At 60.9% G+C, this 57,671-nt stretch carries 47 protein-coding genes and 2 tRNA genes (2 of these 49 only partly in view); 19 read left to right on the top strand and 30 right to left on the bottom strand.

Going from position 1 to position 57,671, the window contains the following annotated elements; genetic code table 11:
- Both J3A65_RS21255 and J3A65_RS21250 read left to right on the top strand, forming a co-directional pair.
- On the top strand, window positions 1–878 hold the 3' portion of the coding sequence (locus tag J3A65_RS21255; RefSeq protein WP_209903247.1) for a glutamate--cysteine ligase. It extends 496 nt beyond the left edge of the window; only the last 878 of its 1,374 coding nucleotides appear in the window; the start codon falls outside the window, past its left edge; the stop codon is at window positions 876–878.
- An 88-nt stretch (window positions 879–966) separates the two neighbouring features.
- Complete coding sequence (locus J3A65_RS21250; protein WP_209903245.1) at window positions 967–1,758, top strand: DUF937 domain-containing protein; 792 nt, start codon at window positions 967–969, stop codon at window positions 1,756–1,758.
- A 98-nt stretch (window positions 1,759–1,856) separates the two neighbouring features.
- On the opposite strand, the gene J3A65_RS21245 is transcribed toward J3A65_RS21250, so the two are convergent.
- Complete coding sequence (locus J3A65_RS21245; RefSeq protein WP_062453739.1) at window positions 1,857–2,144, bottom strand: DUF1127 domain-containing protein; 288 nt, start codon at window positions 2,142–2,144, stop codon at window positions 1,857–1,859.
- 212 nt (window positions 2,145–2,356) lie between these two features.
- Between J3A65_RS21245 and J3A65_RS21240 the strand changes: the two genes are divergently transcribed.
- Window positions 2,357–3,304: a LysR substrate-binding domain-containing protein gene (locus J3A65_RS21240; RefSeq protein WP_062580164.1), complete on the top strand. Its 948-nt coding sequence runs from the start codon at window positions 2,357–2,359 to the stop codon at window positions 3,302–3,304.
- 24 nt (window positions 3,305–3,328) lie between these two features.
- Here the strand turns inward: J3A65_RS21240 and J3A65_RS21235 are convergent, their stop codons facing one another.
- The 4 genes from J3A65_RS21235 to J3A65_RS21220 form a co-directional block, all read right to left on the bottom strand.
- On the bottom strand, window positions 3,329–3,748 hold the full coding sequence (locus J3A65_RS21235) for an MAPEG family protein (protein ID WP_062453740.1): 420 nt from the start codon (window positions 3,746–3,748) through the stop codon (window positions 3,329–3,331).
- A gap of 84 nt (window positions 3,749–3,832) precedes the next feature.
- Window positions 3,833–4,204, bottom strand: a complete 372-nt coding sequence (locus J3A65_RS21230; RefSeq protein ID WP_062453741.1) for a hypothetical protein — start codon at window positions 4,202–4,204, stop codon at window positions 3,833–3,835.
- A gap of 133 nt (window positions 4,205–4,337) precedes the next feature.
- Window positions 4,338–5,822 carry an IMP dehydrogenase gene (gene guaB, locus J3A65_RS21225; protein WP_209903243.1) on the bottom strand — a complete coding sequence of 495 codons (1,485 nt, stop codon included), beginning with the start codon at window positions 5,820–5,822 and terminating at the stop codon, window positions 4,338–4,340.
- 187 nt (window positions 5,823–6,009) lie between these two features.
- Complete coding sequence (locus J3A65_RS21220; protein ID WP_062580161.1) at window positions 6,010–6,999, bottom strand: MBL fold metallo-hydrolase; 990 nt, start codon at window positions 6,997–6,999, stop codon at window positions 6,010–6,012.
- Between the two features lie 238 nt (window positions 7,000–7,237).
- Here J3A65_RS21220 and J3A65_RS21215 point away from each other — a divergent pair, with 238 nt between their 5' ends.
- Window positions 7,238–8,659: an MFS transporter gene (locus J3A65_RS21215; RefSeq protein WP_209903241.1), complete on the top strand. Its 1,422-nt coding sequence runs from the start codon at window positions 7,238–7,240 to the stop codon at window positions 8,657–8,659.
- 2 nt (window positions 8,660–8,661) lie between these two features.
- Here the strand turns inward: J3A65_RS21215 and J3A65_RS21210 are convergent, their stop codons facing one another.
- A complete protein-coding gene (locus J3A65_RS21210) occupies window positions 8,662–9,465 on the bottom strand; it encodes an RlmE family RNA methyltransferase (RefSeq protein ID WP_062579257.1) in 804 nt (267 codons plus the stop codon).
- Entirely contained in the window at window positions 9,462–11,162 is a 1,701-nt protein-coding gene (locus tag J3A65_RS21205; RefSeq protein WP_209903239.1) for an exopolyphosphatase, read from the bottom strand. The genes J3A65_RS21210 and J3A65_RS21205 overlap by 4 nt, the downstream gene beginning before the upstream one ends.
- A gap of 223 nt (window positions 11,163–11,385) precedes the next feature.
- Between J3A65_RS21205 and J3A65_RS21200 the strand changes: the two genes are divergently transcribed.
- From J3A65_RS21200 to J3A65_RS21190, 3 genes are all read left to right on the top strand, one after another.
- Window positions 11,386–11,459, top strand: a tRNA-Gln gene (locus tag J3A65_RS21200).
- Between the two features lie 501 nt (window positions 11,460–11,960).
- Window positions 11,961–12,590: a GGDEF domain-containing protein gene (locus J3A65_RS21195; protein ID WP_245341602.1), complete on the top strand. Its 630-nt coding sequence runs from the start codon at window positions 11,961–11,963 to the stop codon at window positions 12,588–12,590.
- Between the two features lie 48 nt (window positions 12,591–12,638).
- Window positions 12,639–14,405, top strand: coding sequence for an EAL domain-containing protein (locus tag J3A65_RS21190; protein WP_209903237.1), 1,767 nt, complete (start codon window positions 12,639–12,641; stop codon window positions 14,403–14,405).
- An 84-nt stretch (window positions 14,406–14,489) separates the two neighbouring features.
- Here J3A65_RS21190 and J3A65_RS21185 read toward each other — a convergent pair whose 3' ends face one another.
- From J3A65_RS21185 to J3A65_RS21160, 6 genes are all read right to left on the bottom strand, one after another.
- On the bottom strand, window positions 14,490–14,795 hold the full coding sequence (locus tag J3A65_RS21185) for a hypothetical protein (protein WP_062453746.1): 306 nt from the start codon (window positions 14,793–14,795) through the stop codon (window positions 14,490–14,492).
- A 246-nt stretch (window positions 14,796–15,041) separates the two neighbouring features.
- Window positions 15,042–18,302, bottom strand: coding sequence for an error-prone DNA polymerase (locus J3A65_RS21180; protein WP_209903235.1), 3,261 nt, complete (start codon window positions 18,300–18,302; stop codon window positions 15,042–15,044).
- Window positions 18,303–18,312: 10 nt separating this feature from the next.
- Window positions 18,313–19,827 carry a DNA polymerase Y family protein gene (locus tag J3A65_RS21175; RefSeq protein ID WP_209903234.1) on the bottom strand — a complete coding sequence of 505 codons (1,515 nt, stop codon included), beginning with the start codon at window positions 19,825–19,827 and terminating at the stop codon, window positions 18,313–18,315.
- Window positions 19,745–20,503 (bottom strand): ImuA family protein, encoded by a 759-nt coding sequence (locus J3A65_RS21170; protein ID WP_113166244.1) that lies wholly within the window; start codon window positions 20,501–20,503, stop codon window positions 19,745–19,747. The genes J3A65_RS21175 and J3A65_RS21170 overlap by 83 nt, the downstream gene beginning before the upstream one ends.
- Window positions 20,504–21,099: 596 nt before the next feature.
- Window positions 21,100–21,390: a hypothetical protein gene (locus J3A65_RS21165; protein ID WP_062579170.1), complete on the bottom strand. Its 291-nt coding sequence runs from the start codon at window positions 21,388–21,390 to the stop codon at window positions 21,100–21,102.
- Window positions 21,391–21,484: 94 nt separating this feature from the next.
- The gene (locus tag J3A65_RS21160; protein WP_174195653.1) at window positions 21,485–22,951 is read right to left on the bottom strand and encodes an MDR family MFS transporter; all 1,467 of its coding nucleotides are present in this window, start codon (window positions 22,949–22,951) and stop codon (window positions 21,485–21,487) included.
- Window positions 22,952–23,237: 286 nt separating this feature from the next.
- Here J3A65_RS21160 and J3A65_RS21155 point away from each other — a divergent pair, with 286 nt between their 5' ends.
- Genes J3A65_RS21155 through J3A65_RS21145 form a run of 3 tightly spaced genes read left to right on the top strand, consistent with a single transcriptional unit; the run spans window position 23,238 to window position 27,199 of the window.
- Window positions 23,238–24,485, top strand: a complete 1,248-nt coding sequence (locus J3A65_RS21155; protein ID WP_062453752.1) for an FAD-binding oxidoreductase — start codon at window positions 23,238–23,240, stop codon at window positions 24,483–24,485.
- A gap of 55 nt (window positions 24,486–24,540) precedes the next feature.
- Complete coding sequence (locus tag J3A65_RS21150; protein ID WP_062579169.1) at window positions 24,541–25,899, top strand: glutamine synthetase family protein; 1,359 nt, start codon at window positions 24,541–24,543, stop codon at window positions 25,897–25,899.
- 1 nt (window position 25,900) lies between these two features.
- Entirely contained in the window at window positions 25,901–27,199 is a 1,299-nt protein-coding gene (locus tag J3A65_RS21145) for an FAD-binding oxidoreductase (RefSeq protein WP_209903232.1), read from the top strand.
- A gap of 1 nt (window position 27,200) precedes the next feature.
- Here J3A65_RS21145 and J3A65_RS21140 read toward each other — a convergent pair whose 3' ends face one another.
- The 6 genes from J3A65_RS21140 to J3A65_RS21120 all read right to left on the bottom strand — a co-directional run bounded on the left by J3A65_RS21140 (window position 27,201) and on the right by J3A65_RS21120 (window position 32,170).
- Window positions 27,201–27,857: a TetR/AcrR family transcriptional regulator gene (locus tag J3A65_RS21140; RefSeq protein ID WP_062579167.1), complete on the bottom strand. Its 657-nt coding sequence runs from the start codon at window positions 27,855–27,857 to the stop codon at window positions 27,201–27,203.
- A 184-nt stretch (window positions 27,858–28,041) separates the two neighbouring features.
- Window positions 28,042–28,563 carry a gluconokinase gene (locus J3A65_RS21135; protein ID WP_184654040.1) on the bottom strand — a complete coding sequence of 174 codons (522 nt, stop codon included), beginning with the start codon at window positions 28,561–28,563 and terminating at the stop codon, window positions 28,042–28,044.
- 57 nt (window positions 28,564–28,620) lie between these two features.
- Complete coding sequence (locus J3A65_RS21130) at window positions 28,621–29,691, bottom strand: AbrB family transcriptional regulator (protein WP_209903230.1); 1,071 nt, start codon at window positions 29,689–29,691, stop codon at window positions 28,621–28,623.
- Between the two features lie 143 nt (window positions 29,692–29,834).
- Entirely contained in the window at window positions 29,835–30,311 is a 477-nt protein-coding gene (rirA, locus tag J3A65_RS21125) for an iron-responsive transcriptional regulator RirA (RefSeq protein WP_062453758.1), read from the bottom strand.
- Between the two features lie 122 nt (window positions 30,312–30,433).
- Window positions 30,434–30,565: a hypothetical protein gene (locus J3A65_RS23520; RefSeq protein ID WP_256413688.1), complete on the bottom strand. Its 132-nt coding sequence runs from the start codon at window positions 30,563–30,565 to the stop codon at window positions 30,434–30,436.
- A 108-nt stretch (window positions 30,566–30,673) separates the two neighbouring features.
- A complete protein-coding gene (locus J3A65_RS21120) occupies window positions 30,674–32,170 on the bottom strand; it encodes a CoA-acylating methylmalonate-semialdehyde dehydrogenase (protein ID WP_209903228.1) in 1,497 nt (498 codons plus the stop codon).
- Window positions 32,171–32,293: 123 nt separating this feature from the next.
- Here J3A65_RS21120 and J3A65_RS21115 point away from each other — a divergent pair, with 123 nt between their 5' ends.
- A complete protein-coding gene (locus J3A65_RS21115; RefSeq protein ID WP_113166237.1) occupies window positions 32,294–33,199 on the top strand; it encodes a LysR family transcriptional regulator in 906 nt (301 codons plus the stop codon).
- Window positions 33,200–33,262: 63 nt separating this feature from the next.
- Here J3A65_RS21115 and J3A65_RS21110 read toward each other — a convergent pair whose 3' ends face one another.
- Window positions 33,263–33,508, bottom strand: coding sequence for a helix-turn-helix transcriptional regulator (locus J3A65_RS21110; protein ID WP_062579161.1), 246 nt, complete (start codon window positions 33,506–33,508; stop codon window positions 33,263–33,265).
- Between the two features lie 244 nt (window positions 33,509–33,752).
- On the opposite strand from J3A65_RS21110, the gene J3A65_RS21105 reads away from it, so the two are divergent.
- The gene (locus J3A65_RS21105) at window positions 33,753–34,217 is read left to right on the top strand and encodes a hypothetical protein (RefSeq protein ID WP_092661249.1); all 465 of its coding nucleotides are present in this window, start codon (window positions 33,753–33,755) and stop codon (window positions 34,215–34,217) included.
- A gap of 22 nt (window positions 34,218–34,239) precedes the next feature.
- Here the strand turns inward: J3A65_RS21105 and J3A65_RS21100 are convergent.
- Both J3A65_RS21100 and J3A65_RS21095 read right to left on the bottom strand, forming a co-directional pair.
- Window positions 34,240–34,316, bottom strand: a tRNA-His gene (locus tag J3A65_RS21100).
- A 141-nt stretch (window positions 34,317–34,457) separates the two neighbouring features.
- Window positions 34,458–34,904, bottom strand: a complete 447-nt coding sequence (locus J3A65_RS21095) for a phasin family protein (RefSeq protein WP_209903226.1) — start codon at window positions 34,902–34,904, stop codon at window positions 34,458–34,460.
- Window positions 34,905–35,142: 238 nt separating this feature from the next.
- Here J3A65_RS21095 and J3A65_RS21090 point away from each other — a divergent pair, with 238 nt between their 5' ends.
- Window positions 35,143–39,195, top strand: coding sequence for a PAS domain S-box protein (locus J3A65_RS21090; RefSeq protein WP_209903224.1), 4,053 nt, complete (start codon window positions 35,143–35,145; stop codon window positions 39,193–39,195).
- Window positions 39,196–39,425: 230 nt separating this feature from the next.
- Here the strand turns inward: J3A65_RS21090 and J3A65_RS21085 are convergent, their stop codons facing one another.
- Window positions 39,426–41,402, bottom strand: coding sequence for an acetoacetate--CoA ligase (locus J3A65_RS21085; RefSeq protein WP_209903221.1), 1,977 nt, complete (start codon window positions 41,400–41,402; stop codon window positions 39,426–39,428).
- A gap of 134 nt (window positions 41,403–41,536) precedes the next feature.
- Between J3A65_RS21085 and J3A65_RS21080 the strand changes: the two genes are divergently transcribed.
- On the top strand, window positions 41,537–43,420 hold the full coding sequence (locus J3A65_RS21080; protein WP_281064426.1) for an AsmA-like C-terminal region-containing protein: 1,884 nt from the start codon (window positions 41,537–41,539) through the stop codon (window positions 43,418–43,420).
- 16 nt (window positions 43,421–43,436) lie between these two features.
- Here the strand turns inward: J3A65_RS21080 and J3A65_RS21075 are convergent, their stop codons facing one another.
- From J3A65_RS21075 to J3A65_RS21050, 7 genes are all read right to left on the bottom strand, one after another.
- A complete protein-coding gene (locus J3A65_RS21075) occupies window positions 43,437–44,255 on the bottom strand; it encodes an ABC transporter permease (RefSeq protein ID WP_062453767.1) in 819 nt (272 codons plus the stop codon).
- A 1-nt stretch (window position 44,256) separates the two neighbouring features.
- Window positions 44,257–45,168 carry an ABC transporter permease subunit gene (locus J3A65_RS21070; protein ID WP_209903217.1) on the bottom strand — a complete coding sequence of 304 codons (912 nt, stop codon included), beginning with the start codon at window positions 45,166–45,168 and terminating at the stop codon, window positions 44,257–44,259.
- Window positions 45,169–45,179: 11 nt separating this feature from the next.
- A complete protein-coding gene (locus J3A65_RS21065; protein ID WP_209903215.1) occupies window positions 45,180–46,337 on the bottom strand; it encodes an ABC transporter ATP-binding protein in 1,158 nt (385 codons plus the stop codon).
- A gap of 76 nt (window positions 46,338–46,413) precedes the next feature.
- A complete protein-coding gene (locus J3A65_RS21060; RefSeq protein WP_209903212.1) occupies window positions 46,414–47,511 on the bottom strand; it encodes a polyamine ABC transporter substrate-binding protein in 1,098 nt (365 codons plus the stop codon).
- Window positions 47,512–47,768: 257 nt separating this feature from the next.
- Window positions 47,769–49,490 (bottom strand): methyl-accepting chemotaxis protein, encoded by a 1,722-nt coding sequence (locus J3A65_RS21055; RefSeq protein WP_245341601.1) that lies wholly within the window; start codon window positions 49,488–49,490, stop codon window positions 47,769–47,771.
- Window positions 49,491–49,786: 296 nt separating this feature from the next.
- Complete coding sequence (locus J3A65_RS23515) at window positions 49,787–49,921, bottom strand: hypothetical protein (protein WP_256413687.1); 135 nt, start codon at window positions 49,919–49,921, stop codon at window positions 49,787–49,789.
- 144 nt (window positions 49,922–50,065) lie between these two features.
- Complete coding sequence (locus tag J3A65_RS21050) at window positions 50,066–51,247, bottom strand: NAD(P)/FAD-dependent oxidoreductase (RefSeq protein ID WP_209903208.1); 1,182 nt, start codon at window positions 51,245–51,247, stop codon at window positions 50,066–50,068.
- A 184-nt stretch (window positions 51,248–51,431) separates the two neighbouring features.
- Here J3A65_RS21050 and J3A65_RS21045 point away from each other — a divergent pair, with 184 nt between their 5' ends.
- The 5 genes from J3A65_RS21045 to edd all read left to right on the top strand — a co-directional run.
- Window positions 51,432–52,871 (top strand): glutamine synthetase family protein, encoded by a 1,440-nt coding sequence (locus J3A65_RS21045; protein WP_062453771.1) that lies wholly within the window; start codon window positions 51,432–51,434, stop codon window positions 52,869–52,871.
- A 13-nt stretch (window positions 52,872–52,884) separates the two neighbouring features.
- Window positions 52,885–54,174 (top strand): FAD-binding oxidoreductase, encoded by a 1,290-nt coding sequence (locus tag J3A65_RS21040; protein WP_209903206.1) that lies wholly within the window; start codon window positions 52,885–52,887, stop codon window positions 54,172–54,174.
- A gap of 96 nt (window positions 54,175–54,270) precedes the next feature.
- The gene (gene zwf / locus J3A65_RS21035; RefSeq protein ID WP_062453773.1) at window positions 54,271–55,743 is read left to right on the top strand and encodes a glucose-6-phosphate dehydrogenase; all 1,473 of its coding nucleotides are present in this window, start codon (window positions 54,271–54,273) and stop codon (window positions 55,741–55,743) included.
- Between the two features lie 7 nt (window positions 55,744–55,750).
- Window positions 55,751–56,449: a 6-phosphogluconolactonase gene (pgl, locus tag J3A65_RS21030; RefSeq protein ID WP_113166228.1), complete on the top strand. Its 699-nt coding sequence runs from the start codon at window positions 55,751–55,753 to the stop codon at window positions 56,447–56,449.
- Between the two features lie 99 nt (window positions 56,450–56,548).
- A protein-coding gene (gene edd, locus J3A65_RS21025; RefSeq protein WP_062579135.1) for a phosphogluconate dehydratase crosses the window boundary here: on the top strand, window positions 56,549–57,671 show its 5' portion. The gene runs 695 nt beyond the window's last position; the window shows 1,123 of its 1,818 coding nt (coding positions 1–1,123); it begins with the start codon at window positions 56,549–56,551; its stop codon lies beyond the right edge, outside the window.

The raw sequence follows: 57,671 nt of genomic DNA, 5'->3' as shown, positions 1-57,671 counted from the left end.
AGGTCGGCAGCAAGGGTCTCGACATGATGTACCGCACCTGCACGATCCAGGTGAACCTCGACTTCTCGTCCGAGGAAGACATGGCCGCGAAGATGCGGGTGTCGATGAAGCTGCAGTCGATCGCGACCGCGCTGTTTGCGGCATCGCCGTTTACCGAGGGAAAGCCGAACGGACTATCCTCCTGGCGGGGCGACATCTGGCGCGACACCGACAACAGCCGCTCCGGCGTGCTGCCCTTCGTGTTCAACTCCGATTTCGGCTATGCCGACTACGCAGAGTGGGCGCTCGACGTGCCGATGTATTTCATCGTGCGCAACGGCAAGTATCACGACTGTACCAACATCACCTTCCGGCAGTTCATGGATGGCGTGCTGAAGGGTACGGTCGACGACTGGCAGCCGACGATGGGCGACTGGATCAACCATCTTTCCACGCTGTTCCCGGACGTGCGGCTGAAGAAGTTCCTGGAAATGCGCGGTGCCGACGGCGGTCCGCTCGATCGCATCTCGGCGCTTCCCGCCTTCTGGGTCGGTCTGCTCTATGACGACACGGCGCTTGCGGATGCGCAGGAACTGACGAAGGACTGGACGTTCGAAGACGTCGTCCAGATGCGCGACACCGTTCCATCAAAGGGGCTTTCTGCAGAGATCCGTGGCGTGTCGGTTCTCGATATCGCCCGCGAGAGCGTGCTGATCTCCAAGGCCGGCCTCAAGGCCCGCGCGCGCAAGAATGCCGAGGGCGACGACGAGACGATTTTCCTCCGTCCGCTGGAAGAAATTCTGGTGAAGAAGGCAACGCTTGCCGACGAAATGCTGGCGCTGTTCAACGGGCGCTGGGAAGGCTCGGTCGAGCCGGCGTTCAAGGACTACGCTTACTGAGCAGGAGCATTCGCTGCTCCATAATCCGCTTTCAGGCTTTGCCTTTCCGGCTATAGTGGGTGTGTCACCCATGCCGGAAAGGATGCCCATGCTGCCATTGTTCGAGATGATGATGAAGGCCGGAGGGGGCCAGGGCGGCGGCGCATCCATGGAGGCCTTCGCCAAGCAGTTCAATCTTGCCCAGGAACAGGTTTCTGAAGCAATGGCGGCGTTGATGCCCGCCTTTTCCTCCGGCTTCAAGCGCAAGTCTGCAAACCCTTACGACCTTTCTGACCTGATGAGCACCGTGTTTTCCGGCGCCTATGGCAAATATTTCGAGGATATGGGCAAGGCTTTCACGCCGCAGGGCACAGCCGACGGCAATGCCGTTCTGGAGAAGGTGTTCGGCTCAAAAGAGGTATCCCGTGCAGTCGCCGCGCAGGTGGAGAAGTTTACCGGCATCGGCCAGGACATCATCGAGAAGATGATGCCTGGCATGGCCAATACGCTGATGGGCGGCTTCTTCAAACAGTTTACCGGGCAGATGGGCGCGCCTTTCGCGACCCAGTTTCCGGCCGGCGGCGATACGTTCGGCCCGGCGCTGGAGACGATGCAGAAGCAGTGGATGACCGCGATGGGTTTTGACAAGGCGGCACCGAATCCGGACGCGACGAGCAATCCCTTGGACAATCCCTTTGCACAGGCGATGCGGGCGATGTGGGGCTTGGAAAAGCCAGAGCAGCCGCAGCCTTCCGCCACCGCTCCGGGCGCTGCCCAAACCTATGCGGATCTCGTCAACCGGATGTTCGACAGCGGCGTCGAGGCGAATAAAGGCTACCAGAAGAGCCTGGAGACGATGTTCGACGGTTACTTCGGCACTGGAAAAGCGGCCAAGCCCTGAACGAAAAAGTCACTTGAACGAAAAAGCCCGGCGCGGATAAACCGGCCGGGCAAAGGCAGGGCTATTGGCAATCGCCCTGCGGGGAAACTTGAGGCTCGCTAGAGCCGCTTGAAGCGTGTACGCGCATGCTCGCGGGCGGCACGCGTCAGAAGCCGCGACGGGTCATCCAGAACGCCCGAACGATCGAGCGCCTTCACCACATCGTGGCGTGTAATGCCGATATCTTCGAGCTGGTAATCGTCGAGGTCGTGAAGGGAATTGGCCTCGAAGCGATTTCGAAGAGCGCGCCATACGGATTTCGTTCGAAGCATGATCTGCGCTGCAAAGCTGGTCTTCGCTGCTGCACGGTAAAGCTTCAGTTCGGTTCCGTAGTTGGTCGTGCTCATCGGATCATCCTTTCGTAAGGCACGGAGAGGCTCACCCCTTCCACAACGGCTTTGCGGAAAGGTTGCCCTTTGTGAAGGCATCCGGGAGGAGGCCTTCGCTGGTTCTGATTTTGCATCGTGTTTATGCGGGAAAATCTATTGATCAGTCCAACGAATGTTTCTAATGATATGCATCAATCGCTCTTATGAATGACGTTCATCTGGAGGCCTGCATGTCCGCACCGCTCGACATCGATCAGCTACACACGTTCATCGCCATCATCGACACCGGCAGTTTCACCAAGGCGGCCGATCGGGTGTTCAAGACCCAGTCGGCGGTGTCCATGCAGATGCGCCGGCTGGAAGAACGGATCGGCAAGCAGCTGTTTGCCAAGGACGGGCGCGGCAACCGGGTGACGGCCGAGGGCGAAAAGCTGATGAATTACGCAAGGCGCATCATCAGACTCAATAACGAGGCGATCGCCGCCTTCGACGATAACCGCCTGGAAGGTTCGATCCGGATCGGCACGCCGGACGATTACGCGGACCGCTACATGCCCGAGATCATCGGACGGTTTGCGAAGACGCATCCCAATGTGGAGCTCTACATCGTCTGCGAACCCTCGGTCAGCCTTGCCGAGAAGATGGCGCGCGGAGAGCTGGATATCGCGCTCGTCACACACAACCCGCGTCAGCGGATCTCCGACGTGGTTCGCACCGAGCCTTTGTGCTGGGTGGGTTCAGCCAACCACACGCTGAAGGACGACGCTCCGGTGCCGCTTGCGGTCGGTCGGCGTGACTGCCTCTGGCGCCAGCTTTCCTGTTCGGCGCTGGATGCGTCAGGCCGCGAATATCAGGTCCTGTTTACCAGCTGGTCGTCGACCGTCGTTGCGGCGGCCGTGCTTGCCGGCATGGCTGTCTCCGTCCTGCCGGAATCGGCGCTGCGGCCCGGCATGAAGGTTCTGACGGCTGCCGACGGTTTTCCGCCGCTGCCACCCGTGCAGATCGGCCTGATGAAGCGGCCGGGGGTCTCACCGTCGCTGATGAACGCCATCACCGACCACATCACCGCCTGCCTCGACAATATCTCGCCGGCCGTGGTGCCTGATGATCTCGATGCCGACACCAAGGCGTTTCCGCGCATGGTGCGGTCGCGCGGTTCGGTGATGCCCGGCTGGTAATGCAGACAAGAACGTCGCCTGCCTTCAGTTGAGGGCAAGCCACACGGCCTGCCAGACCCAGAGCGCGCCCAGCGTGAAAAAGCCCAGCATAAACAGCGGCCGGCGATAGCGCAGGCGATTGCTGGTCACATGCACATAGGCATGGGCATAGCGGGAGGCGACGAAGAGCCAGGAGAGTGCCACCGTGCCCCAGTTGTCTGCGGTCGATGCATAAAGCACCAGGCAGACGACGTGAAACAGCACCGGCAGTTCAAACTGGTTCTTGATGTTGTTGTGGACCAGCAGGCTTTCCGCCGGTTCCTGCAGGTTCTCGCGAAACTGCGCTACCTCGACGCGGCCGGACCTTACGGCGGCAACGCGTTTCTTCGACAGCATCCAGTAGAGACAGAAGACGAGCGCGACATGCGCGATCATCGGCCAGAGCGTTGCATTGGTGGAAAGCATTGATCCTCCTGTCGTCATAAGAATGCATAGACGAAGGAAAGGCCGCCGACAACGGGCCGACGGCCCTCCTTACACAGACTTGGACTACCGCGGCGTCAGGGTTTCGGTGCCGGATCCGTCCTGGCCGGAAATCGTCCAGGCACCTTCCAGCACGCCATCATCGCGTACCTCGTAGACGACGAGGCCGACTTCGCCATCCAGCACGTAACCTGCGGCAAAAGCGTTCTCATAGAGCATGCAGATGCCGTTCGACGTAGCCTTCTTGCCCGAACCCGTCTTCCAGACGATGGCACAGGTCGTCTCGCTGGTCAGCTTGATGGTGGCGGTGCCGTCATAGGCGGATCCGTCCAGATTGGTGCCCTCAACCGTGTACGCGCCGGCCTTGACGGTCTGCGCCTGGGCAGGCGCAATGAAAGCGGCGCCCAGAAGCACCGCAGCAAGAACTGTTCTCTTCACGAAAGTCTCCCCTTAAGTCGATCTTTATCGACGACGAGAAGATATCAAAATTTGTGCTGGCGGATACTGGGGGCAAGAAATAAAAAGGGCCGGGCTACTTTGCCCGGCCCTGTTGTTTTGGACGTCGCTACGTTCAGGCGCCGGAGCCCGGATAGTTCGGGCTTTCGCGGGTGATCGTCACGTCATGCGGATGGCTTTCGCGCAGGCCAGCACCGGAGATGCGAACGAAGGTCGCCTTTTCCTGGAAGTCCTTGATGTCCTTGCCGCCGACATAGCCCATGGCAGCTTTCAGGCCGCCTGCGAGCTGATGGATGACGCCGGAAACCGGACCCTTGTAGGGCACCTGGCCTTCGATGCCTTCCGGCACCAGCTTCAGGGTGTCGCGGACTTCAGCCTGGAAGTAACGGTCGGCGGAACCGCGGGCCATGGCACCGACGGAACCCATGCCGCGATAGGCTTTGAACGAGCGGCCCTGGTAGAGATAGACTTCGCCGGGGCTTTCATCGGTGCCGGCGAGCAGCGAGCCGATCATCACGGCCGACGCGCCGGATGCGATCGCCTTGGCGACGTCGCCGGAGAACTTGATGCCGCCATCGGCAATGACCGGAATGTCCTGCGCCTGCGCTGCTTCGACCGCCGACATAATGGCGGCGAGCTGGGGAACGCCGACGCCCGCAACGATACGCGTGGTGCAGATGGAGCCAGGGCCGATACCGACCTTGACGGCGTCTGCGCCCGCATCGATCAACGCCTTGGTGCCGCTTGCGGTGGCAACGTTGCCGGCCATGACGCGGACGTGGTTGGACAGCTTCTTGACGCGGGTGACGGCTTCGAGAACGCGGGCCGAATGGCCATGCGCGGTATCGACGACCAGAAGGTCGACGCCGGCTTCGATCAGCCGCTCGGCACGCTCAAAACCATCCTCGCCGACGCCGATCGCGGCCGCGGCGCGCAGGCGGCCCTGCATGTCCTTGGAGGCATGCGGGTTGAGCTGCGACTTTTCGATATCCTTGACGGTGATGAGACCGACGCAGCGGCCTTCGCCATCGATGACCAGCAGCTTTTCGATGCGGTTGGTATGCAGCAGGCGCTTGGCCTCCTGCTGGTCGACGTTTTCCTTGACGGTGATGAGGCCCTGATGGGTCATCAGCTCGTGGATCTTCTGGGCCGGATCCGAGGCAAAGCGCACGTCGCGGTTGGTTAGGATGCCGACCAGACGGCCAGACGCTTCGACGACCGGAATGCCGGAAATGTGGAAGGTCTTCATCAGGGCCAGCGCATCGGCAAGCGTTGCATCCGGGCCGATCGTGACCGGGTTGACGACCATGCCGCTTTCGAACTTCTTCACCTGGCGGACCTGTTCGGCCTGCTCGACCGGCGTCAGGTTCTTGTGGATGACGCCAAGACCACCGGCCTGCGCCATCGCGATGGCAAGGCGGCTTTCGGTGACGGTGTCCATGGCCGACGAGATGATCGGGATGTTCAGCTCGAAATCAGTGGCAATGCGCGTGGCGACGCTGGTCTGGCCCGGCAGGACTTCGGAATGCCCCGGCTGCAGCAGCACGTCATCGAATGTGAGGGCGTCGAGACCGGTCGGCGTTTCTATAATACGAGCCATTGCCAATTCCTTCGATCTTAAAAATGCGGGACCGCTCAGGACCGTGAATACGTCCCGACGTTCCGGCAACAATTGCTTGGAAGTTGGCGAGGGCTGGTAACACGATAATGACAGGAAGGGAACATTTAAAACCCGGAGGCAGTCCCTCCGGGTTTGCATAGCTGTGAATTTACCGCGTCAATATTCCTCAGATATCGAACTGGTAGCTCTTCGGCACGAAGCGGTAGCCGGTTTCCTGCTTTTCGGCGTAGCCGACGGCGGGGAATGGCATGTGGTAGCCGAGGAAGGCGACCTTGTCGGTGGCGATCATGTCGAACACGCGCTTGCGGGTTGCGGCGGCCTTGGCCTTGTCCATGTCGAACTTGACCTCCCAGTCCGGGCGCTGCAGCGACAGGACGAAGTGGTTGGCGGTATCGGCCGTGAGGATCAGGCGCTTGCCCTGCGATTCCACGTTGAAGATCATCATGCCGGGCGTGTGGCCGGGTGCGAGCATGCCGGTTATGCCGGGTGCGACGTCGTCGCCCTCTCCGATGAAGGTCATCTTGTCCGCCAGCGGCTTCACATTGGCGAGCACGGACTTCTGATTGCCTTCAGCGGGTGTTCCGGCTCGGGCACCGTCGACCCAGAAATCATATTCCGTCTGACCGGTGATATAGGTCGCCTTGGGGAAAGCCGGCTTGCCGTCTTCCATCAGGCCGCCGATATGGTCGCCGTGAAGATGGGTCAGGACCACTTTTGTGACATCGCCCGGCATATAGCCGGCAGACGCCATGCCTTCGACCAGACGGCCGGCACCCATGGCATGACCCGACTGGCCGAATCCCGTATCGAACAGGATGACGTCGCTGCCGGTATCAATGAGCGTCGGGGAAAAGCCGTTGACGAACTGATCGGTCGGCAGAAAGTTGTCTGCGAGAAGCGCGCTGACGGTCTCGGCCGACTGGTTGGTTCCAAACGTCTCGTTCGGAGTGCCGGAAGCGCGGGAGCCATCCTTCACCACGAGAACATCGAAGCTACCGAGCTTGAATTTGTGAATGTCGGGAGGGGTTACGCGATCGATTGCCAATTTCTTCTCCTGTGCCAGCGCTTTGCTGCTCATCAGCGCCTGGCCACTCCATATAGCCGGCGCCGCGAGGACGGCCAGTCCGGCACTTCCCAGCAGCGTGCGGCGTTCCATGCCCTTTGGTTCGTCCTTGAACGTCATGATCTCATCCCTCCGTTTGAAAGCTTTCGGGGGTGCACCGAAAATGCCCAAGCCCCGCACACGAATAGATAACAGGCGACAGGCAAAGGGAAACAAGCCTCACGCAGACGTGACATCGTCTCCCGGAAATTGACATCGTGCAATTGGCTTCATGCCGGAACAGGTCTAGAGCGGGGACGTTGAAGTGCGTCGCGTATCGCAGGCCCTCCCCATGAACCGCATCATTCCGCTTATTCTGGCCGTCGCTCTGTTCATGGAGCAGATGGATTCGACCGTCATCGCCACCGCACTTCCCACCATCGCCGCCGATCTCGGCGTCAGTCCGATCACGCTGAAACTGGCGCTGACATCCTACATGGTGGCGCTTGCCATGTTCATTCCGCTAAGTGGCTGGATGTCCGACAAATTCGGGGCAAAGAAGATCTTTCGCCTGGCGATCTGCGTCTTCATCGTGGGCTCGATCCTCTGCGCAATCTCCGAGTCACTGCTGCAGTTCGTGATGTCGCGCTTTCTGCAGGGCATGGGCGGTGCAATGATGACGCCGGTCGGCCGTCTGGTGCTGCTGCGGACGACGAAGCGAAGCGAACTTGTTTCCGCCATGGCGCTTCTGACGATTCCGGCGCTGGTCGGGCCTTTGACCGGGCCGCCGATCGGCGGTTTCATCACCACCTATTTTTCCTGGCACTGGATCTTCATCATCAACGTGCCGATCGGCATCGCCGGCGTGATCCTGACCGGCATCTACCTGCCGCACGTGCCGCCGGTGGAGACGCCTCGAATGGACTGGTTTGGCTTTCTGCTGACCTCGGTCGCGGCCTCCGGTGTCGTCTTCGGCCTGTCGGTGATCGGCCTGCCGGCGCTGCCGCCGGTCGTCGGCATCACGGCCACGTTTGCCGGCTTTGCCGCCTGCATTCTCTATTATTTCCATGCCAAGCGGCATCCGTTTCCGGTGCTAAACCTCACGATCTTCAACGACCGGGCTTTCCGTGCCTCCACCACCGGCGGCACGATGTTTCGCATCGCGACCGGGGCGATCCCCTTCCTGATGCCGCTGATGCTGCAGCTGGGTTTCGGCCTCAATCCGTTTCAGTCCGGCCTCATCACCTTCGCCGGCGCGATCGGTGCGCTGACGGTCAAGTTCCTTGCAAGGCGGGTGTTTGCGATGACAGGCTTTCGAACCGCGCTGATCTTTGCCGGCATCCTTGGTGCAGCATCAACGGCGGTCAACGGGTTCTTCAAGCCGGACACACCCCATATCGTGATCATCGGCGCGCTGCTCGCGGCAGGGCTATTCCGCTCCCTGTTTTTCACAGGTGCCAATGCGCTCGGCTATTCGGAGATTACGGACCAGCAGGCGAGCCAGGCGACGTCCATGGCCTCATTCCTGCAACAGGTGAGCCTGGCACTCGGCGTCGCGTTTGCAGCCTTCATTCTGGAGATGTCGTCGACGTTTTCCGGCAGCCAGCTGGCGCTCGCGGATTTCCATCTCGCGTTCTTTATCGTCGCCGCTGTTTCGGTATTTGCGGTGATCCCAATCCTCAAGCTCGACCCGATGACCGGCGCCGACGTATCGGGACACCGGCGCGGAGTGCGCGTCGGACAGGTAGAGCCGACACCGGGAGCCGGCGAGTAAACTCAGTCCCGGCCGAAGCCCTCGTCGCCCGCCTGTTCCCGCGGATCATCCTGTGCTTCGTCCGCTGCATCATCGCCGGGATGGTCGCCGGCCGCTTCGTTGGCGAGCCTGTGGGCCTGACCTTTGAAGTGTTTTGCAAGCAGGAACATTTCCACCGATTCCTGGCGCGACGAGCCGGGCTTGATGTGGATGACCTGCTTGAAATTCTTCTTCAGCATGTCGAGAAGGTCCTTCTCGGTGCCGCCCTGGAAGGTCTTCGCCAGGAAATGTCCGCCCTCGCCCAGAACCGAGACGGCAAAATGCGCGGCGACTTCACACAGATGCATGGTGCGCAGATGGTCGGTGCGGTGGTGACCGGTGGTCGGTGCCGCCATATCGGACAGGACGACATCCGGCGTGCCGCCGATCGCTTCCATCAGCTGGCGCGGCGCGTCGTCATCGAGGAAGTCGAGCTGCAGGATCTTGACGCCGGCAAGCGGCGCCATTTCAAGAAAATCGATCGCCGCGACGCGCATATCGTCATCGCTGGATTCGGTGACCTTGGCGGCGATCTGCGACCAGCTGCCGGGGGCTGCACCCAGATCGATGATGCGGCGCGCGCCCTTGAGCAACTGGTGCTTCTCGTCGATCTCCAGAAGCTTGAACGCCGCCCGAGCGCGATAACCCTCGAGTTTGGCGCGCTGGACATAGGGATCGTTGATATGGCGCTCCAGCCAGCGGCGTGAAGACGCCTTCAGCTTGCCCTTCTTGACCTTCTGGCCAAGCTTGCGACCGGTGCGGTTGCCGCCAACGGATGGTTTCGTCATTGCTTGCGTCCCGTTTCCTGCGTCTGCCCGTGGCCTGAATTATTCGTCTGATGGTGGCCCTGGCCTGAACCGTTGCCTGACCCCTGGCCGAACCTTCGTCCCCTGCCGCGGCGCCAGACACCGTCATCAGCCATCATATCCGTCAAAAGACCTTCGCGCAGCCCGCGATCGGCAACCCGCATGCGCTGGCTCGGCCAGCGGCGGCGGATCGCTTCGAGGATGGCGCAGCCGGCAAGAACCAGATCGGCCCTGTCAGGACCGATGCAGGCATTGGCGGCACGGCCGGCGAAATCCCATGAGAGGAGCTTTGCCTGCATGGCGGAAACCTCGGAATCCGACAGCCAGAGACCATCGACCTTGCGGCGATCGTAGCGTGGCAGATCGAGATGGACGCCGGCAAGCGTGGTGACCGTGCCGGATGTGCCGATCAGATGAAAGTCCTCGGCACCCTGCTGGTGCGGGGAACCGATCGGCGGGCAATCGAACTTCGACAGCATGCCCTCGACCTCATCGACCATGCCGGCAAAGACGGCGGGCGTGACATCACGGCCGCCATGGCGTTCCGACAGCGTCACGACGCCGACCGGCAGCGAGGTCCAGTGGGTAATGTGGTTGGCGAGCCGCGACGAGCGGCTGTCGCCGATGCGGATGACCGCGATTTCAGACGAACCGCCGCCGATATCAAACAGCACGACGGAGCGGGCCTCGCGACCGACCAGCGACGAGCAGCCGGACACGGCAAGCCGCGCCTCGGTTTCGCGATCGATGATTTCGAGCTCGAGACCGGTTTCCTCTGTCACCCGTGCCAGAAACGCCTCTCCGTTTTCGGCAGCGCGGCAGGCTTCGGTGGCAATCAGCCGCATGCGGCGGATCGGCCGGTGCGCAAGTTTCGACGCACACACGCGCAAGGCATCGACGGCGCGATCCATCGCTTCCGCCGACAGGCGACCGCTTGCAGCCAGCCCCTCGCCCAGACGGACGATGCGCGAAAACGCGTCGATGACCCGGAACTGGCCCGGCCGCGTCGGCTGGGCGATCAGGAGACGGCAATTGTTGGTGCCGAGATCAAGGGCTGCATAGAGTTCGTCGCGGAAGCCTGCGAACTTGTCGGCGCCGGGAGAACCATGGATTTCATGCCCGAGCGCCGCATAACCGGCGTGGCCTGCGGCCGAAACCGTCTTGGCGGTGACCAGCGGTCCCTGCTTGGCCTGCGTCAGCGGCCGACCCTGCGGGCCCCGACCGGCACGCTTCTTCTTGCGGCTCTGATTGCGATCCTGCTGCGGGCCCTGCTGGCGCGGCTGCTTTCCGGCCGGCTTGGCGTCACCGCGCAAGCCTTCGCCCGCCGGCGCATCGGCGCCAATCGGTCGATCGCCACTCTCCGCAGATGGATTCGGCGCATGTGCGGAGTTCTCCGTGACCGCGGAGCGCGAACGGGAGCGACGGCGCTTGCGCTTGCGCGGATGCGGTGAGCCCGGCTCTGGCCGCCCTCCGTCGGACGTGCCACCATCCGGTTTCATGCCGTGCGAGCGTCCGGCCTGGCCGGCCTTTTCAGCCGGGCTTGCGTGCGCCATCGACGCCGCGTCACGGTCTTTGCCGTTTCGCTTCGCCTTGCGGCGCCGGGAGTTCTTGACATCCCTGCGCAGTTCCGCCGACGCCCCGCCTTCCGGCGGCTTTCCGCCGCTATCGGGGTTCATCACTTTATAAGTCCATCTCGCCGCGCAACACTCTGAAGCATGCAGCTGGCGTCTGATCGTTTCGTTGACCTGAAGATAACAGCCTCAGGCGCATTCGCCAACGGCTTTTTAGGGCGCGGCAAGCAGGACCAAAAATGATGTCGATTTTTTTCACAAAGGGTATTTGCAAGCGCCAAGTGTTTGGTTATAAGCGCCGCACACCGATGAGCCACAAAGCTTTTCCTGCTGGGGAATAGTTCAACGGTAGAACGACGGACTCTGACTCCGTTAATCTTGGTTCGAATCCAGGTTCCCCAGCCAATTCTCCCCGACAACAATCGCGGTCGTTGCAAAACTCTCAGCGCCAATGGTGTCGCGTTTGGTTGCGCGTCATTTCTCGGTATTACTTCGCAGCTTCAACTCGTCCACGCGACAATTGCCCGAGAGACCGTCCGGCAATTGGGAACATTATCCGAGCGCAACTTCGAAAAGAGCCTATCGCCAGCACACTCCGTGAGCAGTTCAACCGGTCATGACCCGAGCGGATCTCACTGTCGATGATCCGAACTTGCCGCGCATGGAACAAGCCAAATATGTACGGGTATCTACGTACCAAATCGAAACGATTTGAGTGTTTGATATAGCGCTTTTCTTAATAGGCAGATGCTAATTCAGAAGGTCTGAATCTAGGGTACAGCATTGCCGTTCGTCCACCTTATCCGTCAAGAGACTTCGAGACTGCGTGTGTTTGCAGGAACACTGCTTGGCACAGCTCTTTGCGTTGTCGCCGCAGTATTGGCGGACTCGTTTAATTTCGCGGAGATGTCGCAGGATCATTTTCGTCGCGCACTCGCGACAGACATCCTGCTCCCGACCCTGATCGGCGGGCCTTTCTTTTACTTTCTGCTGGAGAAGATCCGGCAACTCGCCGTGGCCAAGGTGGAGCTGCAGCGGCTTGCTTCGACAGACAGTCTTACCACCGTGCTTAGCCGCGGTGCATTCGAAATGCTGGTCGAAGCCTATCTGGAAAGAGCGCGGGCGGGATCGCTTCCGCAAACGGGATCGTTTCTGATCGTTGATGCGGATCATTTCAAGGCAATCAATGACAGTCACGGGCATCAGGCGGGTGACCAGGCCCTGAAGTTGATTGCTGGGGCTATCAAGGAAACTCTGTCGCCGGCAGATCTTGTCGGACGCGTCGGCGGCGAAGAGTTCGCCGTCTTCCTGCCGGCTGTTGTCGATGACACGGCGTCGCGCACGGCCGAGCTGATAAGACAGAGGATCCGCGCACTGCCCTTCCCCAGGGACGTTGGCGAAGGGCTGCTGTCGGTCAGCATCGGCGGGGCCACCTTCCGCGAAAACACCAGTTACGAAGAACTGTTCAAGACGGCAGATCGCCGTCTGTACGAGGCAAAGGCGTCAGGCCGCAACCTTGTGAGAATGTCAATTTAAACGCCGTCCCAACTTTATCCCGAAAAGACATTACGACTGAGATATTACATGAAAACCAATGAGGAAATCCGTCTCGCCGCTCTGCACTCCCTGAAATTGCTCGATACGCCAGCAAGTGAGAGCTTCGACCGTATCACGCGCATGGCGAGCCAGATATTCGACCTGCCGATCGCGGCCATATCGCTAACCGATTCCGACAGGCAGTGGTTCAAGGCGCGTGTCGGGGTGGAGCACCAGTCTATTCCACGAGACAAGGCGCCCTGTGCGGCAGTGGCCGAGAGTACCGAACTTCTCGTCGTTCCGGACCTGTCCAAGGATGCGCACTACCACGACAGTGTCCTTGCAAAGACAGGCGTGCGTTTTTACGCGGGAGCACCGCTCACGACGCGCGAGGGGCATTGTCTCGGCGCCTTGTGTGTCCTTGGAGCCGAGCCGCGTGAGACCACCGAAAACGAGATTGCCAGTCTCCAGGACCTTGCCGCAATGGTGATGGCCCAGATCGAACTGCAACATGCGTATGGCAGGATCGAGCCGGTCAGCGGGCTTCCCAATCGTACCCAGTTTTCCGAGGACGTGAGCGACCTTCTCAGAGGACCGGCCTGGCGGACGGCCTATACCGGTGTCCTGATCGACCTTGCCGAGACGCGGCAGCTTGACGACCTTTCCCGCGTGATGGGAACAGCCGAAATCGATGCGAAAGTGCGCGATGCCGCACAGCGGCTCAGAGCGATCGTTGGCGGCAAAACAACACTTTATCACGTCTCCACGACGCAGTTTGCGTTCATAAGGGACAGAAATATCGCAGGCCTCGACTGCATGGTTTACCTCAGACAGCTGCTGGGTGACCTGGACGACGAGTCGGACCTCAGATTTCTGATGACGCCGGCAATCGGCGTCGCGCCGCTCAAACCCGACACCACGCCGTCGGATTTCCTGCGTGCCATGAGCAGCGCAGCGCAGGACGCTCGTCTGACAGCGACACATGTCGCGGTCTTTTCACAGGCCAGCGACGATCGCTACCAGCGGAGTTTCCGTCTGCTGCAGGATTTCGACAACGCCCTTCAAGGCAGCGATCAGCTATCGATCGTGTTCCAGCCGCGTGTCAGTTTGCCGGATGGCCATTGCGTCGGAGCAGAAGTCCTCCTGCGCTGGCTCCATCCGGAACTGGGAGCCATCTCCCCCGGCGAATTCGCTCCCATCATCGAGCAGTCTCCACATATAGGCAAGATGACCGCGTGGGTTCTGGATGCCGCTCTGCGCGAAGCCGGCAACCTGAAATCCAGGGGGGTAATCGTTCCGGTATCGGTCAATATCTCGGCGGCAAACCTCGATGAACCGGACTTTGTTCAACGGGTGCAACTGTCCCTCTTGAGACATGGTATCCGGCCGGCGATGCTGGAGCTGGAGGTCACCGAAAGCGCGATCATGAAGGACGCGGCAAACGCGCTGGCAAAGTTGCAGGCGCTTTCCGAGGGCGGGGTCCGACTATCGATCGACGACTTCGGCACGGGCTACAGCAGCCTGTCCTATCTCCAGACCTTGCCGACCACCGTGGTCAAGATCGATCAATCCTTTATCCGCAGCATGGATGATGGCTTTCGCGAAACCAATCTCGTCAGATCGATGATCCAGCTGTCGCACGACCTGGGCTACCAGGTCGTGGCGGAAGGGGTGGAGACGACCGAGGCGGCCGACGCTTTGAGCAAGATGGGTTGTGATGAAGCGCAGGGGTATCTTTTTGCAAAGCCGCTGTCGCCAGCCGCATTTGAAGAATGGTTCTTCGAGAGAAAAATGGAACACCAGATCGCATGCTGATCCGATAGGCTGCCGGCACGAGAAACAGACGATGCCGAATTTCCAACGCGCATCGTGTTTCAAGCGTGTCGGCTCTGCCGGAAGCTAGATCAAGGTCGATGATTTCAAGACGCTGAAACTGTTGTCATGGTGCAATGCTATGACGCCTTCATGTTCCAGGGCGTAGAGCGCGTTCAGAAGTTCGTTTCTTGAATATCCGGTAGTCGCGGGCGTGTTCGCGATCGTCCCGAACTTGACCTGCGATGGCGGCCTGACCCGCAACCGTCTTAAAACATCCGTCACGGCATTGACGACTTCGATACGTGATTTCACGATAGCGGGCCTCCGGAGAACGGTCATCCCATAATCCGTTCTGTCTTCAACAACACCGGAGGGCTGACTTTGATCCATCAAAAAGACATATCGTGAGCATGCGCCCTCTCCCGCATGCGCCTGGTCTACGCTTTCAAGCGGGCATAGCGCCGACGCTATCAACGTCCGCAGTCAGTCCTGGAATGGATGACACGGACGAATTCGTGCGGATACGCAACCCGCCGCTCCAACCCTGTGAGGGAAGCCGTAACCGGCCGGAGCACAGGCAAAACGGGACAGACTTAAGAGCAATATCAACAACGCTGTCTTTGACATCCTTGCCGGTCAATGGAAGTTTCTCGACTTGACCTTGAGCGTGTCGATGTGGAGATCCGGGATATAGATGTCGCGCGTCGGGATGACAGGCTTCGGATTGTCGCGGGGATCAGGCCCGCTGCCATGTTTGGCTCCGTCGCCGCGGCCGTACGGCAAGGGGAAGTCGCCGCCAAGCTCGCCGAGACTGGAGAGATCGCCGGAAAAGTCGAACAGGCGCTGGGCGACCAGATGCACGACCTCGCCTTCGCGCTGTATCCTGCCATGGATCGCCATCATCGAAGCCGACATGACGATCCGGCGCTGCTTCTCGAATAGCGAGGGCCAGACGACGGCATTGACGACGCCCGTCTCATCTTCGAGCGTCAGGAACATCACGCCTTTGGCGCTACCCGGCTTCTGACGCACGAGGACGAGGCCCGCCGTCCAGAGCCAGCGGCCGTCGCGCTCACCCATCGCTTCGGCGCAGGTGACGATCCGCTTTTTCTTCAGTTCCGGACGCAGGAAAGACACAGGATGCGACCTCAAGCTGAGGCCCGTATGGGAATAGTCCTCAACGACTTCCCTGCCCTCTTTCATCGACTTGAGCGACACGTCGGGTTCCTGCATCTCGGCAACGACCCTTGCTTCACGCTTTGCGGCTGCGGCCCATAGTTCCAGCGGCTCGTCGCGCAGCGCCTTGATGTCCCAAAGTGCCTGACGCCGTTCCAGCTTCAACGAGGCTAAGAAGGCATCGGCCTCTGCCAGCTTGACCAGCGACGCTGTCGGCACGCCGGATCGCCGCCACATGTCGTCGGCACTCTCGAAAGGCTGGTCAACACGGGCAAGAACAATTCTGGCAGCATTATTCAGCGGCAACCCTTTTACCATGCGCATACCGAGACGAACCGCGAAGCGGCCGGGCCTTCCGGTCTCCTCCATCGTGCAGTCCCAGCGAGACCGATTGACACAGACAGGCCGGACCTCCACCCCGTGGTTGCGGGCATCGGTGACGATCTGGGCAACGCTATAGAACCCCATGGGCTGGGAGTTGAGGAGAGCGGCGCAGAAGATATCCGGATGATGGCACTTCATCCAGGAACTGGCATAGGCGATGAGGGCGAACGAAGCTGCATGGCTTTCCGGAAAGCCATAGGAGCCGAAGCCTTCCAGCTGGCTGAACGTCCGCTCCGCGAAGTCTTGAGAGTAGCCGTTCTTGACCATGCCGTTGACGAGCTTCTCCTTGAACCTCGACACGCCGCCCGTAAACTTGAAAGTCGCCATGGCCCGACGCAGCTGGTCCGCCTCGCCTGCACTGAAACCCGCACAGACCATGGCAACCTTCATGGCGCTCTCCTGGAAGAGCGGGACGCCGAGCGTCTTGCCAAGCACCGCCTCGAGCTCCGGCGTCGGATACTCCACCTTCTCCTTGCCCTCCCGCCGACGCAGATAGGGATGCACCATGTCGCCCTGGATCGGGCCAGGGCGGACGATGGCAACCTGAACCACGAGATCATAGAAGGTGCGTGGCTTGAGCCTTGGCAGCATCGCCATCTGGGCGCGGCTTTCGATCTGGAAGGTGCCAAGCGTATCCGCCTTGCGGATCATCGCGTAGGTCTTCGGATCCTCCTGCGGAACGTCTGCCAGACTCATCGCTTCGTTCTTGTACTCGGCCAGCAGCTCGAAGGAGCGGGCCATGCAGGACAGCATGCCAAGCGCCAGCACATCCACCTTCATGAACTTCAAGGCGTCGATGTCGTCCTTGTCCCATTCCACCACCTGGCGGTCATCCATGGCGGCGGGCTCGATGGGGACCAGATCATCCAGCCTGTCCTGCGTCAGCACGAAGCCGCCGGGATGCTGGCCCAAATGGCGTGGCGCTCCCATAAGCTGCGAGGCAAGGTCGAGCGCCAGACGCAGCCGGTAGTCGGACGCGTTCATGTTGTTTTCTTTAAGCTGCTTTTCGCCGATGCCATCCTTCGACCAGCCCCAGACGCCGGAGGTCAGTTGACCGATCAGGTCTTCGGGCAGACCGAGCGCCTTGCCCACATCGCGCAGCGCACCCTTGGTTCGGTAGCGGGTGACGGTGGAGCAGAGGGCGGAGCGCGAGCGGCCATAGGTTTCGTATATCCACTGGATGACCTCCTCGCGCCGGTTATGCTCGAAGTCGACGTCGATATCCGGCGGCTCGTTACGCTCCATCGAAACGAAGCGCTCGAACAGGAGGTCTCCTGTTTCCGGGTTGATGCTGGTGATCCCGAGGCAATAGCAGACGGCGGAGTTGGCAGCCGACCCTCTGCCCTGACAGAGGATGTTCCTGGAGCGGGCAAAGCGGACGATGGAAAAGACGGTGAGGAAGTACGCAGCGTAGTTCATCTTCCGGATCAGGTCGAGTTCGTGCAGGATCGCCTTGCGGACCTTGTCGGGAATGCCTTCCGGGTAGCGTGCCGCCGCACCTTCCCAGGCGAACTTGGCCAGCGACTGCTGGGCGTCGAGCCCTGGCACAATTGCCTCTTCAGGATACTGGTACTGCAGCTCGCTCATGTCGAAACGGCAACGCTCGACGATCTCGCGACTTCTTGCGAGAGCTTCGGGATAGTCGGCAAACAGGCGGTGCATCTCCTCCGGCGCCTTGAGGAAGCGGTCAGCATGCCGCTCCCGGTCAAAGCCGACGCTGTCGATGGTGGTGCGGTTGCGGATGCAGGTGACGATGTCCTGAAGCTGTCGGCGGCCGGGCTCGTGGAAGAGCACATCGTTGGTCACCACCGTCTTCACCTTGTGACGCTGCGCCAAGTTCGACAGATCATGCAACCGCAGTCGGTCGTTCGGACGACGCCGCAGGCAGAGCGAAACATAGGCGCGGTCACCAAAGACTGCGGCCACCTTGCGGAGCTGACCCGCATAGACATCGTCCGCCTCATCGGGAATGAGGATCGCGATGAGGCCCTCGCTATAGGCCTCGACATCAGACAGGTCGAGAATGCACTTGGCCTTTCCGCCCCGGCTTTTGCCAAGCGTCAGCAGCCGGGTGAGCCTGGAATAGGCGAGCCGGTCGGTCGGGTAGACGAGCAGCGACATGCCATCCGTGAGGTCGAGATGGCAGCCGACCACCAGGCGCACCCCGGTTGTCTTTGCCGCCTCCCAGGCCCGGACAATGCCGGCAAGCGAGTTGCGGTCGACGACACCAAGGGCGTCGATGCCCAGTGCGGCGGCCGTGGCAAACAGTTCTTCCGCTGAGCTTGCACCGCGCAGGAACGAGAAATGCGTGGTCACCTGGAGTTCGGCATAGCGCATAGTTGAAGCCTTACCCGAAGATGCCGTGGAGGAACCATTTGTGTGACCCCGTGCCTGCATCGACGCCGTCGCCGGCGCGGAAGACCCACAGCCGATCGCCGTGCTCATCCTCGACCACGAAGTAATCGCGCACCGCCTGCATTTCGCGCGGCCGGAGCCACCATTCGCCGAAGATGCGCTCGGGCCCATCGGCACGAACGATGCGGCGGCGCTTGCCGCGCCAGGTGACGACGACTGGCGGCTGGTCGGGCAGGACAGCCATGGTTTCGATTTCTTCGGGATAAGCCAGCAGCCGTGACGGCCGCGGCCACCTGGCTGCCCACTCGGCACCCGTCTCGACGGCCGTCGGTCCGATCCGCCGGAGAGATCGTTCCGGAACGTCGGAGGCGACCGGCGTGATGCGGTAAAGGCGCTGGCCCCGGTTGCCGAGAATATCGACAAGCGGCGTCACATCCACCACCGCCTCTTCCACCAGCGCGTTTGCGACCTGCTTTATTTCCAGCGGCTCGGCCATGACCGCCACCAGCACCATCCGCTCGATGCCGAAACCCGGGTCGATCTTCTCGATACGGTCGCAGAGAAGCTTTGTCAGGCGGGCAGGATCACGCACGGGCTTGGCAAGTCCTGCTCGAAGACACTGGCGTGTGTTGTCGACGCGATGGATGATCAGATCGGAGCGCCGGACGCCCAGCCCCCGCTCCTCCAGCTTTGCGGTCAGTTGCGCCACCAGCCGGCGGACGTATTTTGCAATCGTATCGGACGCACCGATGGGCTCCTGGAAATTGCGCGCCACCTCGACCAGATCCGGCGTGCGCAACGGATCGATGGGTTCTGCAAGACGGCCGAAGAGCTGATCGAGACGGCGTCCGACCTCCGGACCAAATCGCAGTGTCAACGGCGCACGCGGCAGTGCCGACAGCTCTCCTACCGTGTCGATACCCAGGATGCGCAATGCCTGGATCGTATCTGCCGCAAGCCGCAGACAGTGGATTGGAAGTCCGATCACGGCCTTGGTGACATCACCGCGCGGCACCACCGTCGTTTCGTTCGTCGTCAGTCGCGCCAGTGCATGCGCCGCGCCCCAGGTATCGGCGACAGCGGCACGTGCCGTCAGGCCCTTGCCGCGGAGACCGTTGACAACGCCGGAGATCAGCAGCTCTTCACCACCCTGAAGGTGATCGGCACCTTCGGTATCCATGACGATGCCATCCGTTCCATCCACGGCAACGACGGGGCTGTATTGACGAAGCGCCCATAGCGCCAGGCGCTCGACGGCTGCGGCGTCGGCAACGGGATCGGCGTCCACCATATGAAGGTTGCCAATCATCGCCTGTGCCTTGCTGGCAGCCATGCCGACTTTGAGGCCCAGCTTGCGGGCAGCCGTATCGGCTGCCGATATCCAGCGTTTCGAGCCGCTGCGCGAGACCACGACCAGCGGCTGGTCAACCGACACGGCTTCCTCGCCATGCCGACGTATCCGATCCGTTGCTAGATAGGGGAAGTAAACAGACACGACCCTCGGCATCGCAGGCTCCTAACTCAAACTCGGCACATTGCCCCGCCTTTACCCGCATCAATTCCGCCAGCCACCTCGCCCGTCCCACGCCGGCGACAGGAAGCGGCTCGGACGGCAGGGTGCTGATCCTCCAGCGTGTTGTGGACGCCGTCGGCTGACCGTAGTCGGAGGCCTCCGTCTGCCGTCGCCAGCGCCGGACGACCAGGCCGAGCGTCCCCGTCTTCTCGGCAGCCAGTTGAAGACGCCGCGACGCGGTCATCGGCAGCCTCACCAGTTCCCCGACGACGGCCGCCAATCCCCCGAAGGACAGCCCCTCTTCCATCGAGGCAAGCACGTCCTCCTCCTTATCGGCTTCGCAATAGATGACGCGGTCGGGGTGAAGCCCGGCCTGCGACAGCGCCGGCGCAAAGAGATCCGGCCGGGTCAGGCACCAGAGAACCTTTCCCTTGGCCCGGGCCGCAATACCTGCCGCAAACAGGGCGGCCGCGGCACCATCGATTGTACCCGCCCCGCCGCCTGCAATTTCATGCAAGGCGCCATAGGCAAGCCCCCCGCCCGGTAATCGCTCGTCGACGTCAGGCACCCCGAAGGGCAGCACAAGCGCCTTGCGCGACACGCTGCCTTCCAGATGCGCAATCCGGTCTCTCAGTTCCTCGACAAGCCTTGAGGCAGGGGCATGCGACATCGTTCACGGCCCTCCTCAAGGTTCGCGTTGCACAGGACTTCAAGTCCCAAAGAATGTTGGTGTTCTGTTTCTGTTCCGACGCGACAGAAGAGTCAAGCGGGGTCAGAACGGGATAGCTCTCGGCATTTTAGCGCCGGTGAAGATTCATCGTTCTGAATCAGCTTTGTAGGCGGCTTGAGAGGCTCGATGGAGTGCTTGAGATTTTTTGCATGTTCTTGATCTTAGCTGGGGCGACACGAAAACCGTGAGAACTTTCCGTTCTCAAATCGCCAATCTGCATATCAAGAATGTAACGGCGATGTGTGGCAGAGCCTAAGGGATGAACACTCGCGCTCAAACGGAACTATGGCCGTCTGCGGCCATCCGCCCACGAGCCGCCGCCCTTTGGCTCTTTCCCATTCCCGCAGACACCAAGGAGCACAACGCTACCATCTGCGCCATCGCCGAGGAACTCGACGTTGGATTTGCAGGCGTTCAATGTCAGACGTTTTGTATAGGAGACCAGTGAAGGCTTGCCGCATCAGGTGGCGTCTTCTCCACTGCGAGAGAATGCGGGAGGCGGGCAAGGTTGCCCGTCGCCCGCCGTGCCGCCGTCCTCAGTGGATCGCGGTGCTGACGATCCGGTAGGGGTGTTCGGCCTCATATTCGACCATGATCTGGACGGCCTGTTCGAGAACCTGTTCGGCTTCCTCGACGTGATCGCGTGCAAGCTGATCGGCGTTGATGAAGATCGCTTCGGCCATGTTGCCGGAGATCGCAGCGAACTGGCGGTTACCTTCGACCAGGGCTTCTCTGGCAGCGCCTTCAAGCGCGTGCGCCATGGTGATCAGCGCGTCTTCGCGCTCCTCGATCGTCAGGTCCCGGATTGTCTTTGTCATCTGCTGCATCGTGCCACCCACCTTAATAGTCGTTGTGACGATATCGGTCCCGATAGGGCCCCGTTCACAGCGAAATGGGCATGTTGGCGCCAGATTTCAAGGTTCAGGCCCGCACGGGCTCGTCCTTGTGGACGGCATCGCGGGGCACGAACAGGCAAGCGGGCACGATCAGGACGGCAAACAGGAGCATGGTCAGAAAGGTCGCGTGCAGGCCGTCCTGCAGCGCAAGGCGAACCGCTTCGGCATCGCCACTCACGAGACCGGTTCCGTTCAGGAGAGCACGCAGCTGGTCGGTCGTGATCGCCTGTCCGCTGGTCGTATGGACAAGGCCCCAGCTCAGAACCGCCCCGAGAATCGCCGCGCCCAGCGTGCTGCCGAGGTTGCGGGAAAACACGTTCGACGCCGTGGCACTGCCGCGTTGCGAGGCCGCGACGCTTCCCTGGGTGAGGATCAGTGCGCCGATATTGAGAAGGCCCATGCCGAAGCCCATGACGAGCGAGCCGGCACCCGCAAGCACCGCCGAACTGGATGGCGTCAGCAGGGTCAGGAGGAAGGTTCCCACGGGGACGAACACGGCGCCCACCAGCATGATCGGCCGCAGCCCGAACCGGGTGAAGTTCCGCGAAGCGATCGTTGCGCCGCACGGCCATCCCAAGAGAAGCATGGTCAGCGCAAAGCCCGCCACCAGCGGCGACTGGTTGAGCACGGTCTGCACATACATGGGCAGGAACGTCGTGAGCCCCATGATCGCCATGGAGGCGAAGAAGACAGAGATGTTGGCGGCCGCAATCGGCCGGTAGAGCCAGAGATCCGGCGCGACCATCGGTTCTTCGACGCGGCGCTCCTGCCAGATGAACAGCGCAAGCGACACGGCGAACAGGACGAAGGAGACGATCGCGGACGTCGACAATCCGGTCTCGGAGACCGTGAGGCCAATCATCAGCGCCGAGATGGAGACGGCAAACAGCACGGCGCCCAGGATATCGATCGAGACCGTCCGGGTGTGCTTTTCCTCGTGGTAGAACAGGATGAACGCTGCGGCAGCGGCGAGACCTACCGGCACGTTGATCCAGAAGATCCAGGCCCAGGGCAGGTTATGGATGATGACGCTGCCGAGCAGCGGGCCAACCACGGCCGAGAGCGCCCAGACGCTGGCCAGATAGCCCTGAACCTTTCCACGCTGGCTGCCCGGAAAGAGATCGGCCACCACCGTCATAGCGACGGGCTGAATGGCGCCGGCGCCGATGCCCTGGAGCAGTCTGAAGGCAATCATCGACGGCATCGACCAGGCAAATCCGCAGAGGATGGAGGCGACCAGGAAGACGGCGATGCCAGCCAGCACGATCGGCTTTCGCCCGTAGATATCGGAAAGCTTGCCGAAGACGACGGTCAGCGCGGTCTGCGACAGGAGGAAAGCGGAAAACACCCAGCTGTAGAGATTGAGCTGCCCGAGCTGGGCTGCGATCTGCGGCATGGCGGTGGAGACGATGGTCGCTTCGATGGCGATCATCGCCATGCTTGCCATGATCGCGGCTACGACGAGCCCGCGATGTGAGACTTTTTCAGACATGAATGAATCCGAAGCCCTGACGGAGGGCGCGACAAGAGAGAAATTCGGCGGTCGCGGCAGGATATTGCGTCTGCAAAGCGTGCATCTGCAAGTTCTGGTGGCCGTCAGTGCGTCATCGACTTAGGAGCGCAAACTTGGTTGCGTCAAGCTATATTTGATTTAGATCAAGTTCCACAAGCGCTCCTCACCCCTTGGATATCCAGGCGACCGCTGCAATTTTCATTTGCGCTGCGCCTGACCCGGCGTCATGGTGACCTGCTCAGTTATCTCATATGGATTCAATATCATGGCAGCGGATGTGATCGTTCTCGGCGCCGGCATCATCGGTGTTTCGACGGCTCTGCAATTGGCGCGACGGGGAAAATCGGTCGCCCTGGTGGACCGCAGGGAGCCCGGGATGGAAACCTCCTACGGCAATGCCGGCCTGATCCAGCGCGAGGGCGTTGTCCCCTACAGCTTTCCCCAGCAGTTCGCCCAGATCCTGCGCTATGCCAGGAACAACCGCATCGACGCGCATTTTCACTGGAGCGCGATGCCGTCGGTCTCCTCGTTTCTGGCAAAATACTGGTGGCATTCCAATGTGCCGAGGCATGAGCTGATCGCCCGCGCCTATGCGCCGCTGATCGAGCATTCGATCGCCACCCATGACGAACTGATCCGCGAGGCGGGCGCCGAGGATCTGATTGCCAAGAACGGCTGGCAGGAAGTGTTCCGCTCGCAGGCCAAGCTCGACGAGACGGTGCGCGAGGCCGACCGACTGAAGCGTGAATACGACCTTTCCTTCAAAGTTCTGACGCCTGCGGAACTTGCGGTTGCGGAACCCAATCTCTCCGACGATTTCATCGGCGCGCTGAAATGGGAAGACCCGTGGGCGGTCAAGGATCCGCTCGCGCTGACGCGTGCCTATGTGGCGCTGTTCGAAAAGCTTGGCGGTCGGGTGCTGACGGGTGACGCAAAGAGCCTTTCGAAGACCGCGACCGGCTGGCGCATCATTGCCGGCGAAGGCGTGGTCGAGGCGAAGGATGTCGTGGTCGCACTTGGTCCGTGGTCGGACACGGTGACCAAGCCGCTCGGCTACAATTTCCTCGTCGGCGTCAAGCGCGGCTACCACATGCATTATGCGCCAAAGGGCAATGCGAAACTCAACGGCTGGACGATGGATGCAGAGCGCGGCTATTTCCTGGCCCCAATGAACCAGGGGATCCGGCTGACGACCGGTGCCGAATTTGCGCGCCGCGATGCGCCGAAGACACCGGTTCAGCTTGCCCGCGCCGAAGCTGTGGCACGCGAGATCTTTCCGCTTGGTGAGCGGCTGGACAAGGAGCCCTGGATGGGTGCCCGCCCCTGCACGCCGGATATGATGCCTGTCATCGGCAAGGCGCCGCGTCACGACGGATTGTGGTTCGCCTTCGGCCATGCGCATCACGGCCTGACGCTCGGTCCGGTCACGGGTCAGGTCATCGCGGAAGCGATGATGGGCGAAAAGACCCGGATCGACATATCCGCTTACAGGCCGGAGCGGTTTAACGTCTGACCCTCTTCTTCATTTGGTCTAGCGGCAGGAGAAAGTCTGGGCTACCGGTGTTTTCATGGATACGATCGATACAGCCCGGACCTTTCTCGATGACAATCCCGATATCGAGGTTCTCGAAGCCTTCGTGATCGACGTCAACGGCGTGCCGCGGGGCAAGTGGATCCCGCGCGAACGAGCGCTCGACGTGCTTTCGAAGGGCATGGCGATGCCGCGCTCGGTCTACGCGCTCGACGTCTGGGGACGCGACGTCAATGCCGCGGGCCTTGCGGAGGGCACCGGTGATCCGGATGGCATCTGCTTTCCCATCGCCGACACACTGTCGCGCGTGACATGGCTGAAGCGGCCAACGGCGCAGGTTCTACTGGGCATGAACGAGCAGGACGGGACCGGATTTTACGGCGATCCGCGCCAGGTGCTGGCGAATGTTCTCAAAGGTTTCGAGCGGATCGGCCTGACGCCGGTCGTGGCGACGGAGCTGGAATTCTACCTGATCGACCCGATCCGTTCGGCGATCGACCCGGTGCGGCCACCGAATTCACGCGAGGGCCGCTGGCATACGGGCCAGACACAGGTGCTCTCGATTTCCGAGCTGCAGGATTTCGAGGATGTCTTCCACGGCATCGCCTCCGCAGCGAGGGCGCAAGGGATACCGGCCGATACGACACTGCGGGAAAACGGCCCGGGCCAGTATGAGATCAACCTCAACCACGTGCCAGACGCGCTGAAGGCTGCCGATTATGCGGTGCTCCTCAAGCGGATCGTCAAAGGCGTGGCGCGCGCCAACGATCTCGACGCGACGTTCATGGCAAAGCCCTATGGCACGCAGGCCGGAAGCGGCATGCATGTGCATTTCTCGCTGATCGATAGCGACGGCCGCAATGTCTATATGGGCGAGAACGGGCCGTCCGAGGCGCTGTTTCATTCGGTGGGCGGGCTTTTGGAAAACATGGGGGAAAGCATGGCGGTGTTTGCCCCGCATGCCAATTCCTACCGGCGCCTGCGCCCTTCCGAACATGCCCCGACCTATGCCTCCTGGGGCTTCGACAACCGCTCGGCCGCCGTGCGCGTCATCACCGCGTCGAAGCCGGCGACCCGCATCGAGCACCGCGTTGCAGGTTCCGACACCAATCCCTATCTTGTGCTGGCGATGATCCTCAGTGCAGCCCTTGCCGGCATCAAGGAAAAGCGCAATCCGGGCGGGGCGATTACCGGCGACGACCATGCGATCAGCCACGAACCGCTGCCGACCAACTGGGACTATGCGCTGCAGCAGTTTTCCCGCTCCACGTTCGCCTACGCGACGCTCGGGCCGAAATACCGGTCGCTCTACACGGCCTGCAAGCAGCAGGAGCTGTCGGAATTTTCTCTGCGGGTGACCGACGTCGAATACGACGCCTATATCAGGACGGTGTAAGATGGCTTTCAAACCCGCAGACAATCCCCGCCACGCCAATTCCTGGTATGCCGCCTCGGCCAATGACAAGCGTGTGCGCCCTGCCCTCGAGGGCGAGATCGAGGCCGATGTCTGCGTGATCGGCGCGGGCTTTTCCGGCATCTCGGCCGCTCTCGAACTGGCCGAGCGCGGCTATTCCGTCGTGGTGCTGGAGGCCGAGCGGATCGGCTTCGGCGCGTCGGGCCGCAATGGCGGGCAGATCGTCAACGGCTATAGCCGCGATCTGGAAACGATCGCCGGACGCTACGGGCGCGACAAGGCCGTGCAGCTTGGCGCGATGTCGCTCGAAGGCGGCGAGATCATCCGCGGCCGCGTGGCGCACTACGGGATCGACTGCGGTCTCGTGCCCGGTGGTTTCTTCGCGGCCTTTACGGACAAGCAGGTGCGCGAGATGGAGCTGCACAAGGCCGTCTGGGAACAGCACGGCCATGACGGGCTGGAGATGGTCTCGAAGGCTGACGTCGGGCGCTATGTGAAAAGCGACCGCTATGCCGGCGGCATGATCGACAGGAAGGGTGGCCATATCCATCCGCTCAATCTCGTGCTTGGGGAAGCGGCAGCCGCCGAAAGCCTGGGCGCGCGGATTTTCGAGGGATCGCGGGTGGTGGGCATCGACCAGACGGCAAAGCCCGTGGTCAGAACCGACAGGGGCCGCGTCACCGCATCCTATGTACTGGTGTGCGGCAACGCCTATCTATCGCCGCTGCTGCCGGAGATCCATGGCAAGATGATGCCGGTTTCGAGCCAGGTGATGGCGACGGAGCCGCTGGATGCGGGCCTGATCGAGAGCCTTCTGCCCGCAAATTACTGCGTCGAGGATGCCAATTACATTCTCGATTACTATCGCCGCACCGCCGACAACCGTCTGCTCTACGGTGGCGGCATCGGCTATGGCGGCAGCGACCCGAAGGACCTGACGGGCGTGATCCGCCCGAACATGCTCAAGACCTTCCCGCAGCTGAAGAATGTCAGGATCGACTACGCGTGGAGCGGCAACTTTGCCCTCACGCTGACGCGCATTCCGCATGTCGGCAAGCTTTCCGACACCGTGTTCTTCTCGCACGGCGACAGCGGTCACGGCGTGACTACCACGCATCTGCTCGGCAAGATCCTGGGCGAAGCGGTGGCCGGCCATGCGGAGAGGTTCGATACCTGGGCATCCCTGCCCAACCTACCCTTCCCGGGCGGGCGGGCGTTTCGCGTGCCGCTCACCGCGCTTGGAGCATGGTGGTACGGCATGCGGGACAAACTCGGGCTGTAGCTTACAACGATACGGGAAAACTGCCTTTGAAGTAATAGGTCGACTGTGCCCGCACGATCGACTTGAACTGTGCAACGATTTTGGCTGCCTCGTCTTCCGTCACCATCAGCGCCAGACGCAATGTTGCCGCGGCCATGTGGAACATAAGAAACAGTGTGCGGGCGTAGTTCTCCCAAAGCTGTTCGCTGACGAACCGCTTGGTGATCTCGAAGAAGAGGTCGGCCTGGAAGCGGGTTTCGGTAATGTCACGGTCTGCCAGCGCCTTGTCGGCCTGGATGGCGTTCAACAGATCCTGCGTCGACGGCTTTTCGCGCATGCGGGTGTAATAGAGGTCGAAAAGAACGTCCGTTGCATCCAGCGCGTCTTCAGCCGTCGAGATCTGCGGAATATGTCCGACGATGATACCGCGGACTTCCTCGACATAGCGCTCATGGAGCATGGCGATGATCGCCGACTTGTTGGGGAAATACTGGTAGACGGAGGCGATGGGACCGCCTGAAAGAGACGCAATCTCCTTCATCGTGACCGCATCGATACCCTTTTCGCCGATCAGCTCCATCGAGACCTTCAGGATATCATCAATGCGTTCGCGGCTTCTTTCCTGTTTCGGTACCCGACGAAGTGAACTCCCGCCTGCACTCTGCATCGAATCTCGCATCCGCAACTCTCTCCGTACGCCCTGTTGCCTATACTGGACGGGGCGATAAGAGAGGCACCTGGCAGCATAGTTACATTATAAGTTTGCGTTGTACGGCAAGTCAGGCATGTCGGATCACCGAAAGCATTAGAATTTTGAAAATAATTCGACACTCAAACAGTTTATCTTGAATTAGGATCGCGTGTCATATCGTATCCGTCAGCCCCGCTACGGCATCTGCCACGATGCGGTCGAGCGTGGCGTCAATGTCGACGGTCACGACGCCTGCTTCACCCTCGGGGCTTTCCAGCGTGGCGAGCTGGCTTTGCAACAGAGACGTCGGCATGAAATGGCCCTTGCGCTCGCCCATCCGGCGGCTCAACAGCTCCTGGCTTCCTTTGAGAAACACGAAGGTCAGTTTGCCACCCGCAGCGCTGCGCAGCCGTTCGCGGTAGACGACTTTCAGTGCAGAGCAGGTCACCACGAGGTCTTCTGAACGCGCGAGAGCCTCGGCGATCTTCTCGCCGATCACGTCGAGCCAGGGCCAGCGGTCTTCATCGGTGAGCGGAGTTCCCTGCGCCATCTTGTCGACATTGGACTGCGGATGCAGACTGTCGCCTTCCATGAAGCGGCAATTCAGGCTCTCTGCCAGACGCTCAGCGACGGAACTCTTTCCAGCGCCGCTGACGCCCATGACGATGATGGCTCTGCCAGCCTGTTTGCTCATTGGTTGCTCCTCTTTGATATCGACAGCCGGTCTCCTTCAACCGCATTGAGCGACAGATCACAAGTCCCGGCGATCTTCAACGCCAGTCGCGGACTTGCCCGGACCCGTTTCATCGCGCCCGAGCGCAAACGGCATCAGGATCGACAGAAAGATCAGGCGCAGGACGTGATGGGCGCCGACATAGGTCGGGTCGGCATGCAGCATGACCGCCATCGCCGCCATGGTCTCCAACCCGCCGGGCGAAAACGCGATCAAGGCCGCATCGAGCGGTATGTCCAGGACATACGAGACGGTGCCGGCCATGGCCGCCGCCATGACCGAGACGATCACCGTGACCACGAGGCCGGATACGAGGGCTGTGCGCACCTCGAGAAGCGAGATGCCGCAAAAGCGCGTTCCGATGTTGGCGCCGAGAAGGATATAGACGGGGACAATGAGCCAGGAGGGAACGCCACCGGTGGCGAACGATGTCACGTGGGTTGAGATCGAAACCAGTGTGCCGGCGAGCAGAAGGGCTGCGGGAAGCTTCCAGCGCAGGAAGAGCATGCCGATGACGGTCGAGATCGCAAGGATGCCCAACAGCATCGGCAGGTCCATCGCGATGACCTGAGCGACACTATCTCCGCCGCCAAGATCGAATGCTGTGACAATCAGGGGCACGCTGATGGTCAACAGAAGGACGCGCACGCTCTGGGAAATGCCGACCGTTCGCTGGTCGCAACGCATGTCAGCGGCAAGACTGAGCACGTAGCTCAGATGTCCCGGCGAAGCTGCGAGGAAAGCCGTGGTGCGGTCGTAATGGAAGAAACGCTGCATGACCCAGGCCGCGACGTAAAGCAGGGCCGTGACGGTAACTATGACCATCACGAAGCTTAGAGGCCAGCGCTTGATCGCCACCAGGATGTCGGGCGTGACGGTCGCCCCCATCGAGATGCCGATGACGATGAAGCAGCCGTTCCGGACGATTTTCGGGATCGAGAGGGTGAGGCCTGCGATACCCGCAAGCGACACGGCCAGCGCCGGACCGATCAGATAGGGAGCGGGGAAGCCGATCATCGCGGCGATCAGCGCACCGCCGGCACCGACCAGCGCGGTCAGGGCAAATTCAAGCAGTTGGGAAAAGGGCATGGCAACGAATATCTGGGTGACCACCCGGAGCCAGGCTCAAGGGGCCATCAATAAAGGAAACGTTGCCTACTCCTAAAGAAGACAGCCCGGAGGTCAACCTGCCGGGCCGCTAAACTGATGCTGCGATGAGATCTGTATTGAGATCAGGCGGCCGGTGCCGCGACCATCTTGGCGATTGCCGGCGGCGGATCGATCCCGAGCAGGAAGTTGATCTGCGGGCGCGCCTTGACCAGATCGTCGATCGTATAGTCTGCCAGCACGTCGAAGAAGGCATTCAGCGCCTTGCGAAGTGCCGAGTTGAGACCACAGCTATCGACCAGAGGACATTCGGCGACGCCCTCCTCGAAACATTCGGCCATCGCGAAACTGTCTTCCGTCACGCGGATCACATCAAACAGAGTGATACGGTCGGCAGCGCGACCGAGGCGAACACCGCCGTTTCTGCCGCGAACGGTCTCGACCAGGCCGGCCTTGGTCAAAGGCTGCAGGATCTTGAAGAGAAACAGTTCGGACACGCCATAGGCGCGCGCGATCTCCGGGATGCGGCTGAGCTTCCCCTCGTTCGCAGCACAGTACATGAGCATGCGAACGGCGTAGTTGGTCTGCTTTGTCAGGCGCATATTCGTCTCCCGAGACTCGTCACGGCCCCATACATAGTGGGTTTGCTAGTTTTGAACAATTCCAAAGTTTGCGAAATTGCCCTTGAACGCTGCGTTGCCGATGACGCGCTTTATTGCCGGCATTATCCGGCAAGGCCCATGTGTACCGCAAACCAGACTGGAACTGCAAACAGGAAGGTCGCCGCCAGAAACGTTATGCCGATTTTTGCCAGGCGGATGCGGCGCGCGCGCGAAACGTCCCACTCGTAATTCATGATGAACACTCCCCCTCACACGAATGTGTAAATTAGCAGCGCCTAGGAAGAGGTCAATGTCTCCGCCGCACGAGAATGCGGCGGAGCGTGTCTATTCGACAGTCGGGCTTACTTCATGACGGGCATGACGAATTCGGCGCCATCCTTGATGCCTGTGGGCCAGCGGCTGGTTACCGTCTTGGTGCGGGTCCAGAACTTGATCGAATCCGTGCCATGCTGGTTGAGGTCGCCGAAGGACGAGGACTTCCAGCCGCCAAAGGAGTGATAGGCGAGCGGCACCGGGATCGGAACGTTGACGCCGACCATCCCGATATTGATCCGCGAGGCGAAGTCGCGGGCGGCATCGCCGTCGCGGGTATAGATCGCGACACCATTGCCGTATTCATGGCGCATCGGCAGGTCGAGCGCTTCCTCATAAGTCTTGGCGCGCACCACTGACAGGACAGGGCCGAAGATTTCGGTCTTATAGATGTCCATGTCGGGCGTGACGTTGTCGAACAGGCAGCCGCCGACGAAATTGCCGTTTTCATAGCCCTGCAGCTTGAAATCGCGGCCATCGACAACGAGGTTTGCGCCCTCTTCGACACCCTTGTTGATCAGGCCGAGAATACGCTCCTTGGCCTCCTTGGTGACGACCGGGCCCATGTCGGCCTTTTCGTCCGTGTAGGGGCCGATGCGCAGGGATTCGACCATCGGCGTCAGCTTCTCGATCAGGCGATTGGCGGTTTCATCGCCAACAGGGACAGCCACCGAGATCGCCATGCAGCGCTCGCCGGCCGAGCCGTAACCGGCGCCCATCAGGGCGTTGGCGGCCTGGTCGAGATCTGCATCCGGCATGATGATCATGTGGTTCTTCGCGCCGCCGAAGCACTGTGCGCGCTTGCCGTTCATGGCGGCGGTTCCGTAGACGTAGCGGGCGATCGGCGTCGAGCCGACAAAGGAGACGGCAGAGATATCCGGATGCGTCAGGATCGCATCGACCGCGGACTTGTCGCCGTTGACGACGTTCAAAATGCCGGCCGGAAGGCCTGCCTCGATCATCAGTTCGGCCAGACGCATCGGCACGGACGGATCGCGCTCGGAAGGCTTCAGGATGAAGGCATTGCCGCAGGCAATCGCGGGTGCAAACATCCACATCGGGATCATCGCCGGGAAGTTGAACGGCGTGATGCCGGCACCGATGCCGACCGCTTGCCGAATGGAATACATGTCGATGTTCGGACCGGCACCTTCGGTGAACTCGCTCTTGGACAGATGCGGGATGCCGATGACGAATTCACAGACTTCAAGACCGCGAACGATGTCGCCCTTCGCATCCTCGATCGTCTTGCCATGCTCGCGCGACAGAATCTCGGCAAGTTCATCCATGTTGTCATTCAACAACTGGACGAACTTCATAAAGACGCGGGCTCGGCGCTGCGGGTTGGTGGCGGCCCAGTTCGGCTGGGCAGCCTTGGCATTCTCGACGGCTGCATTCAGATCCGCATCGCTCGCAAGCGCCACGGTCGCCTGGACTTCGCCCGTTGCCGGATTGAAGACATTGGCCGTGCGCCCGCTCGTGCCGGCAACATGCTTGCCGCCGATGAAATGACCGATCTCGTACATGGTGATCCTCCTTCTTGAAATTGTAATTGGCGAGGATACGCGTCAATTTGCACAAGGCAACGCCATGGTTTACGCATCCGTTGTGCAGAATTCGACACAACGATACCCGCCCTGGAGGTAACGATGAACTGGGATGACCTGCGGCTTTTCCTGGCTGTTGCGCGCAGCGGACAGATCCTGGCGGCTTCCCGTCGGCTGGGGATCAATCATGCGACGGTCGGGCGACGGATATCAGCGCTGGAAGAGGATCTGCGCACGCGGCTGCTGATCCGCCGCACCAATGGCTGCGAGTTGACGCCGGAGGGAGAGGTGTTTTTGCGGGCCGCCGAGCGGATCGAAACGGAAATGCTGGACGCGCAGGCAAGCACCGGCCGGATCGACGCGGCAATTGCCGGTACCGTGCGGGTCGGCGCGCCCGACGGGTTCGGCGTGCACTTCCTGGCCTCGCGCCTGGGAATGCTGACGAAGCGGCATCCGCAGCTTAAACTGCAACTGGTGCCGGTGCCACGCTCGTTTTCGCTGTCGCAACGGGAAGCGGATATCGCAATCACGATCGACCGGCCAGAACAGGGGCGCCTGGTCTCATCGCGGCTGACGGATTACACGCTCGGGCTCTACGCCTCGAAAGCCTATCTCCAGGACGCAGGCGCGCCCGACAGTATCGAGGCGCTCAAGGACCATGCGCGGATCGGTTATGTGGAAGACCTGATCTTTTCCCCGTCGCTGAACTTCACCGGCGAGGTGATGCGCAACTGGGATGCCGGGTTCGAGATTTCGAGCGCAATCGGCCAGATCGAAGCGGTGCGGTCCGGCGCCGGGATCGGCATTCTGCACGACTATGTCGCTTCGCAGGACATGAACCTGACCCGCATCCTTCCGGACATCTCCATTCGCCGGGCCTATTGGAGCAGTTATCACGAGACGGCCAGGAACCTGGTGCGGGTTCGAACCGTCGCGGATTTCCTGCGGGAAGTCATTCAGGAGGAAGCGCGGATCTTCGTGTGGAAACCGCCGTCCGGACAAAAATAAAGCCCGCGAGAAGCGGGCCTTAAGCATTCACAGCGTCCAGCATGATAGGCCGGACGTCTCCGATTACGACGCCTTCAGAACCGACATCGGCATCTTGAGGGCATTTGCGATGCGCTTCAACTTGGCAGGATCGAAATCCGTGCCGTTCTCCATACCCACGATCTCGTCCGTGACCAATCCGGTCGTAACGGCAAGATCGTCGATGCTGTAGCCGGCAGCCTGGCGCGCCTGGGCAATCAACCCAGCCACCTGATCCGGTGCGAGAACCTGTTCTGTTGAGGCACGAAAGTTATTAATGGAAACCGTCATGGTAATCTTCCTTCCGTCAAAATCTGCCGCTAGGCAGTGAAGGGGGCAAGCAGCCCGAAGTTCGACTGCACAATTTTGGTGCCGCCAGAGCACAATAGATATGCATTGATGCCCCCACGGCAAGGGCATTCGCTGCACTGCAACAAAAAGTGTTGAGCGTCGTCGCAGATCCGAGCCCGTTGTTTGCCGCTTTTTCGAACAAAAACAGTCTTCGCGCGTTCTCTGCTCGAATAGGGACGTCAATATGCATCAGTCGAGTTCGAAACGTTTTGAAAATCTGGGTATACCCGGAAGTACCGATGCTGACATTCTCGAGGCGGCGCATCGCCTTGTGGAGCTTCACCTGACCTATTTACGCGAACACGAGACGAAGAACGACCTCTTCGACGTGCGCGACCTGCCGGCCTCCAAGGACTCGCTGGTCAATGCTTTCCGGTTGACGCTAGCGACCGAAAACAGGACTCATATGCGCACGCTATTGCTGAAGGCGGGCATGACATTGGCGCAGTTTCAGGAAAACATCGGTCGCCCGATGATTGTCAAATCGCAGGATGGCCAGAAACCAAACCAGGTCCGGCGGAGCGATATCGATGCTGCCGTAGCGCGGCGGTTCAACAAGGCCCTGGTCCAACTGGGTGAAGAACGGGCCAGGCTCGGCCGTGTGTTTCAGGACGCCATGCGGATTGCCGGCGACAAGCCGCTTCACTGATCTGAAATTCCAGGAAAAGAAGTGGTACGGTTGAGTGGGGTCGAACCACTGACCTCAGGCGCCACAAGCCTGCGCTCTAACCAACTGAGCTACAACCGCACGAGACGCCTAAATCGCGTCGCCGGTGCAGATACTGCCATCGGCAGCGTTTGGCAAGCCCCTTTTGAGAGAACGAAGCCAAAAATGGAATGGCCGCCCAGTCGGCGGCCATGGAATACGGGCGTGATGCGCTGGTCGCTATCAAGCGGTTCGGAATTTTGCCATTGCCTTTTCGGCAGCTTCCTTGCCCGGCCGCGACACGTCTTCTGCAAGCTGGCGGGCCATGTCCTGCATGGATTTTGCCTGCTCGACCGTCGCCTCTGCCTGACGGCGGATGAACGAGGTCTGCAATTCGAAGAATTCCGACGCTGATTTGACGCCGAGCAGCGCCTGCATATGCGAGAGTGACAGATCCGCACTGGACCGGAACGCTTCCATTGCCTTCAGCCCGAGTTCAACGGACCCGGACTGGGCCGTGTGAACTGTGGATTCCACCGCCGTGGTGGCTTCCTCTGTCGCGGCTTTCATCCTAGCATAGGCTTCACTGGACTGGCTTGCGCCCTGCCCGGTAAGGTCGCGAAGGCGTTCGCCAAGCTTCATGGGATCGAAAGCGGAAAACGAAAACATCTCTTCTGTGCCGTGTGTCATCGCGAAAGCTCCTCCAAGGCTCTACCCCGACTTTTAAATGGGCAAAAGCCGGAGTTGGATGCCTGAAATATAATCGCAAACGTTGTGCCGCGCAACGAATTTGTGCGGCGCACAAAAGCGCCGCCGTTAACCCTGACGGAGGTTTAACCAGTCGGCCTGTGGACCCCGGAAGGGGGGCAAGGTATTAACGAAGGATTAAGTCTCTCAGGAATGCCGGTAGTTAACCGACAGGTCGTTCATGTCCTCTGTACAGTACCCTTTCATCGACATCGCCGTCCACGAGCGCGTCAGGGAACGCTTTGCAGCGGGCGACGGAATCGTGCTGTTTTCCTCCGACATGCGCATGCCTTTGTGGGCGAACGGACGCGGTGCAGCGCTCTTCGGATTTGGCTCGATCTACGACCTGATCGATCAGGGGCCGAACCGCGCCGACGTGGCCTTTCGTCAGGTCGAGGCAACCGCCCGCCAGCTTGCCAAGGTCGGCGATACAAGAGGCCTCGCAGTCCGCGTTATTTCCGGTTTCCAACGGGTCGTGCTTCGCGGGGCCTGTGAACTTGTCGAAGTCCATGGCGAGCGGGCCATTCTGTTTTCGGCAGCACCCGAGCGGGAGCTTGCAACGATCGCCGAGCGTGCGGAGCGGATGATCGAGGGCTTCGAGGAAGCAGACACCCATATCGCTATCGTTGACGCGGCAGGCAAGGTTGCTGCTGCCTCCGAGCGTTTTGAAAGTCTCGACATATCGGAAGCGGCGATCACGACGCTTTCGGCAACGGCATCCGCCGATCCCAGCCGGCTTGCCAAACGGCCGATCACGACCGCCAAGGGCAACCTTCCGGCTGCCATCGGCAAGCTTTCGGACGCCCCTGCCCTCTACATTCTGTTCACTGTCGATATGGCGACCGATGACGCGGTTACCCCGCAAACCTTGGTTGATCCCGGCGTCGTTGCGATGGTGCCCAATGACGAGACCGCCGTCATCGACGCCCTTGCCGCGATCGAGGACGATGTTGAGGCTCAGGAAGAGTTCGAGCTTCCTGAAACCGTGACGGCGGCAGAGGCAACCGAGATCAACACGGTCGCGATTGAAGAGACTGCGGCGGACGAAGAAAATTCCGAGCCCGCCGAGCAGCCGGAGCCGGTTGCGGAAATAGAGGCTGCGGTAACCGCGGTTAACGACGCAGCTACGGTTGCTGACGCGCCGGTCGATGGCGACGTACCAGTTGAAGAAGCGGCGGCGGTAGAGCCGGAGAGTGAAGAAGTCGATCTAGAGCCCGCTCCGGAAGCATTTGCCGAAGACATCGAGTCGGAGGATGTTGTCGAAGACATTCCGGCGCATGAGATCGCGGAAGCCTCGGACGAGATCGCGGAAAACCTCTTTCCGGCACCGGAAGCTGCGGAAGCATCCGAGCCGGCCGAAACACGGAGCGAGCAGGCTCTGACATCGGTCGCGGCTCCCGAAAATACGGTCGTTGAACCCGATGCATCCGGCGACGTCGAAGGCTTTGTGTTCAGCCGCGATTCACGCGCTGTGCGTTTCGTCTGGAAGATCGATGCCGATGGGCAGTTTACAGAGGTCTCGGGCGAATTCGCCAAGGCCGTGGGACCGCATGCGGCAGATGTTGTCGGCATGGCGTTTTCCGACCTCGCCGCTCTCTTCCATCTCGATCCCGAGGGGCGCATCACCGAACTGCTCGGCAAGCGCGACACCTGGTCGGGCAAAACCATCTGGTGGCCGGTAGAGGGCACGGCACTTGTCGTGCCGGTCGATCTGGCGGCACTGCCCACCTATACCCGCAGTCGCGAATTCGACGGCTTCCGCGGCTTCGGCATCGTGCGGATCGCCGACGCCAAGGATGATCCTGACGCCACCGGCCTGACGCTCTCGCCGACGACGGTCGAGGATGAAGCGGTCAAGGAGACTGAAGAACCGGGCATCGAGGACGCGGTAAACGCCGCCGATCTGCCATCCGATGACGCCGAGCAGGTCTCCGACGTTCTGGAAGACCGCCCGGTGGCGACGGAAGCGCAACAGGAGGAGCCGGAAGCAACGTCCCCGTCTGATAGCGCCATCTACGGAACCACCTATTCCGATAGCGACCGTTCCGACGCTGCCCCGCTCGAGTGGCCAGCCGGTGAGCGTCCTGCGCTGCGGCTGGTCGAGAACCCCGGCCGTCGCCAGTCCGACAAGGTCATCCAGCTCGAAGAACACCGCGCCCGCCTGACGCCGGTCGAACAGGCGGCCTTCCGCGAGATTGGGCGCCAGCTCGACCGCGCAACGGAAGAAACGCCAGCAAACGCCGAGACTGCGCCGACTGAACCAGCGCCGAGCAAAGCTTCCCCCGCAAGCGAGATTTCCGCGGAGAATACTGACGTTTCAGAGCCAGTGGCAGATGAGACTGATGTGACCAATCCTTGGCAGGAGCAGCCTGCTTCAGACATGGCATCCGAAGAAGAGGTGCTTTCCGCCGAAGAGGCACCGGCCGCAGAAGACCACGTGTCGGATGAGGCTGAGATTGTCGCTCAGGCGGGTGACGAAGGCCATAGCATCGAGGCATCCGAAACGGATCTCGACGGCAGCGCTGTTGACGACCACTTCGCCTCGGACTTCCCGCCTGTCGCTGCAAACGAGAACCAGAGCGACAGCGAGGACGACGCTGGCACGGAAATCCCGGCTGCGCCAATGCTTGAGCCCGCAGATGTTGCGCCGGAGCCAGAGCATGTCGAGCCATCCGACGTCCCTCTGCTGAGCATGATCCCGGTGCGCGAGCGCATCGGCCTCTCCGCCGAGATTGTCGACCAGATGCCGGTGGCACTGCTCGTTCACAACGGCGACACGCTGATCCATTGCAATCCGGAATTCCTCAAGCTGACCGGCTATGCATCACTTGAGGAACTGGAAGAGGTCGGCGGTCTGGATGCCCTCTTGCAGCGCCAGGACTTCGATGGCGATGGTGCGAGACCAAGCGGCATGGTGGTGGTGCGTGCCGACGACGAGATCCTGCCGGTGACCGCACGTCTGCAATCGGTTCGCTGGGACGACACGACGGCCCTGATGCTGGCGCTGATGCCGACGACATCCGACGCGTCGGAAGCAAACTCGCTGTCCGATCACCCGGGCGAGGAAATCCGCACGGTTGCCCGCACGGTCCGCCCTGCCGACCAGTTGGTCCGGCTGCAGGTGGAAGTCGAAGAGTTGCGTGCAATCCTGGAAACTGCGACCGATGGCGTCGTGCTGATCGGTGCGGATGGCGAGATCCGTTCGGTGAACAGGGCGGCAAGCGCGCTGTTCAACTACGATCAGGAAGAAATCGACGGCAAACCGTTCGTGATGCTGTTTGCCCATGAAAGCCAGCGGGCGATCGTCGATTATCTTTCCGGACTTGCCGGGCATGGCGTTGCCAGCGTGCTGAACGATGGCCGCGAGGTGATCGGTCGCGAAGCGTCCGGCGGGTTCTTGCCGCTGTTTATGACGATCGGCAAGCTGACCTCGTCGAACGGTTATTGCGCCGTGATCCGCGATATTACCCAGTGGAAGCGCACCGAAGACGAGCTTCGCACGGCAAAGCGCGCCGCCGAGACAGCCAACGCGCACAAGAGCGATTTCCTGGCGCATGTCAGCCACGAGATCCGCACGCCGCTTAACGCCATCATCGGCTTTTCAGACATGATGGCCGGCGAGCGGTTTGGGCCGATCGGCCATCCGCGCTATATCGAATATGCCAACGACATCGGTCGGTCCGGTCGCCACGTACTCGACATCGTCAACGACCTTCTCGACATCTCGAAAATCGAAGCCGGCGAGATGGAACTAGATTTCGTCGCAGTCGGCCTCAACGAGACGATATCGGAAGCCGTGTCGCTGGTGCAGCCGCAGGCAAACGGCCAACGGGTGATCATCCGCACCGCGCTGTCGCAGGCTGTGCCGCAGGTCGTGGCCGATCTGCGCTCGGTCAAGCAGATCGCACTCAACATTCTGTCGAATGCGATCCGCTTCACGCCATCGGGCGGGCAGATCGTGGTGTCGACCGCCTACGAGCCGAATGGGAGCGTGGCGCTGCGTATCCGGGATACAGGGATCGGCATGACCCGGGCGGAACTGGAACTTGCGATGAAGCCTTTCCGGCAGGTTGCCGGTGCTGCCCGCAAGCGTGGCGACGGAACAGGTCTCGGGCTGCCGCTTACCAAGGCGATGGTGGATGCAAACAAGGCAGCCTTCTCGATCAGCTCGGCGCCGAACGAGGGAACGCTGGTGGAAATCACCTTTCCGCCGCAGCGGGTGCTTGCCAACTGAACGCACGTAAAAAGAAGGCAGCCCTGAGGCTGCCTGGAATTGATGCTGTTCGAAAAGTGACGGAAGACTTCCTAATCAGCAAAGCCTGAGCCTTGCTCATCTTCCCTACACGAAAAGTATCATGCCGGATCAGTTTTGGCGGGCGAGGCTTAACACGCCGTTAAAAACCAATACCAGTTCCGGCAATGCAGGAACGGCGACCCGCAATGGCACAGGGCACCTGATGGCCGTCAATTCCGCAACTCCGCGACATTGGCAAACAGCTCCAGCGCGTCCGGGTTGGCAAGCGCCTCCCGATTTCTCACCGGCCGATTGTGAACGATATCGCGCACGGCAAGTTCGACGATCTTGCCGGATTTGGTGCGGGGAATATCGGCGACCTGGATGATCTTTGCCGGCACGTGCCGTGGCGAGGCGCCTGCGCGAATACGCGCCTTGATCTCCCTGGTCAGTCGGTCGTCCAGCGTCAGTCCGTCCGCCAGCCGGACGAACAGCACGACGCGCACATCCTCGTCCCAGTCCTGGCCGATACAGATCGCTTCGGCGATCTCGTCCATCTGCTCCACCTGATTGTAGATCTCAGCCGTGCCGATCCGAACCCCGCCAGGATTAAGCGTTGCATCGGAACGGCCATGGATGACGATGCCGCCATGGGACGTCCATTCCGCGAAATCGCCGTGGCACCAGATGTTGTCGAACCGCTCGAAATAGGCGGCTCGGTATTTCTGACCGTCGGGATCGTTCCAGAACATCAGCGGCATGGAGGGGAACGCCTTGGTGCAGACCAGTTCGCCCTTTTCGCCACGCACCGGCTGGCCCTCGTCGTTCCAGACATCCACGGCAAGGCCGAGTCCCGGCCCCTGGATCTCGCCGCGCCAGACCGGCTTCAGCGGATTGCCCAGCACGAAGCAGGAGACGATATCCGTGCCACCGGAGATGGAGGCGAGATGGACGTCGTTCTTGATGCCCTGATAGACGAAGGAAAAGCCTTCCGGTGATAGCGGCGAGCCCGTCGAGGTCACGAGGCGAAGGGTGGACAGATCGTGGCTCTGCGCAGGCACGATGCCACTTTTGCGCACGGCGTCGATATATTTCGCGGACGTGCCGAAAACGGCGAACCGCTCCTGTTCCGCATAGTCAAACAGGATGTTGCCATCCGGAGCAAAGGGCGAACCGTCATAGAGGCAGAGTGTGGCGCCAACTGCGAGACCGGAGACCAGCCAGTTCCACATCATCCAGCCGCATGTGGTGAAATAGAACAGGTTTTCACCCGGCTCGATGCCGCAATGCAGCCGATGTTCCTTCACATGCTGGAGAAGCGTGCCGCCGGCCGAGTGGACGATGCATTTCGGGACGCCGGTCGTGCCTGACGAAAACAGGATGTAGAGCGGATGCGAGAACGGCAGCGGCTCGAATTCGACGGTCCGTGCCGTAAATGGCGCCAGGAAATCGGCAAGCGCGCGGCCGTCGGAGAGGGTCTTTGCGAGCGGAGCGGCATCCTTGTCCTGCGACCCCGCATAGGGCACGACCAGAACCGGTACGCCGAGCGTCTTTGAAACCGCGTCGACCTTTGCCGACACATCCTGCAGTTTGCCGTTGTACCAGTAGCCATCGCAGGTGATGAACAGCTTTGGGCCGATCTGTCCGAACCGGTCCAGCACGCCCTGTTCACCGAAATCCGGTGAGCAGGAAGACCAGATTGCCCCGATAGAGGCTGCTGCCAGCATGCAGGCGATCGTTTCAGGCATATTCGGCATCATCGCGGCGATGCGATCTCCCCTGCCGATGCCGAGTGCGCGGTATGCCTGCTGAAGCCTTGACACCTCGCCCTGCAACCTTTCCCAGGACCAACGGTCCTTGACCTTGTCCTCGCCCCAGAAGACCAGAGCGTCCGAGGTCTTCGCGTCGGCTCCGCTGCCGGCAAGCAGGTTTTCGGCGAAGTTCAGGCGTGCATGGGGAAAGAAGCGGGCGGCGAGCATCTCGCCATCGTCGTCCAGGTAGACGTCGCCCTTGTCGCCCTTGACGCCGCAGAAATCCCAGACGGCGGACCAGAAATCGCCGCGCTGTTCGATCGACCAGCTGTGGAATGCGTCGTAATCCTCAAAACCGATTGAATACCGCTCGCTGCACCAGACGATGAAGCGGGCAAGCGGTGCTGTCCGCAACGTCTCCTCCGATGGCGACCAAAGCGGCTGCTGCTCACTCATGCAATTCTCCTCCTATGCCGTTCACAGGCGCGTCCCTGACCGTCTGTATATCATGCGATCGAAGGGGATAAAGCACGGGAGCGCGCGCTTGCTGCATTTGCGCGACGCCGGCATTTCCTATATTCGCGTGAGCCATGCCCAACGAGACAGACGGAAAGCTGCGTAGGACCTTCGGACGCCCCTTAGGGAAGCGGACGCGCATCGCCTTGATCGTTCTGGTCTCGCTGCTGAGCCTCTTCGTCGCCTTCCAGCTCGCGGCACCCTTCCTTGTTTCGACCGTGCTGGTACGGGAACGAATGGAGCGCGCCGTCGAGGAATGGATCGGCCACGACGTGTCGATCGGCGGACAGCCGTCGCTTGCCTTCTGGCCGGAGCCGCGCATCACATTCTCCGATGTAATGGTTCGCAACATCGATCATGGCAAGAAAGGCATGCTTGGCAGCGTCCGTGAACTGTCGGCGTCGTTCGATCTTCTGGGCGCGCTGGTGGGTCAGCCGGAATTCAAGGATTTCCACCTCAAGGACCCGCAGCTTTTCGTGCTGCGCAAACCGGATGGGCGACTGGACTGGACCAATGACGGATTGCTCAGCCGCGCCGTTCGCGCTGTCAAAAGCGATGGCACCGGTCAGTTGCTGGACAATTCGAATGATGCGCCGATCGGCGATGTCCTGATCGAGAACGGCACGCTTCAGATTACCAACGAAGAGGATGGCCGCATCGTCCGGGTCGACCGGATCGACAGCGAGATCGACTGGTCCTATCTTTCACGCAGCGCGAGCTTCAAGGGCCAGGCAACGATTGCCGGCCGCAGGGTCACGGCCGATATCACCTCGCGCCAGCCTCTGCTTTTGTTTTCGGGCCGCAGCAGTAGCACATCAGGCTCAATCCAGTCGGACCTGTTCAACGCGAAATTCAGCGGCGTCGTCAACCTCGCGAGCCACGGCTTTTTGTCCGGAGATGCCGAATTTGCAACGGCGGACGGCGCCAAAGCCATGCAGTGGATGGGGTTCGATCTGCCAGGCACGGAAAAGCTGAAGCAGCTCTCCGTGAAGGCGCGGCTGATCACCAACGATACGGCGATGCGGTTCGAAAGCCTGTCGCTCGGTATCGACGACATCACGGCAAGCGGCATTCTGGACCTGACCATGCCGGCGGATGCTCCCCCGCGGCTGACCGGGACGCTCGCCCTCAACACCCGCGACGTGTTGCCGATGCTGGCCGAGATCGCGCCGCGACTTCTCGACAAAAGCGATCCCGCCGCAAGACTGCGCGACCGGCTCGAGCTGGATTTGAGGCTATCCGCACAAAGCGTCGAGATCGGCCCCTTCCAACTCAGCGAAGTTGCCGTCGGCATCATGAATATCGGTGACCAGTCACGGATCGATATTCTCGACAGCGATTTCGAAAACGGACGACTGACCGGCCGCATCGCGACGATCAAGGACGGGGAAACGGGCGGCGTTGCAATAAGGCTCTCCGTACAGGACGCCGACTTCGCCAGCGTGATCAGCCGGCTTGGCCTGACGGCCCCGCTACCCGGCGCCTCGGGCTCGCTCGAACTGGCGCTGGACGTGGCGCGACCGGTGACGGCGGAAACGCTGCGCAACGCCAAAGGATCTCTGCGCTTTCGTGCCGGCAGCGGAACTCTGCCCGGTGTGGACATGGCAGGCATAAGACGGCTGGCGACCCAAAAACCCTATTTCACGCTGAGCGAAGCAGGGACAGGAGCTTACGAATTCCAGAGTGTCGATATTAACGTCACCGTCGCCGATGGTTTAGCCGATATCCGCAACGGGCTGATCGTTGGAACCAACGAGCGTATTACGCTCAACGGCATCGTGCCCTATGCCAATAACAGCCTCGCGCTTTCTGCCGGTGTGCTCACAGATTCCAGCGGGACAACCAGCGGGGACGCTGCCGCTGGCCGCCCGGATGCCACCCACTTTTTCATCGGGGGATCCTGGCAGAACCCGGTGATCTGGCCGGTCGCGAAGCCCGCGCCGAAGATCACCGAATGACGCACGCCCTGAAAGTTCAGCTGCCGGTCCGCAGCGCCATATGCTCGTCGCGGATGCGCCGGACCTCGGCCCGCTTGGTGCCGATCGAGGTGGCGATGACGCCGAGTGTCACCAGCGCGATCAGGATCGTGCAGATTGCGTTGATCTCCGGCGTCACACCGAGCCTCACCTGCGAATAGATCTTGATTGGCAGCGTGGTGGCACCTGGCCCAGTGTTGAAGCTTGCGATCACAAGGTCGTCCAGCGACAGGGTGAAGGCGAGCATCCAGCCGGAGATGACGGCGGGCAGGATCAGCGGCAGGGTGATCTGGAAGAACGTCTTGACCGGCGGGCAGCCGAGATCGAGCGCTGCCTCTTCCAGACTGCGATCGAAGGTGAGAAGCCGCGATTGAACGACGATCGCCACGTAGCACATGGTGAAGGTGGTATGGGCGATGATGACGGTCCAGAACCCGCGATCGACGCCGATCGCCACGAACAGAAGCAGCAGCGACAGGCCGGTGATGACCTCCGGCATGACCAGCGGCGCATAGATCATGCCTGAGAACAGCATCTTTCCCGGAAACTTCTGGTAGCGGACCAGCGTCAGCGCGGCCAGCGTGCCGAGGATGGTACCGAACGTGGCGCTCAACAGACCGACGCGGGCCGTGACCCAGGCGGCATCCATAAGACCCTGGTTCGACCACATCGAGACGTACCAGTTGAGCGAGAAGCCGCCCCAGACCGTGACGAGCCGCGAGGCGTTGAACGAGTAGACGACCAGAATGATGATGGGGATGTAGAGGAAGGCGAAGCCAAGCGTCAGGACGGTGGCATCAAGGCGGTTCTTTGTCATCTCACGCCACCTTCTTCTGCTGGTTCTGGAAGATGGCGATCGGCACGACCAGCATCAGGAGCAAGACCACTGCTACGGCCGAGGCAAGCGGCCAGTCGCGGTTGCTGAAGAACTCCGTCCACAGCGTCTTGCCGATCATCAGCGTATCGGCGCCGCCCAGCAGATCCGGGATGACGAATTCGCCTGTGATCGGGATGAAGCAGATCATCGAACCTGCGATCACACCCGGCAGCGACAGCGGGAAGGTGATTTTCCAGAACGCCTTCCACGGCGGGCAGCCCAGATCGTTGGCCGCTTCGAGCAGGGTATTGTCCATCTTTTCGAGCGCCGCATAGAGCGGCAGGACCATGAAGGGCAGATAAGAATAGACGATGCCGATAAAGACGGCCGTGTCGGTTCGGAAGATCTCCACCTGTTCGTCAGGTCCCATCAACCCGATCGTCTGCAAGGCGAGCGTCAGCAACCCGTCCGGCTTCAGGATGCCGATCCAGGCATAGACGCGGATCAGGAACGAGGTCCAGAACGGCAGGATGACCAGCATCAGCAGGATCGGCCGGATGGAATTGGGTGCGCGCGCCATGGCAAGCGCCATCGGATAGCCGATGAGGAGAAGCAAGAACGTCGAGATCGCGGCAATCCGCAGCGACGACATATAGGCCTGGAAGTAAAGCGGGTCCTCGGTGAGAAACAGGTAGTTCTCGATGTCCAGCTCGGAGACGAAATCGCTGATGGCGCCCCAGCCGCCGAAGACCGGCGTATAGGGCGGCATGGCAATCGCCGTGTCCGACAGCGAGATCTTGAAGATGATCAGGAAGGGCGCGACGAAGAACAGCAGCAGCCAGAGATGGGGCACTGCGACGACCAGCCAGCGGGCCGGGTTGGCATGCGGATTGTCGGCTGTCGTATCGGCCATGATCGCGCTCCCTATCGTGTCAGCACAAGGCCGGCATCGCGTGACCAGGTCAGCCACACCATGTCGCCGAAGGTGATCGGCCGATCGACCAGGCGCGAGACGTTGGCCTGCGCGGCGCGGACGATACGGCCGTCCTCCATCTTCACGAGAAATACCGAGAAGTCGCCGAGATAGCCGATGTCCCAGACTTCGCCATAGGCCGCATTGAGGGACGTATCGGCGGGCTGTTCCTGAGAAATGCGCACCTTTTCCGGGCGGACCGCGTAGGCGACGTGATCTCCCTTGACGGCCTGGCATTCCTGTTCTGCGGCAACGCTCAGACCGTCGCTGTCGATCCGCACCAGACCGAGGGCGCCGAGCGCGCTATCGGTTTGCGTCACCGTGCCTTCGAGGATGTTGATATCGCCGATGAAGTCCGCCACGTAGCGGCTGTTCGGGGCCTCGTAGATTTCGGCAGGCGTTGCCACCTGCATGATGATGCCCTTGTCCATGACCGCGATACGGTCGGACACGGTCATCGCCTCTTCCTGGTCGTGGGTGACGATGAGGAAGGTGAGGCCCAGCGTCTGCTGGATATCCATCAGTTCGAACTGGGTTTCCTCGCGCAGCTTCTTGTCGAGCGCGCCGAGTGGTTCGTCGAGCAGCAGCACCTTGGGACGCTTGGCGAGCGACCTTGCCAGCGCCACGCGCTGGCGCTGGCCGCCGGAAAGCTGTGCCGGCTTGCGCTTGGCGAACTGCTCCAGCTTGACCAGCTTCAGCATTTCCTCGACGCGGGTATCGATCTCGCCCTTGGCCAAATTGTCCTGCTTGAGGCCGAAGGCGATGTTCTTTTCAACCGACATATGGGGGAAGAGCGCGTAGGACTGAAACATCATGTTGGTCGGGCGCTTGTAGGGCGGAACACCGGAAATGTCCTTGCCCTGCAAAAGGATGCGGCCTTCCGTCGGCTCCTCGAAGCCTGCCAGCATCCGCATCAGCGTCGTCTTTCCGCAGCCGGACGGCCCGAGCAGCGAAAAGAATTCCCTCTCGTAGATATCGAGCGTCAGATTGTCGACGGCGGTGAAATTGCCGAAGCGCTTGGTGATGTTTTCAAAGCGGATGAAGGGCACCGACGCCGTATCGGTCCACGGAGAGAATTTTCGTTTTACCGGTCCGAGTGTCTTTGCCATCGCCTGCCCCGCCTGCCCTCAAGAAATATTGCCAGAAACAGATCGGGGCAGGTTTTGCCTGCCCCGAAGCCGATGGTTACTTGCCGGTCTTGATCTGGGTCCAGAGCCGGTTCAGCACGCGCTGTTCCTTGGGCCCGTAAGGCGAGATCGTGAAGAGCTTCTTGGTGACCTCTTCGGTCGGGTAGACCGCCGGGTTTTCCAGGACTCCCTTATCGATGAACTTCTGCGAGGCCAGGTTGCCGTTGGCATACTGAACATAATTCGATGCCTTGGCGATCACTTCGGGCTTCATCAAGTAATTGATGAATTCATGCGCTTCGGCCACGTTCTTGGCATCGGCCGGGATCGCAAGGTTGTCGAACCACATATAGGTTCCTTCCTTGGGGATCGAGAACTCGATGTTGACGCCGTTCTTAGCTTCCTCGGCGCGGGTCTTTGCCTGCAGAATGTCGCCCGACCAGCCGATGGTGATGCAGATGTCGCCGTTGGCGAGATCATCGATATAGGACGAGGAGTTGAACGTCTTTGCCGAGGAGCGGATGTCGGAATAGACCTTTCCGCCCGCTTCGAGATCCTTCGTTTCCTTGCTGTCGGGATCCTTGCCGACATAGTTCATGCCGATCGCGAAGGTTTCGTCGGATGCGTCGAGGATGTTGACGCCGCAGGACTTGAGCTTTGCAGCATTTTCAGGCTTGAACAGCACGTCCCAGCTGTCGAGGGGCGTATCGCCGAGTGCCTTCTTGACCTTATCGACATTGTAGCCGATCCCGGTCGTGCCCCACATGTAGTTGACGGCGTATTCGTTGCCGGGATCGTATTTGGCAAGACGCGCCGAGATTTCCGGCCACAGGTTGGAAAGGTTGGGGATCTTGGACTTGTCGAGCTTCTGGAAGACGCCGGCCTGGATCTGGCGGGCGAGGAACGGGGCGGTCGGCACCACGACGTCGTAACCGGAGCCGCCGGCAAGCAGCTTGGTTTCCAGGATATCGTTGCTGTCAAAGACGTCGTAGACAACCTTGATGCCGGTTTCCTTGGTGAAGTCCTGCAGGATCGATTCATCGATGTAGTCGGACCAGTTGTAGACATGCACAGTGCGTTCCTGGGCGGAAACACCAGACACGCCGAAAGCGGTCGCAGCCAAAGCGGCGGCTATGCTGAGCAAATGGGCTTTCATCAATTCTCTCCTGTTGCAGCACCTGCAGCCAACGCCCCTGCGCGGCAGGACGGTTCGCGCGAATTTCCCTATAATTTTGAGGAGAGTAGAAAGGAATTCCCCAGGCCACAAGGGGGAATGTGCAATGCAGCAGCGGTTATCGGAAATCGACGCCGCCTGAATCCATGCCCTTGTGCCAAGCCGAAATCGCAACCGGCTCATCGTTCACAAAAAAGGGCGGCCCGAAAGCCGCCCCTTGTCATTTCATCTTCCCGCGCTCAGGCTGCCCGGCTATCCTGACGGGCCATTGATCTCTGGCTATCGATCTTGAACTGCTGGACGAGGCCGAGCAGCATATCCGCCTCTTCAGCAAGACGACGGCTCGCCTCGCTGGTTTCGCCCACCATGGCACCGTTCTGCTGGGTCATCTGATCCATCTTGTTGACGGAGCTATTGATGTCCTGAAGCGCTGCGGCCTGGTCGCGGCTGGCAGTGGCGATCGTATCGACATGCTTGCTGATGATGGTGATGTCGCTGCTGATCGTGGCCAGCACTTCGCCCGCTTCCTGCACCAGCGTCGATCCGGAATGGACCTCGTGGCTGGACTGGTCGATCAGGCCCTTGATTTCCTTGGCCGCATCGGCGGAGCGCTGGGCCAGTTCACGGACTTCCTGGGCAACGACCGCAAAGCCCTTGCCGGCATCCCCTGCCCGCGCGGCTTCGATGCCGGCGTTCAAGGCGAGGAGGTTGGTCTGGAAGGCGATGTCGTCGATGACGTCGATGATCAGTTCGATCTTCTTGGACGCTTCCTCGATCTTGCCCATCGCTTCGACGGCATTGCGGACCACGGTGCCGGAACTGTCGGCGCTCTTCTTGGTCTGCGTCACGGCGTCATTGGCTTCGCGAGCGCGTTCGGCGGAGGAGCGTACGGTAACGGTGATCTCGTCCACGGCGGCTGCCGTCTCTTCGAGCGAAGCGGCCTGGCTTTCGGTGCGGCGTGACAGGTCCGTCGACGAGTGGCTGAGATCGGAGCTGCTCTTCTGGATCGAGAGCGTGCTGGCCCGGATATGCGTCATCGTTTCACGCAGCCGCAGGATCGAATTGTTGAAATCGGTCCGCAGGCCTTCAAGACGACCGGAGAACGGCGTGTCGATCGATGCGGACAGATCGCCCTGGGACAGACGCGACAAGGCCGATCCAAGCTGCGTGACGGCGTGCTCGATCTGGGCGTCGACATGCTGCTTTTCGGTATCGTTGCGATGGCGATCCGCTTCCGCCTCGGCACGCTCTGCGGCGCTGCGGCTTTCGATCAGCTGCTTTTCGCGGTCCTTATCGCGGAAAACCTCAAGGGCTCTGGCAATGTTGCCGAATTCGTTCGGCAGCTGGAGATAGGGGATCGCACTCTTGTTATCGCCCTGCGCAATGGCGCGGACGCTGCCGGTCAGCACGCCGAGCGGGCGCACGAGAGCCCGGATGGCGAAAAAGCTGAAGAAGCCGAGCACCAGAAGCGCGATCGCCGACGTGCCGATGAGGATATAAGCAGACGACGCGATATGGGCGAAATAGACTTCCATCGGAACACCGATGAAGAGGACGCCGGTGACTGCACCTGCGGCAGTGGTGATCGGGTAATACCCGGTCATGTAGTCCTTGCCGAACAGAACCGCGTTTCCGAAATAGGATTCGCTCTTGCCGAGCTTCGGCTGCGCCGGATGTTCGGGAGCAAGCTTCGTGCCGATGGCGCGCTCACCCTTTTCCGTCTTCACGTTGGTGGAGATGCGGACGTAGTCTGCGCCCTGCTTTTCAAAAATCGTTGCAACGCCGCCGATGGCAGCAGCGGCACGGTCGACCACGTCATGGCCTTTCAGAGCGCCTTCGCCCTGGAGAACCTTGTTGACGACTTCGTCGCGGATCTCGGTCTTCGCACCGGGCAGTTCCAGCTCATAAAGAAGCCCCAGCGTGCGCATCGCCTTATAGGCATCGGCACGTGCACTCGACATGACGTCGTTCCGAAGATTGACATAGGCAAGCCCGGAAAGAGTAGCCGCTGCCACGGAAACGAGAAAAAGGCAGAGGAGAACAATCCGGGATACAACGGATGAGGGGAGAAGCTTCTTGGTCAAAACAGGGCTCTTTCCAAAATGTGAGAGACACTGTTGTTTTTGACGGAGATATCTGAAGATTAGATAAATAGGAAATTGACGTAACTCAAGCGACCGACGTAGATCCAGAGCTACACCGACGCCGTTACTCGTTCACACATTCCTTGCCGCAGCAAGGCTGCGGGGAGACTACGTCAGAAGTAGAAAGGAACCGAAAGAAGAGCAACAGTTGCTCCAATCGCCATCGCCAGAAATCTTACGCGGATCAACTTTGCGTTATCCTGGGTCTTGGCAATAGCAATTGCACGGGCGCTGCGGGTCTTCTGCATAGGTATCCGACTCCACGATCTTGGTGATGGCCGCCGGAAGCCGGCGGGTACGCAGCCTATAGACCAAACAAATGGGCTGGCATTAAGGCAGCATCCTCCAGGCATATTAACAACACCTGAATCGAGCACAACTGGCATTTCTACCTAGAGGCTGTCTCCGCAAGCATAGCCGGAAGACCAGGCCCACTGGAAGTTATAGCCGCCAAGCCAGCCTGTAACGTCGACGCACTCGCCGATGAAATACAAGCCTGGCACGGCCTTGGCCTGCATCGTTTTGGAATCCAGTGCGGAAGTATCGATACCACCCAGCGTGACCTCGGCCGTGCGATACCCTTCCGAACCGGCGGGGCGGATCTTCCAGTCCTGGATCGATGCTGCAAGCCCTGTCAGCATCTTGTCGGAGAGATCCGCGAGATTGCCAGTGACGCCGCGGTTTTCCACGAAATACTGAGCAAGACGCTTGGGCAGTAATTCGCCAAGCGCCGTCTGCGCCGCCTGTCTGCCGTTCGTCTTGCGGGCCGCCTTCAGTGCATCGCTGATTGAGGCATCCGGTTCGATCGACAGCGTAATGTCGTCACCTTCCCGCCAATAGGAGGAAATCTGCAGGATGGACGGGCCACTGAGGCCGCGATGGGTAAACAGCATGGCCTCGCGAAATCCCGTCCGGCCGTGGCGCACTTCTGCAGGAACCGCGATCCCAGACAGCGGCGACAGTTTTTCGAGTGTGTTCTGATCGAAGGTCAGCGGCACGAGGCCGGGGCGCGTCTCGACCAGCTTGAGCCCGAACTGCGCCGCAATCTCGTAGGCAAAGCCCGTGGCGCCCATTTTCGGGATGGACTTGCCGCCCGTCGCCACCACCAGCGACCCGGCTTCGAACTGGCCGGCAGAGGTGGCCAGCCGATATCCGTCGGGCGATTTTTCGATGCCGTCGATCGCCGTCTGAAGCTTCAGGGACACTTTCGCGGCCGACATTTCCGACAGCAGCATCGCGATGATGTCCTTGGCGCTGTTGTCGCAGAACAGTTGGCCGAGCGTCTTTTCATGCCAGGGAATCCGATGCCGTTCCACCAAGTCGAGGAAATCGCGGGCCGTGTAGCGGGCGAGTGCCGATTTGACGAAATGCGCGTTGCCGGAGAGGTAATGCTGGGGGGCCGCACCGATATTGGTAAAGTTGCAGCGGCCGCCTCCCGAGATGCGGATCTTTTCGCCAGGCGCCTTGGCATGATCGAGCACCAGCACCGAGCGACCACGCTGGCCGGCGCGGATGGCGCACATCATGCCGGCGGCACCGGCGCCCAACACGATCACATCGAATTTCTGTGCCAATGGTCATCCTCTCGTCATCGACTTGCTGTTTTCGATTGGAGCCTCCAAGTCAAGATGGCGGGGGCACAATAGCGAATTCAGCCTGCTCCTCGCCAAGAAGTCAGCGCGCTCTCAGCCAAAGAGTGTTCCCAAACATCATTCCATGGCTATGATGGGGCTCCGATCAACATGACCCCGGTGTGTTATGCCGCGCAAGAAATCATCCCCTGTCCTGGCAACCGGAACCGTGGCGAAAGCCGCGACAGCCCAGCCGACACTGACTTCGCTTCGCGGCGTTGCAGACTGGCGCGAGGCAGCCGCTTGGCTTCGGGCACGCGGGATCGAAGACATCGAATGCATCACGCCCGATCTAGCCGGCGTGCCGCGCGGCAAGATGATGCCCTCGTCGAAGTTTACCTCCAACACCTCGCTGGCGCTGCCTTCCGCGCTCTATCGCCATACCATCTCCGGTGAGTATCCCGACGAGACGGCAAACTTCCGCTATGAGCCGCGCGACAGCGATCTCAAGCTGATGCCTGATCTCTCGACGCTTGCCGTCGTGCCCTGGGAAAGCGACCCGACGGCGCAGGTGATCTGCGACATCGTCGACACCGATGGTCAGGCGGTGTCCTATACGCCGCGCAACGTTTTGAAGAATATCGTCAAGCTCTATAACGACCGCGGGTGGAAGCCCGTCGTGGCGCCGGAGATCGAGTTCTATCTGGTCGCCAAAAACGATGACCCGGATTATCCACTGCATCCGCCGAAGGGCCGCTCCGGTCGGTCGATCCTCGGTGGACAGAGCTATTCGATTGCCGGCATCAACGAGTTCGACGAACTGATCGACGACATCTACCATTTCTCCGAAAAGCAGGGCCTCGAGATCGATACGCTGATCCACGAGGAAGGCCCGGCGCAGCTGGAAATCAATCTTCGCCATGGCGATCCGGTGGAACTAGCCGACCAGGTCTTCATGTTCAAGCGCACCATTCGCGAGGCGGCGCTGAAACACGGCATCTATGCAACCTTCATGGCAAAGCCGATGCAGGGCCAAGCGGGATCTGCGATGCATATCCACCAGTCGGTGGTGGAAATCGAGACCGGCAAGAACGTCTTTTCCAACGCCGACGGTTCGGCATCGGAGGAATTCTTCCACTTCATCGGCGGTATGCAGGCCTTCATCCCGAAGGCGCTGGTGATGATGGCGCCTTACGTGAATTCCTACCGGCGCCTGACGCCGGATATGGCGGCACCCGTCAACTCCGCCTGGGGTTACGACAACCGCACCACGGCCTTTCGCGTACCGGTTTCGGACGCGAACTCGCGGCGTGTCGAGAACCGGTTGCCGAGCTCCGATGCAAATCCGTATCTTGCGCTTGCTGCCTCTCTCGGCTGCGGCCTGCTCGGCATCAAAAACAGGCTCGATCCGACACCGCCCACGGAAGATTCCGCCAATGAAGGCGAGATCGACCTGCCGCGCGACCTTCTGAAGGCCGTCTCGCTGCTCGAGGACGAGCCGGCGCTTGCGGAAGTGTTCAGCAAGGAATTCATCGGCCTTTATGCCGGCGTGAAGCGTGGGGAGTTCGAGACGTTCATGCAGGTGATCAGCCCTTGGGAACGGGAATTCCTGCTCCTCAACGTGTGAGGGAAAAGGTATCTTGGACAATTGGCAGAGCCCCATCGCCTCGGGCATTTCTTGGTATCAGGCAAGCGTTGGCGACCGGGCGACCTACCCTCCCCTCGACGGCTCGAAGATCGTTGACGTTGCCATCATCGGCGGCGGCTATACCGGGCTCCAGGCCGCCTACACGCTGGCGAAAGCCGGCACGTCGGTGGTGCTGATCGAGGCCGCGCATTTTGGCGATGGCGCATCGGGACGCAATGGCGGACAGTTGGGCACCGGCCAGCGCTCATGGCCGGAAGAGATCGAGGAAAAGCTGGGTTTCGAGCGCTCGAAAGCGCTGTTCGATATGGCCGAGGGCGCCAAGCGCTATCTGATGGATTTCGCGTCCGCCCACGGCATCGACATGGAATACGTGCCGGGACAGCTGAACGTTGCCCACAAGCGGGGATACGAGCGATATTACCAGGCCAATGCCGCAATCGCGGCCGAGCGCTACGGCTATCCGCATGTGACGTTCATGGGCGCGGAGGAAACCGCCGAGCGGGTCGGCACGACCGACTACCATTGCGGCGTGCGCGACATGGGAACCGGCCATATCCATCCGCTGAAGCTCCTGATCGGACTGGCACGGGTGGCGCATGACGCAGGCGCTGCGATCCACGAGGAAACGCCGGCAACCAGGATCACGCAGTCCGGCGGCAAGACGCTGATCGAGACGCCGCGCGGCACGATTTCGGCCGCTCGGGTGCTGCTTGCCACCAACGCCTATATCGGCAATCTCGAACCGGTGACCGGCGCGCATATCATGCCGATCGGATCCTTTATCGCGGCAACCGAACCGCTCGACGAGTTTCCGCAGGTCATTCCCGGTGGCGAGGCCGTCTGCGACAGCCGTTTCGTGGTGCGCTACTTCCGCAAGTCGCTGGACAACCGGCTGTTGTTCGGTGGCCGCGAGGTCTACACGTCGAGCAATCCGAAGGACACGGCCGAGGCCATCCGCCGCCAGATCGTCGATACCTATCCGGCGCTGAAGGATGTCCAGATCACCCATGCCTGGGGCGGCAATGTCGGGATTACCCTGCCGCGACATCCGTTCGTTCGCGAGGTCATGCCGGGCGTGACATCGATCGGCGGATACTCAGGTCATGGTGTGATGCTGTCGAATTATTGCGGCAAACTTTACGCCGATATGGTCCTGGGAAATCGCACCGAGCTCGATTATCTGCGGGACCTCGACATACCGTCCTTCCCCGGCGGGCGGCGCATGCGAAGCCCTCTTCTGTTCCTCGCGCTGACTTGGTTTGCGCTCAGAGACAGGATGTGAGACGCCTCCCCTACCGCCCAGTTGCGATTTCGGGCTAGCGTTTTTAAATCGATTAGAATATGTGTTCCACCAACTATGCGAGATGAAAGAATAGCGATGAGCAGCCAGATCATCCCAGTCGAGCCGTTTGATTGCGTCGTTTTCGGCGGCACCGGCGACCTTGCGGAGCGCAAGCTTCTGCCGGCCCTCTACCATCGTCAGATCGAAGGCCATTTCACCGAACCAACCCGAATCATCGGCGCATCGCGCAGCGCGCTTTCGCACGACGACTACCGCAAGTTCGCCCAGGACGCTCTCAAGGAGCACCTCAAGAAGGGTGAATACGACGAGGCGGAAGTCGAGAAGTTCTGCAAGCGTCTCTATTACGTGTCCGTCGATGCGAAATCGGAAGGCGGATGGGCCGAACTGAAGAAGCTGCTCGACGAGGGCAAGGACCGCGTCCGCGTGTTCTATCTCGCCGTCGCGCCTGGAATTTTCGGTGCCATTTCCGAAAAAATCCGCGATCACAAGATGATCACCAAGCAGACCCGTATCGTCGTCGAAAAGCCGATCGGCCGCGACCTTGCGTCAGCGCTGGCGCTCAACGACCAGATCGGCAAGGTCTTCCCGGAAGAACAGATCTTCCGCATCGACCACTACCTCGGCAAGGAAACCGTGCAGAACCTGATGGCGCTGCGGTTTGCCAACGCGCTCTATGAGCCGCTGTGGAACGCCAACCATATCGACCACGTGCAGATCACCGTTGCCGAAGCGGTGGGCCTCGAAGGCCGCGCCGGTTACTACGATACGGCGGGTGCTCTGCGCGACATGGTGCAGAACCACATCATGCAGCTCGTGTGCCTTGTGGCGATGGAAGTCCCATCGTCGATGGACCAGGAAGCCGTTCGCGACGAAAAGCTGAAAGTGCTTCGCGCGCTGAAGCCGATCAACGAATCCAACGTTCAGCAGATGACGGTGCGCGGCCAGTACCGCGCCGGCGCTTCGGCAGGCGGCGCCGTCAAGGGCTATCTGGAAGAGCTGGAAGGCGGCGTTTCCAACACCGAGACCTTCGTTGCCATCAAGGCCGAAATTGGCAACTGGCGCTGGGCCGGCGTTCCCTTCTACATCCGGACCGGCAAGCGCCTTGCCAGCCGCATGTCGGAAATCGTCATCACCTTCAAGCCGATCCCGCACAATATCTTCGATGCGAGTGCTGGCCGGATTGCAGCCAACCAGCTGATCATCCGCCTGCAGCCGGACGAAGGCGTCAAGCAGTCTCTGATGATCAAGGATCCGGGTCCGGGCGGCATGCGCCTGCGCGAAGTGTCGCTGGACATGAGCTTTGCCGCCGCCTTCAACGTGCGCAATCCGGATGCTTACGAGCGTCTGCTGATGGACACGATCCGTTCCAACCAGACGCTGTTCATGCGTCGCGACGAAGTGGAAGCCGCATGGCGTTGGGTCGACCCGATCCTGAAGGGTTGGGAAGCCGCTGGCCAGCAGGTTCAGGGCTATACGGCCGGAACCTGGGGACCGAGCCAGGCGATTGCCCTGATCGAGCGCGACGGCCGCACCTGGCACGAGACCTGAGGTAGCCATGTCCTACACGAAACACGACTATTCTGACGGCGCGGCTCTGGCAGCCGCGCTTGCCGACGAGGTGGCAAGCCGCCTCGCCGCTGCGATCTACGCACGCGATTCGGCCTGCATCGCTGTTTCGGGCGGCTCCACGCCGAAGAAATTCTTCGAGGAGCTTTCGAAGCGCGAGCTTGCCTGGGACAAGGTGAAGGTGACGCTGGTCGACGAGCGCTTCGTGCCCGCCGACAACGAGCGCTCCAACCATCTCCTGGTTGCCAAGCATCTTTTGGCGAACAATGCGGCGGCAGCGACCTTCGTGCCGCTCTATTACGATGCGCCCTCGATCGAGGATGCGGCCGTGATTGCGACAAAGGCAACGGCTGCGCTCGACAAGCCGTTCGACGTCGTGATCCTCGGCATGGGCGGAGACGGGCACACGGCTTCGTTCTTCCCGCATGGCAACAATCTGGAACAGGCGCTCGACCTTACCGGTCTTTGCCGCGTCATGACGATGGAAGCGGAAGGGGCCGGCGAAGAGCGGTTGACCTTCTCCTTCTCAAGCCTTTCGGATGCAAGGTTCCTGGCGCTGCATATCGAGGGACAGGGCAAGAAGGACGTGCTGGAAAAGGCGATTGCCGGATCCGATGAGACCGAAATGCCGGTCCGTGCGGTTCTGAACCGTGCCGCATCGCCACTCGACATCTACTGGGCGCCGTAAGACGCGCCTCACCTGGCGGCTCCTTTAGAGGGGTCGAAGCAGTAACACCAGCGATCCCGGCACTCTCCCAGACCGGGATCGACCCAAGGAGGATGAACCATGGGCGCCCATTCCGGCATTGAGGCGATCACCGCCCGTATCGTTGAACGATCGAAACCGCATCGTGAGGCCTATATCGACCGGGTGCGCCGCGCCGCATCGCGCGGGCCACATCGCACCACCCTGTCCTGCGGCAACCTTGCACACGGCTTTGCGGTCTGTTCCCCCGCCGAGAAGGACGCGCTCGCAGGAGACGTCGTTCCGAACCTCGGCATCATCACCTCCTATAACGACATGCTCTCGGCTCACCAGCCCTACGAGACCTTCCCCGCAATCATCCGCGAGGCGGCACGCGCAGCCGGCGGCATCGCCCAGGTGGCTGGTGGCGTTCCAGCCATGTGCGACGGCGTCACACAGGGGCAGCCCGGCATGGAGCTGTCGCTGTTTTCCCGCGATGCGATTGCCATGTCTGCCGGTATCGGCCTGTCGCACAACATGTTCGATGCCGCCGTCTATCTCGGCATCTGCGACAAGATCGTGCCGGGCCTGGTGATCGCGGCTTTGTCCTTCGGACATCTGCCGGCGGTGTTCATTCCGGCCGGACCGATGACGACGGGTCTGCCCAACGACGAGAAGTCGCGCATTCGCCAGCTCTACGCGGAGGGCAAGGTCGGCCGCGCCGAACTTCTGGAAGCGGAATCCAAGTCCTATCACGGCCCGGGCACCTGCACCTTCTATGGCACAGCCAACTCCAACCAGATGCTGATGGAGATCATGGGCTTCCACATGCCCGGCGCCTCCTTCGTCAATCCGGGCACGCCGCTTCGCGAAGCGCTGACACGCGAGGCCGTCAAGCGGGCGCTGGCCATCACCGCACTCGGCAACGAGTTCACGCCGGCGGGCGAGATGATCGACGAACGCTCGATCGTCAACGGCGTCGTCGGCCTGCATGCGACCGGCGGCTCCACGAACCACACGATGCATATCGTCGCGATGGCGCGCGCCGCTGGCATCCATCTGACCTGGGAAGATATTTCGGAGCTTTCCGACATCGTTCCGCTGCTGGCCCGCGTCTATCCGAACGGACTGGCCGACGTGAACCATTTTCACGCAGCCGGCGGCATGGGTTTCCTCATCCGCGAGCTCTTGAAGACCGGCATGGTGCATGATGACGTGCGTACCG

The organism is Rhizobium sp. PvP014 (assembly GCF_017876855.1).
Lineage (GTDB): Bacteria > Pseudomonadota > Alphaproteobacteria > Rhizobiales > Rhizobiaceae > Neorhizobium > Neorhizobium soli.
The sequence above is the reverse complement of the archived record's forward strand: the minus strand, read 5'-3'. Positions and strand labels throughout refer to the sequence as shown.

Excerpts from the sequence above, each read along its gene's own strand:
- J3A65_RS21095 (WP_209903226.1), bottom strand. The coding sequence starts at position 34,904 with ATGACACACGGCACAGAAGAGATGTTTTCGTTTTCCGCTTTCGATCCC.
- J3A65_RS21045 (WP_062453771.1), top strand. The coding sequence starts at position 51,432 with ATGCCGCGCAAGAAATCATCCCCTGTCCTGGCAACCGGAACCGTGGCG.
- J3A65_RS21080 (WP_281064426.1), top strand. The coding sequence starts at position 41,537 with ATGCCCAACGAGACAGACGGAAAGCTGCGTAGGACCTTCGGACGCCCC.
- J3A65_RS21075 (WP_062453767.1), bottom strand. The coding sequence starts at position 44,255 with ATGACAAAGAACCGCCTTGATGCCACCGTCCTGACGCTTGGCTTCGCC.
- J3A65_RS21180 (WP_209903235.1), bottom strand. The coding sequence starts at position 18,302 with ATGCGCTATGCCGAACTCCAGGTGACCACGCATTTCTCGTTCCTGCGC.
- J3A65_RS21140 (WP_062579167.1), bottom strand. The coding sequence starts at position 27,857 with ATGCGAGATTCGATGCAGAGTGCAGGCGGGAGTTCACTTCGTCGGGTA.
- J3A65_RS21090 (WP_209903224.1), top strand. The coding sequence starts at position 35,143 with ATGTCCTCTGTACAGTACCCTTTCATCGACATCGCCGTCCACGAGCGC.
- J3A65_RS23520 (WP_256413688.1), bottom strand. The coding sequence starts at position 30,565 with ATGAATTACGAGTGGGACGTTTCGCGCGCGCGCCGCATCCGCCTGGCA.
- J3A65_RS21120 (WP_209903228.1), bottom strand. The coding sequence starts at position 32,170 with ATGTACGAGATCGGTCATTTCATCGGCGGCAAGCATGTTGCCGGCACG.
- J3A65_RS21245 (WP_062453739.1), bottom strand. The coding sequence starts at position 2,144 with ATGAGCACGACCAACTACGGAACCGAACTGAAGCTTTACCGTGCAGCA.
- J3A65_RS21190 (WP_209903237.1), top strand. The coding sequence starts at position 12,639 with ATGAAAACCAATGAGGAAATCCGTCTCGCCGCTCTGCACTCCCTGAAA.
- J3A65_RS21155 (WP_062453752.1), top strand. The coding sequence starts at position 23,238 with ATGGCAGCGGATGTGATCGTTCTCGGCGCCGGCATCATCGGTGTTTCG.
- J3A65_RS21165 (WP_062579170.1), bottom strand. The coding sequence starts at position 21,390 with ATGCAGCAGATGACAAAGACAATCCGGGACCTGACGATCGAGGAGCGC.
- J3A65_RS21195 (WP_245341602.1), top strand. The coding sequence starts at position 11,961 with ATGTCGCAGGATCATTTTCGTCGCGCACTCGCGACAGACATCCTGCTC.
- J3A65_RS21170 (WP_113166244.1), bottom strand. The coding sequence starts at position 20,503 with ATGTCGCATGCCCCTGCCTCAAGGCTTGTCGAGGAACTGAGAGACCGG.
- J3A65_RS21105 (WP_092661249.1), top strand. The coding sequence starts at position 33,753 with ATGCATCAGTCGAGTTCGAAACGTTTTGAAAATCTGGGTATACCCGGA.
- J3A65_RS21055 (WP_245341601.1), bottom strand. The coding sequence starts at position 49,490 with ATGTCGAGTGCACGTGCCGATGCCTATAAGGCGATGCGCACGCTGGGG.
- pgl (WP_113166228.1), top strand. The coding sequence starts at position 55,751 with ATGTCCTACACGAAACACGACTATTCTGACGGCGCGGCTCTGGCAGCC.
- J3A65_RS21185 (WP_062453746.1), bottom strand. The coding sequence starts at position 14,795 with ATGGATCAAAGTCAGCCCTCCGGTGTTGTTGAAGACAGAACGGATTAT.
- J3A65_RS21115 (WP_113166237.1), top strand. The coding sequence starts at position 32,294 with ATGAACTGGGATGACCTGCGGCTTTTCCTGGCTGTTGCGCGCAGCGGA.
- J3A65_RS21240 (WP_062580164.1), top strand. The coding sequence starts at position 2,357 with ATGTCCGCACCGCTCGACATCGATCAGCTACACACGTTCATCGCCATC.
- J3A65_RS21145 (WP_209903232.1), top strand. The coding sequence starts at position 25,901 with ATGGCTTTCAAACCCGCAGACAATCCCCGCCACGCCAATTCCTGGTAT.
- rirA (WP_062453758.1), bottom strand. The coding sequence starts at position 30,311 with ATGCGCCTGACAAAGCAGACCAACTACGCCGTTCGCATGCTCATGTAC.
- J3A65_RS21135 (WP_184654040.1), bottom strand. The coding sequence starts at position 28,563 with ATGAGCAAACAGGCTGGCAGAGCCATCATCGTCATGGGCGTCAGCGGC.
- J3A65_RS21215 (WP_209903241.1), top strand. The coding sequence starts at position 7,238 with ATGAACCGCATCATTCCGCTTATTCTGGCCGTCGCTCTGTTCATGGAG.
- J3A65_RS21160 (WP_174195653.1), bottom strand. The coding sequence starts at position 22,951 with ATGTCTGAAAAAGTCTCACATCGCGGGCTCGTCGTAGCCGCGATCATG.
- J3A65_RS21235 (WP_062453740.1), bottom strand. The coding sequence starts at position 3,748 with ATGCTTTCCACCAATGCAACGCTCTGGCCGATGATCGCGCATGTCGCG.
- zwf (WP_062453773.1), top strand. The coding sequence starts at position 54,271 with ATGAGCAGCCAGATCATCCCAGTCGAGCCGTTTGATTGCGTCGTTTTC.
- J3A65_RS21175 (WP_209903234.1), bottom strand. The coding sequence starts at position 19,827 with ATGCCGAGGGTCGTGTCTGTTTACTTCCCCTATCTAGCAACGGATCGG.
- J3A65_RS21150 (WP_062579169.1), top strand. The coding sequence starts at position 24,541 with ATGGATACGATCGATACAGCCCGGACCTTTCTCGATGACAATCCCGAT.
- J3A65_RS21250 (WP_209903245.1), top strand. The coding sequence starts at position 967 with ATGCTGCCATTGTTCGAGATGATGATGAAGGCCGGAGGGGGCCAGGGC.
- J3A65_RS21210 (WP_062579257.1), bottom strand. The coding sequence starts at position 9,465 with ATGACGAAACCATCCGTTGGCGGCAACCGCACCGGTCGCAAGCTTGGC.
- J3A65_RS21065 (WP_209903215.1), bottom strand. The coding sequence starts at position 46,337 with ATGGCAAAGACACTCGGACCGGTAAAACGAAAATTCTCTCCGTGGACC.
- J3A65_RS21110 (WP_062579161.1), bottom strand. The coding sequence starts at position 33,508 with ATGACGGTTTCCATTAATAACTTTCGTGCCTCAACAGAACAGGTTCTC.
- J3A65_RS21130 (WP_209903230.1), bottom strand. The coding sequence starts at position 29,691 with ATGCCCTTTTCCCAACTGCTTGAATTTGCCCTGACCGCGCTGGTCGGT.
- J3A65_RS21220 (WP_062580161.1), bottom strand. The coding sequence starts at position 6,999 with ATGGAACGCCGCACGCTGCTGGGAAGTGCCGGACTGGCCGTCCTCGCG.
- J3A65_RS21085 (WP_209903221.1), bottom strand. The coding sequence starts at position 41,402 with ATGAGTGAGCAGCAGCCGCTTTGGTCGCCATCGGAGGAGACGTTGCGG.
- guaB (WP_209903243.1), bottom strand. The coding sequence starts at position 5,822 with ATGGCTCGTATTATAGAAACGCCGACCGGTCTCGACGCCCTCACATTC.
- J3A65_RS21060 (WP_209903212.1), bottom strand. The coding sequence starts at position 47,511 with ATGAAAGCCCATTTGCTCAGCATAGCCGCCGCTTTGGCTGCGACCGCT.
- J3A65_RS23515 (WP_256413687.1), bottom strand. The coding sequence starts at position 49,921 with ATGCAGAAGACCCGCAGCGCCCGTGCAATTGCTATTGCCAAGACCCAG.
- J3A65_RS21070 (WP_209903217.1), bottom strand. The coding sequence starts at position 45,168 with ATGGCCGATACGACAGCCGACAATCCGCATGCCAACCCGGCCCGCTGG.